The organism is Evansella halocellulosilytica, assembly GCF_002335745.1.
Classification (GTDB): domain Bacteria; phylum Bacillota; class Bacilli; order Bacillales; family Salisediminibacteriaceae; genus Bacillus_CA; species Bacillus_CA halocellulosilytica.
Map to the genome: position 1 here is coordinate 3,328,309 of NZ_NIST01000001.1, position 57,671 is coordinate 3,385,979.

The window sequence follows — 57,671 nt, forward strand, 5'->3', positions numbered from 1 at the left end:
TTTTTGGTGGAGAAGGTCAAACATTAAAAATCCGTCATGACTCTATGAATAGAGCTTCGTTCATGCCTGGTGTCAAACTAGCATGTGAAGCTGTTTTAAATCTTGATCACCTTGTCTACGGCCTAGAACATATAATTGAATAGATGCTAAGGAGAGGAGAAACCCGATGAATATTGCTTTTATTGCTCATGATAAAAAGAAAGAGGATATCGTTCAGTTTGTCTCAGCGTATAATCATTTATTTGAAAAGCACGAACTATATTCAACAGGGACTACAGGTAAAAGAATAATGGAAGCGACGAATCTTTCCATTCATCGTTTCCAATCGGGTCCCCTCGGTGGCGACCAGCAAATTGGCGCTTTGATCGCGACAAATAAAATGGATTTAGTATTGTTTTTTAAAGACCCTTTAACAGCTCAGCCTCATGAACCTGATATTTCCGCTTTAATTCGCCTTTGTGATGTATACAGCATTCCTCTGGCAACGAATATGGCGACAGCTGAAGTATTAGTAAGAGGATTGAATCGTGGTGATTTTCAATGGAGAGAGATCGTAAGAGGGGAAAGAAGGATGATCGACAATGAATGAAGAGAAATTAGATATATTAGCGATCGGTGCTCATCCTGATGATGTTGAAATCGGCATGGGCGGTACGTTAGCAAAATATACAAATCTCGGTTATAAAGCTGCAATATTAAATTTAACGAAAGCTGAGCTGTCTTCAAATGGAACAGTTGAAAAGAGACAAGAAGAAGCGATGCTTGCATCTAGCATTTTAGGCGTTAACACGACGATTCAGTGGTCTTATCCTGACCGCGGATTAACATTAACTGCTCAGCAATGTATTGATTCTCTTGTGAAAGTAATCAGACAATACAGGCCAAAACTACTTTTTGCACCGAGTAAAGATGATCGCCACCCAGACCATGTACATTGCAGTAATATTGTTAAAGAAGCTCATTTTAACTCGGGAATTCATCGTTATTTGCCAGAGGAGTGGCAAGCATATCGTCCTGATCAATTATATTATTATCAAATTAATGATATTGGAAATCCAGATTTTATTGTTGATATATCAGAGTTCATGGAAGTGAAAATGAAAGCACTATCTGCTTTTGAGAGTCAGTTCACAATTCATGAACATAGTGTGTCAACACCATTAAATAATAATTACTTAACAAAAGTTAAAAATAGGGAAATGCTTATTGGGAATAAGGTAGGTGTGGAGTACGGAGAAGGTTTCACATCAGACAGACCACTGCTAAAGTCAGACTTACTAGGTGAGAATGTATGACATTAAAAATTGGAATTACATGTTATCCGACCGTTGGAGGCTCAGGAGTTGTCGCTACTGAGCTAGGAAAAGCATTAGCTGAGAAAGGGTACGAGGTACATTTTATCACGTCTAGCATTCCATTTCGGTTAGAGAGCTGCACTGCAAATATATACTTTCATGAAGTCGAAGTGAACCAATACTCAGTTTTTCGTTATCCACCATATGATTTAGCTTTAGCAAGTAAAATGGCAGAAATAGCGAAAAGGGAACATTTAGATATCCTTCATGTTCATTATGCAATTCCTCATGCCATAAGTGCATTCTTGGCTAAAGAAATGGTCGGTGATCATTTAAAAGTTGTCACGACGTTACATGGAACTGATATTACAGTATTAGGCTCTGATCCGTCCTTAACAGATATGATTCGATTCGGAATAGAGAGATCTGATGTTGTTACAGCAGTGTCGAGCGACTTAATTAGGCAAACGGAAGAAATGTTACATACGACTAAACGAATTCAAACGATTTACAATTTTGTCGATCATCGAATATACCACCGGAAGGAAATTAATGGCTTAAAAGAAGAGCATAACATTAAACCTGAACAAAAAGTGATTGTCCACGTTTCAAATTTCAGAAAAGTTAAGCGTGTGCCAGATGTTATTAAAGCTTTCCATAAAATACAGCAAAAAGTCGATTCTGTTTTGTTATTAATAGGGGAAGGGCCAGATTTGCCCGTAGCATGTAACTTGGCAAAAGAATTAGGTATAGCAAATCAAGTAAAATGTTTAGGAAATCAAAAAAGGGTAGCGGAATTATTGTCCATGAGTGATTTAAAGCTACTTTTATCAGAAAAAGAGAGCTTTGGGCTCGTCATTTTAGAGGCTATGGCATGTGGAGTTCCCGTAATTGGGACAAATGTTGGTGGAATACCTGAAGTGATTGAAGATGGCAAAAGTGGTTTCATATCCCCGATGGGGGATATCGATCATATTGCGGATCGAGCGATTCAAATTTTACAAAATCCAAATTTGCAAAAAGAAATGTCAATGAATGCAATGAATCGGGCGAGCATGGACTTTCATCAAGAGAAAATCGTCCAACAATATGAAGACGTTTATCGGTATGCAATAGAAGGACTGGAGGATTCATAAAATTGATAGGTTGGGAACAAGCTGCTGACAAGTTAATAAAAGTGCTAAACAAAGCTGGCTATGAAGCATATATCGTTGGTGGTGCTGTAAGAGATCGAATATTACAACGCCCTGTAAAAGATATTGATTTAACGACGAATGCGTCAATTGAGTCCGTACAGCAATTATTCCCACACCATATTGATGTTGGTGCAAAACATGGTACAGTACTTGTTCAAAAAAGCGGGAATCGTTCACCTGGGTCGATTGAAGAGGACCTGTCCTTACGTGATTACACAATTAATGCAATGGCAATAAATAGTGAAGGAGTATTGATCGACCCATTTGATGGAAAAAAAGATTTGCACCATAAAGTTCTTAAAGTCGTCAATCATTGTAAAAAAAGATTGACGGAAGATCCACTTCGATCATTAAGAGGAGTTCGTTTTTCGCTCCACTACGATTTACAATTCGATCCCTTTACAAAATCTTTGATTGATTCGACTGCGCCTATGATTAATCAAATAGCAGTAGAGCGAATAAGAAGTGAGCTAGATAAAATTGCATCCGAACATCTTTCAAAAGAAAAGGTATCAGTATTGATTCATTCATCTGTTATTCAACAATTACCGCATTTTTTCTCGAATAAAAGTGAATGGCTGAATAAAATTCAAACATATAAAATGCCATTTTCTATCGATAGACCGTTAGAGCTATGGCTTATGGCAACGATAGAGAATCGCAACTCTCATGCTTTTCATTATTATCGTTGCAGTAACAAACTAAAAAAAGAAGCGATTCATCTTACTAAAGCATTTCATGATCTCATACATCGTGAATGGACAAATGAACTTGTCTACCGGATTGGATATAAAAATATTCCTATTATAGAAAAGTTACGAGCATTATGGCTTGGAGAAGAAAAAAAGGTTTCGGACGTTTATACGATTTATGGGCTACTTCCGATAAAAAATCGACAGGAGCTTGTCATAAACGGTAAAGACATTGTATCCTTTTTTCCGAACATACGAGGCTCGTTGATTGGTGAGTATTTAAGAAACATTGAGCATGCAGTTGTGAATCAAGAAGTAAAAAATAATAAAAATGATATTTTTGAATGGCTGAAAAGGAGGGTTTAAATGAAAGCAAGTGTACTGCAATTATTAAGGGAAGGTAATGGACAATTTATATCAGGAGAAAAGATAAGCGAACAATTAAAATGCAGTAGAACGATGGTTTGGAAGTATATCGATTCTCTCCGTAAAGAAGGGTATGACATTGAAGCAGCTTCAAATAAAGGTTACCGTCTTCTGAAGGGCAAAGATACGCTTAGTAACCATGAATTAATGTCTCGTATGTCAGAGCTAAGTCATTTTCAGGATGTCATTTATCAAGAAAGTACCGAATCTACTCAGATGATCGCGCAAAATGCGGCAAATGAGGGCGCCCAAGAAGGAACGGTTGTCGTAGCTGATCAACAAGTATCAGGTCGAGGGAGATTAGGTAGGGTTTGGCACTCTCCTGCTAAAACTGGAATTTGGATGTCCATGATTTTAAGACCGAAAGTCGATTTTCGAAAAGCTCCTCAATTGACTTTAGTAACAGCAGTAGCTGCAGTAAGAGCAATTGAGCATATTACAACCTTAGAAGCTGAAATAAAATGGCCGAATGACATACTGTTGAACGGGAAAAAAATTGCAGGTATTTTAACAGAAATGCAAGCAGATCCAGACCAAATTAAAGCAGTCATAATCGGGCTGGGCATGAACGTAAACCAAAGTAGTTTTCCAGATGGTATTAAAGATATTGCAACTTCACTTTCAATTGAAGCTGATCGGACATTTAATCGAGCTGAATTAATTACGCAAATATTAAAAGAATTTGAGTGGATATATGAAGCTTATTTAACGAAAGGCTTTTCGATTATTAAGCCACTTTGGGAAGCAAGGTCCAATACAATAGGAAAAATGATTAAAGCGCGAACAACACAAAATGTAATTGAAGGCTTTGCTGAAGGGATCGATGAAGAAGGGGTTTTATTACTTCGTGATAAACATGGGGAAGTACATAAAATATACTCTGCAGATATTGATGTCGCAAAACAATAACATTTTTAATTCGTTATCTGTTATACTCAAGATGGACGATATCCTACTTAATGGAATTGTACCATTTTTAAAACTTAAATAAAAAAAGGTTCTGCCTTGATCCGAAAAAGCGGACTGGGACAGAGGGTGTAATTAAAATATGTTAATGGCTAAAATACACTTTCATTTTAGTGTATTTAATGAGCGATAAAATCACCTTTTCCCACGGAAGAAGGTGATTTTTGTTTTAAAGATTGTTCATTGCCACCCTCCTTCTCAGCAATCAGAAAGGAGATTATTATGAAAACGACATTGGATTTACGAAAAATGAAGCTGGAAAAAGAGCAAATTACGATGTTGACTGCGTACGATGCACCGAGTGCAAAATTGGCAGAAGAAGCAGGGGTAGATGTGCTTTTAGTCGGAGACTCTTTAGGAATGGTTGTACTTGGTTATGATTCAACCGTACATGTCACAGTTGATGACATGGTCCATCATACGAAAGCGGTAAATCGAGGTACGAATCACACATTTATTGTAAGTGATATGCCATTTTTGAGTTACCATGCGTCAACAACTGATGCATTTAATACTGCAAAGTCAATAATCCAACAAGGTGGAGCACATGCAGTTAAAATGGAAGGCGGCGGAGATGTACTTCAAAAAGCAGAAAAATTAGTTAAAGCAGGTATACCAGTCGTCACTCACTTAGGGCTAACACCACAATCAGTCGGAGTCCTAGGAGGTTATAAAGTTCAAGGGAAGACAGATGAGTCTGCAAAGACCATTATCGAGGATGCTTGGAAGTCCGAACAAATTGGTGCGAGTATGCTCGTTTTAGAGTGTGTTCCTGAATGGTTAGGCAGACATTTATCTGAAAAACTGTCCATTCCGGTTATCGGAATTGGGGCTGGTAAATACACAGACGGGCAAGTATTAGTTTACCACGATGTTATAGGTTATACACAAGGCCATATTCCTAAATTTGTTAAGCGTTATACAAATGTGTCGCAAACGATTACACATAGCTTAAATAGCTATGTTAAAGATGTTAAAAATGGTGTATTTCCAGAAACGAAACATACGTTTCTTCCGTCGGAGGAAAACCCACAGCAATTGTACGGGGGAAATAAAAAATGATTGTCGTCTCAAAAATTAAACAGTTAAAACAGATTGTGAACGACCATCGAGCTAAAGGGCTTACGATAGGATTTGTTCCAACAATGGGATATTTACATGAAGGTCATCTATCATTAATATCAAGAGCGCGTCAGGAAAATGATGTAGTCATTGCCAGCATATTTGTTAATCCGTTGCAATTTGGTGAAAACGAAGATTATCATCAATATCCAAGAAACTTGAGCAATGATCAACTTTTAGCAAAAAATCATGGTGTTGATCTATTATTCGTACCAACGGTAAAGGAAATGTACCCTAAACCGATGAAATCAACGATCGTTGTTCATGAAGGGGTCGACGTTTTGTGTGGTGAGAGTAGACCGGGTCATTTCGATGGTGTAGCAACAGTCGTTATGAAACTTTTTCAGTTAACAAAGGCTAATAAAGCCTATTTTGGTATGAAAGATGCTCAACAAGTTGCCATTATTGAGAACATGGTTCAAGACTTTCACATTGATGTTGAAATCATCCGGTGTCAGACAATAAGAGAAAATGATGGGTTGGCAAAAAGTTCACGAAACGTTAATCTAACGGATGATGAGAGAGCAGAAGCTCCATTTATTTATGAATGTCTTCAAATTGCGAAGAAAATGATCATCGAAGGTACAGATCCGATAGAAGTATTAACTGAGACAAAGGACCAATTGTATTCACGATTTAGTGGTAAAGTTGATTATGTTGAAGTTAGAACATTTCCAGATTTACACAAAGAAATAGAAACAGATACAGATGTCATTATTGCCATTGCAGTAAAGTATTCGCATGTAAGGCTGATTGATAATGTTGTTATAGAAGCCAAAGAACGATTGAAAAGGAGCTAACGTCATGTATAGAGAAATGATGAGTGGAAAACTTCATCGTGCTACAGTTACAGAAGCTAACTTAAATTATGTAGGAAGTGTAACAATAGATGAAGATCTTATGGATTCAGTTGGAATTTTAGAAAATGAAAAAGTGCAAATTGTAAATAATAATAATGGTGCAAGGTTAGAAACATATGTTATTAAAGGAGTCCGAGGCTCAAAAACGATATGTTTAAATGGAGCAGCAGCAAGGTTAGTACAACCAGGTGATAAAGTAATCATTATCTCTTATAAATGGGTCGCTGAAAATGAATTAAATGATCATATACCGAATGTTGCGATTTTAAATGAACAAAATGAAATTATTGAAATGATGCAAACAGAACCAGCTTCTACCTTTAGATAACTCGAATATCCCTCCCTGAAACGATGGAAACTGTAAGTAAGTATTTATTAATCGGGAGGGATTTTTTCATGCATTCTTCGCATCAATGGAAAGAAATGAGCCAATGGCTTTTAAACAATAAAGAACTGCTCAGTGATGAAGAGATTCATCAATGGGTAGAACAATTAACGAAAGAGCAGGATTATTTATTAGATGTTTGGAGTAGTCAGAATGAGTTATTAGAAGAAATTAAAGATCAGCTGACGACAGTCGCCCCGTTCTCTTTTGAGAAAAAAGAAGAGCCTCACGAAGGAATCAGCTATTTTAATTTAGGTCTATATAAACAAGCGATTCGAACGATAAATGATGATGTTCTTGGAAAACAAAATCATTCCCGGTTATTATTATATTTAGGGTATTCTTATTTATATTTAGAAGAGCCGTATCATGCAAGAGAACATTTTTTAGATATATTGCAGCGAAGCAGTGATAAATTAGAGCATCATTTTGCCTATGTAGGATTAGGATTGCAAGCAGGTCAGGAAGAAAAAGTTGAAGAAGCGATCCACTTTTTTGAGAAAGCTGAAAATCTCCTATTTAATAGCGATGTAGTGTATAATTTAGGCATCTGTTATTTATTATTAAAAATGCCAAATGAAGCACTCACTTATTTTCAAAAGTCATTTCATGAAGGAGATAAGGATTCAGAAAGTTTATTCTGGATAGGGAAGTGCTTTGATCTGCTTGGGAAAAAGACAGAAGCAATGGAAACATGGTATGAAGTGATTCAAATGACAAAGTCATCAAAATTAATTCAAACATTGGCATTTATTTTTGAAGAAAAAGGGCATTTTCCATGCGCAATTTATTGCTTTGAGCGTTTAAATACGTTAGGGTTTGATCATTCATTGGTATTGCATGGATTAGCGTGGAATTATGGATTATTGGATGAACGGAATAAATCAAAACAGTTATTTTCTCAATTACTAAAAGAAAATCCAACTGACTTAAATGCTAGAATATCATATTTATGGCTTTTAGATCGTTGGAATGAAAAGGAATTATTTAAGCATATAAAAGACGAAACGAATAAACTGAAATTAACTCACCCACTAATGATGACTCTTTTTTAAAAAGTAAGAAAGTATAAAATTTCAATCTCTCGATTGCTGTCTAGACTTCAGGCGCCTTGCGCTTTTCTTAAAACAAACATCATTTCATGAAAATAAAGCAATAGATAGCACTCATCTGAACAGAGTGAAGAGTATGGAGGAATAGATAATGAATCGTTTTCTCATTATCGATGTAGAAACGACTGGTGTTGCCTTTTCTAAGGGGGATCGGATCATTCAGTTAGCCTATGTCATAGTAGAAGATCAACAAATAATTAAGCGTTTTTCAAGTTATATTAATCCTGAAAAGCCGATACCACCCTTTATCCAATCCCTTACGAATATTTCATCAAAACATGTTGAAGATGCACCTTTATTTGAAGAAATTGTACCTCAATTGTTAACGGATTTAAATGAGGCTTATTTTGTCGCTCATAATGTCGATTTTGACTTAAGTTTTATCAATGATGAACTTATACATGCTGGTTATGAAAAATATCGAGGACTTGTTATCGATACTGTCGAGTTAGCTAAAGTCGCTTATCCTACATCTGATGGATTTAAATTATCCCAATTGACTGCTAATTTTGATATGGAGCATGAGCAACCACATCGGGCAGACAGTGACGCAGAGGCAACAGCATTATTATTTATAAAAATGATTTCTAAATTAGCTTCGTTACCATTAGATACATTAAAAAAATTGAATAAATTGCAACATGGATTTAAAAGTGACTTGAAATCATTGATGTATCAATGGATGAATGATTCATCAATGAAAGAAAACTCCGAGTATGACTATTATCGAGGCTTTGTTTTGAAAAAAACTGATCCAGTTCATGTGCTAAGTGATGATGACTATGAGAAAGCTGATTATGAAATATTTTACAAAGAGATGGTTTCAGGTGGAAGAAACATTAAACAATTAATTGAAGGGTATGAACAGCGAGAAGGTCAATTACAAATGATTGACTTTGTTCATGAGCAATTTACTGATCGCTATTTTGGAATTATTGAAGCAGGTACTGGTACAGGTAAAACGTTAGCGTACATGATCCCAGCAGCTTTTTATGCAAAAAATCAGCAAAAACCAATTGTAATCAGTACACATACTGTACAATTACAAGAACAAATGCTTAATAAAGACCTACATACTTTAAAGAAAATTTTACCTTTTTCGATGAAGACTTCTATCTTAAAAGGAAGAAGTCATTACTTATGTTTACAGAAATTTGAACGACTCCTTGATCATGATCCTTTCGATTCTTATGATCGGACATTATCAAAAGCTCAAGTTATCATTTGGTTAACTGAAACTGTTACGGGAGATGTCGAGGAGTTAAATTTAGCAGCATCTTCATTCAGGTTTTGGAGTGAGGTTGCAAGTGATTATACGTCATGTATAACCCCAAAATGTCCTTGGTTTTCACGTTGCTTTTATCAACGAGCTAAACAACGAGCAAAAGAAGCAGATATCATTATTACAAATCATTCACTCGTATTATCAGATCTGAAATCGGATCACCAGGTTATTCCTTCATATACACATATCGTGATTGATGAAGCACACCATTTTGAAGAAGCTGCAACAGAACAATTTGGGGAGAGACTTGATTATTTATCTTTAACTCATATCATTCATGATATCGGAGCAGAATCCGAAGGCATATTGTCTTATTTGACCGAGGATTTAAATGTAAACGATATTGTAGAAGCAGGAAAAGAGCTTAAAAATGAGTGGAATGATTTATTCTTACTATTACGTCAGTATGTAAACTATTCTAACGTTAATCGTAATGAACGTGGTAGAGCAAATACAGTGATTAATAAAGATGATCCACTTTGGGCGAATGTAGAAGAAGCTGCAAAACGTTGTTATTTATTAATGAACGATTGGTACTCCTCCATCCAAACTGTAGTAAAGCAATTGCAGACGGATGATAATGAACATTCTTTAGAAATGCTTCGACCGATTTATGAACGAAGTTTCCAAATCATTCATACTTTTGAATTGCTGCTATTAAACGATGAAGAAGCCTTTGTTTATTGGCTTGAAGCTGATATGAAAGGACCTAAACAATCAGTAACAATACAGCGGAAACCTATTCAAGTGTCTGATCATTTAGCCGATCAGTTTTTTGCAAAAAAAGAAAGTGTTATTTTCACATCAGCTACATTATCAGTTAAACAGTCATTCGACTACTTCCTTCATCGGCTAGGTTTAGAAGATTTCCCTGTCCGAACAAAGCTCGTAGAGTCACCGTTTGATTGGACGAACCAAGTTAAATTATGTGTACCTGAGGATATGCCAATGATTAACGAGGCTGGGGAAACAGGATATATAGAAGCTGTTGCTTTAAACATTTATCGCATATCACAAATATCCAAAGGGAAGATGCTTGTATTATTTACTTCATACGACATGTTAAAAAAATGTTATGAATATTTGCGAGAGTTATTATCAGACGACTTTATGCTCATTGCGCAAGGTGTACAATCGGGAAGCAGATCAAAGCTGACAAAGAATTTTCAGCAGTTTAACCAAGCTATACTTTTAGGGACGAGCAGCTTTTGGGAAGGTGTCGATATACCAGGAAATGACTTAAGTGTGATTGTCATTGTCAGACTTCCATTTACCCCTCCTAATGATCCAGTATTTCAAGCGAAATCTGAAGCTATCAAGGAACATAAACAATCACCTTTTATGAAGTTAGCACTGCCTCAAGCGGTTATTCGATTTAAACAAGGATTCGGGCGGTTAATTCGTACGTCAAATGATAGAGGTGTCGTAGTCGTTTTAGACAGAAGGATCGTCACGACAAAGTATGGAAAAGCATTTATTCAATCACTGCCCGATATACCTTTAATTGAAAGTTCAATGGATAAGTTGGAAAAGGATCTTAAAAATTGGTTATAATCAATAATGTTGTATTATAATTTATTCTATTTAGTAAGAAAGGATGGAATCATGATAAAGATCCTTAAAGTACTAGTTATTACATTTATTTTCCTTATTTTTTCGACTACGACATTTGCCGATAAAATTGAATTAAATTTATCACATGGAGAGATTGCTTATACGTTTTTTGACTTGGAACATGGTGAAGCAACATTAATTCAAGACAGTACCGGGAAAACAATTTTAGTTAATACCGGACATAAAGAAAGTGAAGAGGAATTAAAGGATCGTCTAAAAATGTATGATGTTGACGAAATTGATACAATTATCCTTACGAGCAAGCAGCAAGAGTATATCGGCAACTTGTCTTCACTTGTTTCAAGTTATCCAGTGAATAAAATAGTTATTCCAGAGTCTTTAAAAAAACAAGTTCATTCAGTAAAATATGTGAATGATGATACAATATCTTATGTAAATGAAGGTGATTCTTTTGAGTTACTTCCAGATTTAGTATTTCAAGTATTGTTTATAGAAAAGAAATTAGGTATTGACCAAGGTGCGCTATCTTTTTTTCTCATTCACAAAGATCAAAAGTTATTATACTTAACTGAAGCAAATCAAACGGTCGAACAGAAGCTTGTCGAAAAGTATGATTTAAAAACGACAGTAATGAAAGTGCCAGATTTCGGAAGCGAGCTGGGAACGACGGAAAAACTGTTAGAAGAAGCTGACCCTCAAGTTGCTGTAATATTTAAAAACGGTGATCATCCTCCTAGTAATTACGTTTTAGAACGGCTCAATGAAACGTGGATCGATATTTATCAAACGAGTAGAAGCGGCACTGTAACGATAAAATGTCTAGAGGATGATTATGAAATTATTACCGTTTATCCTCAAGAAAAGGATACGTTGTTAGGATGGTTACTTTAGATCGTTCATGATTAAGAGAGAGAGGTGATCGGTCATGAAAACGGTCATACATTCTGTTACGATTATTACGCTCAATCAAAACAATGACATTTTTAATGGTCACGTTGTTGTAGAAGATGGTAAATTCAAAGAAGTAAAGAAAGGTGCCCCCGACGAAAAAAAGTTAAATCAAGCAGATTACAAAATAAATGGACAAGGAAAATGGTTATTGCCTGGTTTTGTTAATACGCATGGACATTTAGGAAGTTCATTGCTACGAGGGGCAGGTGATGATATTCCTTTAATGACTTGGCTAAAAACGGTTATGTGGCCAAATGAGCAAAAGTTCACACAGGAAGATGTGAAAATAGCCAGTTCTTTAGCAATGGTTGAGATGATAAAATCTGGAACAACTACGTTTTTAGACATGTACCATTTACATATGGAACAAATGGCTGAATTAACAATAGAGAGTCAGATGCGTGGCGTACTTTGCAGAGGGATGATCGGATTATGTCCAGAAGAAGAGCAGCGTGAGAAATTAAATGAGTCGATTTTCTTACATCAATCATTTCATGGAGAAAATGATGGGAAAATATCTGTAGCTCTAGCCCCGCATGCACCATATACATGTCCGCCCTCATTTCTAGAAAAAGTAGTAGATGCAGCGGTTAAACATAAAATGTGGATACATACGCATGTAGCTGAAACAGCAAGCGAAGTAAAGGAACATCAAGAAAATTATCAAATGTCTCAAGTGAAGCATTTAGAAAATATCGGCTTATTTAAAGTACCATGTCTTATCGCTCATGGTGTCCATTTAGATGAACATGATATGAATATTCTTGCGGAAAACAATGTGTCAGTCTCCCATAATCCTATGAGTAATTTGAAACTAGGCTCGGGTATCGCCGATATAAAAAAAATGATTTCATTAGGTATAAATGTCTCTATTGGCACAGATTCTACTGCAAGTAACAATAATTTAAGTATGGTTGAAGAAATGCGTTTTGCAGCATTAATTCAAAAAGGGCTCCATCAAGACCCTACTGTAACAAAGAGTGATGAAATATTGAAAATGGCTACTGAAAATGGTTCAAAATCATTGCAATTAAAAGGTGTGGATATTATTAAAGAAGGCTCTTATGCTGATTTTATTTTAATATCTCCGGATATTGCTCATTTAACACCATGGAATAATGAACGAATCCATTCACACATTGTTTATTCTTCAGAAAGCCATGACATTACAGATGTTTTCGTCCAAGGAAAGCAAATTATGAAAGATCGTAAACTTCTTTACTTAGATGAAGAAAAAATCATTTTTAACGCACAAAATTTATTAAACCATTGTTAATTTTTATGTCTTGTTTTATGATCAAAGAATATATCGCATTATACTGGTCCTAAAAAGATGATAAAAAGGAGCACCTGTGATCCTTCAGGTGCTCAAAGATGGTGTAGTGTTAGGAAGTGTTATGATTTACATTCATAAGGAAATTTCGTTTGCCTGAAAGAGTATGTGATGTTGTTAAATTTTTGCGGACGATAAACAGAATTTAATGAGATGATTTCTTTTTCTAAGAAATACAAATCCGCTGTTGTCATCGTCACACCATCATCGTAATTACGTTTATCATTCACGCTCATCATCCTTTACTTTGGAGCGGTAACTATAGTATCACTCATAGTACAAAGAGTATAAGTAGCAAAATTTCACGTTAAAGGGAGACAAACGTAAGCATAAAGTGGAACTATTTATAGGAGGAATCAACATCATTATGGACGAAAACAATATCGAAACATTAGCGACTATTAAGGTCGATAACCATCATGAGTTGTATAAAGTAGTTGACTTATTAAACCGAACATTGAAAAAGCGTGATTTAATGTTTGGATTATCATTAGATGAGAGTGAAGACGGTAAGATGGTCTTTACAATTTACGAAACATAAGCAGGTGTATGAAATGAAAGCATGGGTGATCTCAATAGCATCAATTATCTTTATCGGACTCATTGCATTTTTTTTAATTATGTATACGGTGACGGGCAATCCTTTAAATGAGCGACAGGAAATGGCTATAGAATATGCATTAAATGAAACAGAGTTAGTAGATGTAACAAATGTTGATTATTATCACGGAAATCGCTCATATCAAGTTGTTCACGGAATAAATGAGAGTGATGAAGAAATCATTGTATGGGTGGAAGAAATTGAAGAAAGTGACGAAGAAGAAAGGGATAGAAGAACTTTTGTACGAAATAAAGACGAAGGAATGTCAGTTGATCAAGTAAGGCAATTAGCATACGATCGGTTGGATATAAGCTCACTACAAAACATCCGATTAGGGGTTATTGGTAGCACACCTGTTTATGAAATTGTTTATACAGATGATGCTGACCGTCATTCATTTTATTATGTTACGTTCGATGAAGGTTCTTATATTCGCCATTATCAATTTAGACAATCTTAATGAATAGAAAGGAATGGGGAAAATATGAAATTTTCAAATCGCGTCTCAGCTATTACACCATCATCTACACTTGCGATAACAGCAAAGGCGAAAGAACTAAAAGCTCAAGGACATGATGTTATCGGTTTAGGGGCAGGGGAACCAGACTTTAATACACCTTCCTATATTATTGAAGCAAGCTATAAATCAATGGTAGAAGGACATACGAAATATACGCCAGCAGGCGGGTTACCAGAGTTAAAAAAAGCAATTATTCAAAAATTTGAAGATGATCAACAAATTACATATAGCCCTGATGAAATCATTATTACAAATGGAGCGAAACATTCGCTAGCCTTATTATTTCAAACGATTTTAGAAGAAGGGGACGAAGTGATTATTCCTTCACCTTATTGGGTCAGTTATCCGGAACAAGTGAAAATTGCTGGCGGAAAACCGGTACATGTAGAAGGGGATGAGCAAAATAATTTTAAAGTTACAACAAAGCAGCTAGAAGATGTTGTCACGAGTAAAACAAGAGCTATCATTATTAATTCACCGAGTAATCCAACAGGTGTTATGTATGAGAAGGAAGAGTTAGAACAAATCGGAAAGTTTTGTTTAGAAAACAAATTGCTCATCGTATCTGATGAGATTTATGAGAAGTTAATATATGATCATAACGTTCATTTTTCTATTGCACAATTATCTGATGAATTGAAAAATAATACGATTATTATTAATGGTGTATCGAAGTCCCATTCAATGACAGGCTGGCGAATTGGTTACACTGCGGGAAATGCAGAAATCATTAAGAAGATGACAACAGTTGCGAGTCATACAACATCGAATCCTGCAGTAATGTCACAATACGGTACGATTGCAGCTTACACGCAAGAGGACGGCTCTGTTGAGAAGATGAGAACATCTTTTGAAGAAAGGTTAAACAAAGTACTGCCAGAAATTGAATCAATACCAGGCTTTACTTGCGTAAAACCTCAAGGGGCTTTCTATTTATTTCCTAATGTAAAAAAAGCAGTTTCAGACGCTGGATTTCCTTCAACAGATGAGTGGGTTAAAGCTCTGCTTGAAGAAGAAAAAGTAGCAGTTGTTCCAGGAAGTGGATTTGGCTCACCGGATAATATTCGACTATCTTATGCTACATCATTAGAAAACTTTTTAGAGGCCGTTAAACGAATTCGGCAATTTGTAAATAAAACGACCTCCAAATAAAAGATAACTACTAGCAATAATTGACTTCTTTTTTTTTTCAGATGTATAATGTTTATCGTATATACAAATGTTTCGATACGAATAGGTTACAGTTAAATATTTGTAAAGATTTTTGGAGGGACTAATGTGAAAACAACGATTGCAGAAGTGGGGAAGTATGTAGGACAAACAGTCACAATTGGTGCATGGCTGGCAAATAAACGATCAAGTGGGAAAATTGCTTTTTTACAATTACGTGATGGAACTGGCTTTATTCAAGGCGTAGTCGTAAAAGCGGAGGTAGACGAGGATATCTTTAAATTAGCTAAAGAGTTAACTCAAGAAAGCTCATTATACATTACTGGAGAGGTTCGGGAAGATGACCGTGCTCCATCAGGCTATGAACTAACGGTTCAATCGCTAGAAATAATCCATGAAGCGACAGAGTATCCTATCACTCCAAAAGAGCATGGGACAGAATTTTTAATGGATCATCGCCATTTATGGCTTCGATCAAAACGTCAGCACGCTGTAATGAAAATAAGGAATGAGATCATTCGTGCTACATATGAATTTTTCAATAATGAAGGCTTTGTCAAAGTAGATCCTCCAATTCTGACTGGAAGTTCTGCAGAAGGTACGACAAACTTATTCCATACAAAATATTTTGATGAAGATGCATATTTATCACAAAGCGGGCAACTTTATATGGAAGCTGCTGCAATGGCTTTAGGAAAAGTCTTTTCATTCGGTCCAACGTTTAGAGCTGAAAAGTCGAAAACGAGAAGACATTTAATTGAATTTTGGATGATTGAACCAGAGATGGCGTTTATGGACCATGAGGATAGTCTCAAAGTCCAAGAACAGTATGTTACATTCGTTGTTCAATCTGTATTGAGCAAATGTAAGCTAGAATTAAAAGCATTAGAAAGAGATACGTCAAAGTTAGAAAATGTCCAAGCACCATTCCCTCGTATCACATATGACCAGGCAGTAGAGATGCTCCAAAAGGATGGTTATGAAATCGAGTGGGGAGAAGACTTTGGTGCTCCGCATGAGACAGCGATTGCAGAGAAATTTGATAAGCCTGTGTTCATTACAAATTATCCAGCTGAGATTAAAGCGTTTTATATGAAACCTGTTCCAGGGCGTGAAGAAGTTGTCCTCTGTGCAGACTTAATTGCTCCAGAAGGATATGGAGAAATCATTGGCGGAAGTCAACGGATTGATGATGAAGAATTGTTAAAGCAGCGGTATGATGAGCATAATTTATCATTAGAGGCTTATCAATGGTATTTAGACCTACGTAAATATGGATCAGTACCTCACTCAGGATTTGGTCTAGGGTTAGAAAGAACGGTTGCATGGCTTTCTGGGGTAGAACATGTAAGAGAGACGATTCCATTCCCGCGGTTACTAAACCGTTTATACCCATAATTTTAATCAGTAGCTATTAATGAACAGCTAGACGACTTAAAACAAATAAAATAATTAGCATGTGATTTCATGACTGATATCACATGCTTTTATTTGTCCAGAGAATCAATAAATATATGATGGCATTTAAGAATTTTTATTTAAATTAGGGCATCGTATGTAAAGTTAAATAAAGATCATGGTATACTTATAAAGTTAGAAATTTGTCGAGATAAAGAATGTAGAGGTGGGGTGCTATTATGAATGAAGAAACAACTTTACAATTACACATGTCACAGCCCTTCGCCATTCCTTCTTCATTAATGACTCATTATTCAGAATTAGGTTTATCTGAATTACAATTTATGATTCTTATGCATATAAGGCAGTTTGATCAAGAGGGAAATAAATTTCCGACTCCGGATGATTTGCAGAAAAGAATGCAAATTAATGCTGATATTTGTACGAAAGAATTAAAGGACCTATTAAAAAAAGGTTTTTTATCTATTGAAGAAATGAAGGACGAAGAGGGATTGTTTTCTGAAGCTTTCTCTTTAAAACCGTTGTTTGAAAAATTAATTTTATTGATGAACGATAAACAAAAAGATGAAAATCATTTTACGAAACAACAGTTAGAAGGGCAGTTGTTTAGACGGTTTGAAGAGGAATTTTCAAGACCGCTGTCACCTATGGAACTAGAAATGATATCAATGTGGCTTGATGACGACGAGCATGAACCATCAATTATTGAAGCTGCTTTGAGAGAAGCTGTTGTTTCTGCTAAGTTAAATTTCCGCTATATTGACCGAATATTGTTTGATTGGAAAAAGAACGGAATACAGACTGTTGATCAAGCAAAGGCTCATGGTGAGAAAATACGACAGCACAAAGATCAAAAATTCCAAAGTAAAAAGCATAGTCCAAACGAATCTGTAAAAGTTAAACATCCTCAATACAATTGGTTATATGGAGAAGAGGAATAATGGAGGAAGAAAATGTTAAATAGAACTGAAATTAAAAATGTTTTAACAGTGATGGGTGAAATGTTTCCAGATGCAGAATGTGAATTAACTCATTCAAATCCATTTGAATTAACAATAGCGGTCGTATTGTCGGCCCAAGCTACTGATGCACTAGTAAATAAAGTAACGCCTAAATTATTTGAAAAATATAAAACACCTGAGGATTATGTTCATGTTCCGCTCGAAGAATTAGAGCAAGATATAAAATCAATTGGTTTATACAGAAGTAAGGCAAAAAATATTAAAAAATTATCGCAATCTCTAATAGAGGATTATGGAGGAGAGGTTCCTCAACAGCGGGATGAGCTCGTCAAATTAGCGGGGGTAGGTAGGAAAACGGCAAATGTCGTAGCATCAGTAGCATTTGATGAACCGGCAATCGCAGTAGATACCCATGTAGAAAGAGTTAGTAAAAGACTCGGAATTTGTCGGTGGAAAGACTCTGTATTAGAAGTGGAAAAAACGTTAATGAGAAAAATTCCAAAAGAAGAATGGTCAATTACTCATCATCGTCTCATCTTTTTCGGTCGCTATCATTGTAAAGCACAATCACCTCAATGCGATGAATGTCCTTTATTAGAGATTTGTCGTGAAGGGAAGAAAAGAATGAAAAAAAGAGGAGTCATAATATGAAGGAAAGGGAAATCATAGTTCCAGATTCCTTTATTTTAAAACCTTTTTACGAGAGCGGTGATAAGATAGACACTTTTCTTTCAAATAATGAAATTCATTCTCACTTTAAACAAGATATGTTAACGTCTTTAGGAATGGTCTTTGATTATTATCCTTGGAATGAACCAGAAAAAAGTATAAAAATCATCTTGAGACAATGGAAAGATGAAGGGGAGCCGATAATCTCCAATTACTTTCAGCGACGCAATAGAGAGAAAGCTAAACCTATGATGATTAAGTATATAAGCTTATATATTCAAGCAATGTTTTGGACGAGCTCGAAGCCTGTTACAACATTAGAAAACATCGGATTTCAACTAAAGGAACTTCCTTATAGCCCACTAAACATTGAGGAAAGGATCTCGCTTATTATAAATGTTCCAGATCAATATTTCACCTATACAGCTTTAAATCAGCTATATGATGAGTCGATCAAAAAATGGGCTGTCTTTCTTTCAAAAACGCAATAAAAAAGCCGGGGCAAATTTGCCCGGCTTTTTTTATGCTATTCATCTTCAACATCATTGTCGTCATCATCGTCATTATTATCTTCATCGTCGTCATTGTTGTCATCGTCATCGCCATCATCACCATCATTATTGCCATTACCATTGCCATTACCATTGCCATTACCATTGCCATTACCATTACCATTACCATTGCCGTTACCGTTATCACCTTGGTCTTCGTCATCAGAAGGGGGACCATCTCCATTATCTTCCTCATCTTCGATAATATCTTCCTCATCATCGTCGACTAGATCCTCTTCTTCAGGGATGCGAACTTCAACAGTTGCTGAATCACTCATTAAATCCTCGTTATCATCAGCAACGGCTGTAACACGGATAGAATAAGTTTCCCCGTAATCAGGGTTACTTAATATATAGGACATGTCTTTTGTAATATCAATTAAAGAATAATCTCCATCATTAGAACTTCGAACTTCTAGTCTGAAGCTAAATTGATCAAGTAATTCATCTGAATAGTTCCAGTTAATATGAATGGAGTGGTCATCTTCATCATATTCTGCGTCTAATCCTTGTACTTGTTCAGCTTCCTCAAACTCCTCTGAAACTTCAGTTGGTTCTGTTCCTTTAACGAAATACTCATGAACGATTTCACTATCAGGTGTATAATCGCTTGGCAATAGTCCAGTCGAACGTTCAATCCCAATACGAACAACTGAATCTGGCTGACTAAAGTCAGCAGTATCACGATCTTGGTGAGCGTAAGTCATGACTTCTCTAAACAGGTCACGAGCTATATATTCTTGGTGATTGTCATATTCGATATATCCATCATCAAGGTTTGAATAACCGGTCCAAACTGCCGCGGTTAGATCTGTAGAATAACCTGCAAACCAAGCGTCACGAATCCCGTTTTGAATATTATGCTCAGCTCTTTCCTCATCTGTAAAGTTTGTTGATCCGGTTTTACCTGCAATCGGCACACCTGAAACAGATGCTCTTTGACCTGTCCCTGACTGTACAACTGTTTTTAACATATCTGTTACCATAAACGCAGTATAATCATTCATTGCGACGTTCGCTTCTGGTGTTAAGTCAATTGTTTGTCCGTCATCAAACTCAACCTTTCTAACGGTATGCGGAGCATTATATTCACCGTTATTTCCAAATGCTGCATATGCTCCTGCCATTTCAAACGATGATACGCCTGTATCAAACCCACCTAATGCATAAGACTCTTTAAATTCATCTAAAGGTAAGCCTAAACCTTCTCCGAATTCTTGTGCTCTATCGTAACCTACTTCATTTAATGCTTTTACAGCAGGAACGTTTTGTGAAATTCGTAATGCTTCTCTAATCGACATTGAACCACGATAATCACGACCAAAGTTTCTGACTGGGGTACCAGTAGTTTGATATTCGTAAGGTTCATCGACAATTTGGTGATAGGTTGACCATTTTAATTCATCTATTGCTGGTCCATATGAAAGGATCGGTTTAATAGATGAACCGGGTTGGCGTTTCGGGTTTGTTGCCCAGTTCCAGCTCCGTACTCCTTCAGCTGGTTCACGCATACCACCAATGGCAAGTACTTCACCATTAGTCGTATCTAACAGAGTGATTCCAGCCTGGAATTGGTCATCAGGAAACTGGATGACTTCACCAGACTGCATGACATGCTCGACATGCTCTTGCAAATCTTGATCTAACGTTGTGTGTATCGTCATTCCTGAAGTATAAATATCACTTGCTTCAATGCCTTCAATTTCCTCAACTTCGTCTAAAACTTGATCTAAAAACGCTTGGTGAGGATGTGCTTCTCGCTCACTTTTCTGTAACTGATCCTCAATTGGTACATTTTTTGCTTCCTCTGCTTCTTCAGGTGTGATTTTTTCATACCTTTCCATTAAACTAATGACTGTATTTCGTCTCGTTTCCGCAGCTTCAGGATTATTAAAAGGATTGAAATGGTTTGGGCGCTGTGGAATACCAGCTAACAATGCAGCATCTTCAATCGTTAATTCACTTAATTCTTTACTAAAGTAATAATCTGCTGCTTCAATGACTCCATATCGTGAATCAGAGTAGTAAATGGCATTCAAATACATTTCCAATATTTGATCTTTCGTGTACTTTTGCTCTAGCCTTATTGCTAAATACTGTTCTTGTATTTTTCTTGTCATATTTTTGTCCATTGTTAAAAATAAGTTTTTAACGACTTGCTGTGTGATTGTACTAGCCCCTTCACTACCAAAACCCCCTCGAAGGTTAGCAACAACCGCTCCACCTATTCGTCTTATGTCGATTCCGAAATGGTCATAGAAGCGAACATCTTCAACTGAAAGGACAGCATCCTTTAATAAATCCGGAACATCATCGATATTCGCTGAACGTCGGTTTTCTGATGCATGTAGTGTTGTTATAAGTTCTCCATTCCGATCAAGGATTTCCGGATTTTGTGCTAAAGTTAGTTGATCTGGGTCAAGGGATGGTGCACCTCGAATAATTGCAAATACACTAATTGTTCCAACAATAAACATGACTAACAAAATGATACCAAGTGCTGTTAATATTTTTTTGAACTTTCCTTTTGATTTTGTTTTAGGTTTCGATTTATTTTTTTTATTTGTTTGTTTCGTTTTCTGTTTTCTTTCTTGTCTTGTACGATATTCATCTGACATCGCAGCATCTTCCTTTCAAGCTCATAAAATGAAATGAGTCGATTTTTACATAGTTGATATGATTTTATCAACGATTTTTAAATAGTCAATTCTCGGATGGAATCCGATTGGAACTAAATAGCCTTTTGCTTCTATATCTTTTTTCGGAATCGATTTTCTTTTTGTGTCTTGGTTTTTATAATATGGGATGAGATCATTTGCAAATAAAATATAGATTTCATCATTATAACTGAACCTTAGTATCGCAAAGGTAATTCCCCCTTGGTTTAACACTTGATACATATGTTCAATTTGATGATCATGAAAATTCTTTAATGGAAAACTTGTTTTATTTTTTGTTTCCTTTGCTTCGAAGTCGATATATTTCCCATTATAAACACCGTTATAATCTGTAGTAGAAGGCTTTTTAAAGTATGCCTCAGTCACAACAGCAGCACTTCGTTTCGGATAATGTACATTTACGATTTGAAGTGGAGTAGGTTTCTTATGAATTAATGCTATGTTATGTGAACGGTAATATTCATTCGTTTCATTGATATCCTCCTCAAGCGTCATTCCTCGGTTACTAAACCGTTCATCTTTATTGACGCCTTTTTTCTGCGAAAAGGTTTCACTTTTAGAATATTTTTTTCCGTTTGGATAACGTATACTCATTTCAACACATCCTTTAAACTTCAAACCATCATTATATATTACCATAACTTTTTGAATTGAGAATAGACTTTTTGACTATTTTATCAGGTATCAGCCCATAATAACACGAAAGGTGGTTTTCATGAATGAAAAACAGATAATCCATTATATTCGAAGAGAGACGAGTAAATGTAATCGAGATAATATTTCGCGAACAAATGCATACAAAACGTATTACATAGATCATCCAGAAATTGGTTGGACCTATTTAGCAAATATGGTCTCTAGAAATGCAGGTTGGAATATGTCTGATTTATGGAGTAAACCATTTGCTACGTTATTAAATAATGAATATCGAATGCAGTTGTTTATCACGTATGAAAGAGCAAATTGGATGATCTTCTCCGATGCATTTCCACAGCTGCTTGTATATAAATGCTCAAAAAGAACAGGGGTTCCTTTCTTTTATTTGTTAAAACATTTTCATGTATCATCTTGGATGATTGCTCAGTGGGAAATGTTCTGGCATACGAGAAATGAAAACCAGTTATTGGACGCATTAATTGTTAATGAACAACACTTAATTCAACGTCCTATCATTAACGCTCCTTTTTTTCATAAATATACATTTAAACAATTTTTATATGAATGGCAAGAGCGCCTCCATTTTAGTCACGTCTTATTACCAACATTAAATGGTCGTGTATTCGGAAGAATTGTGAAAAACTTTACGAATGTTGAAAAAAGAATCGAACTTGGTAAGCAATTATCTTGGATTTTGTTTAAATCTAAAGAGAAAAAAGAAATTAAAGACTACTTTTTACAGTCGGAATATACTGGATCGAGAAGCGATTATCAAAAATTTTTACGAGAGGACCTTCCATACACACCTAAACTACGAATCGTATATCCATTTGTACATCATGAAGACGAGAAGAGGGAGGACTGGTCACAACGTTGCTCGTATTCTCCGGAATACTTATTAAATAAACGTTTTTTAAGGCCGAAAAACGGTGACATAACAAATTGGACTATTAAAAAGAAACAACAACTTATGATTGCTGCTGCAATTAAACAGAAGTTATCATCGAAATGAAAAAAGGCTTGATTGGTGGAGAAAACATTCAATCAAGTCTTTTTTTATTTCAATTATTGTCTTTTTATAAAAGAAATCTTAACGTTAATTATTCGGCAGGGCGGTTAGGACCTTCCAGTTTTTTGTCCCCGTAACCACGTTTGGCAGTCTTCTTTTCGAATACATCATTCATTTGTTTTTGTTGACTCTTTGAACGTTTGTTTTTAGCCATATGTTACACCCCCTATCTATTATTTAGGCTATCCCGATGAAAAAAATCGATTCACCAAATCGAAATTCAGATTATAACCACTTTCTTTGCCGAAAGAAAACTAGTTTTGTCAAGGTGAAGGGAGGAGGAGTCTGAAAAGAGAATAAATATATTAAACAAATGAAAGGGGAGCAGATTATGGCAAAGGTATGGAAAACAAAAGAGGTCGCGGCGGAGTTTCAAGTGAATCAAACAACAGTACAACGATGGATTAAGTATTTTAAAATCGAATGTAAATTGAATGAAGTTGGCCATTATGTTATAGAGGAACAGTCATATCATCAATTGTGTTACATTCACGAGGAAGTAAGTAAAGGAAAGAGGCTAAAAGAAATTGACTTGAACAATTGCATTAGCAATATTAAAAAAGAACCGAAAATGTTGCCTTCGAGTATACTAGATGAACGCTTCCATAAAATGTTACTTCAAATTGACCAATTGGATAAGAAGTTAGCAGAAAAAGCAGATGAAGTCGTTGAAGTACAAATGCTTCAGCACCGAAGAGAAATTGACGATTTAACAACGTTGCTGGAAAAACTTGATGAAAGGTTGAATTATCTTGAATCAGTCATAACTGAAAAAGAGAATAAAATCATTTCATTAGAAGAAAAAGTGAAAATTAGAAAGAATAAAAAACGTCGCCTCGCTGAAATCTTTAGTTTTTAATCCTTTTACATCCAATAAACCCTTTGCTACAATCAAGTCGAGGTGATTTACGTCATGAATAAAGAGGAATTTGATCAATTACGAGACCTTTCCAATAAGTTACTATTGAAAAATCAAGAAGCGTTAAAGCAATTTACATTATCACGTTCCACTGATGAGACTGTCGATTTTGCGAAAGTAATCAAACCATTTGCAGATGATGTTCACATGCTTGCTGATGAATGGATGACGCTCGCTACCCAATATATTCAAGAAAATAATCCTAAGTATCTTCATATAAAGCAAATTAATGATGCACATGAAAATATTCATATTGAAGCCGTAACTTGTTTTCAAGCAGATACGAAAAAGAAAAGATTTCTCGAACGCAATAAATCCATTTACTATACAATCGACAGTTTGATCAAAGCGATTAACGAATAATAAGATATTATCAATCACCTTTCTTAAACCGAGAAGGTGATTTTTTATTTAAGATGATTCACATTTATAAGAGTTTTATTGTATACTTCTCAAGGGAGTATGTAAGTTGAGAAGGAGAGGCGGAAATGATGAGAAAAAAACAATATCTCATATTATTACTCACTATTTTCTTATTAGTTAGTTGTAATGATAATGAGAATTGGAAAACGGTTGAAGATGAGCAGGTTCTTGAATTATTAATTGACTTTATAAATGATTACCATAATAGTTGGACTTCTAGTTTAGAACAACAATCCTTTTCAATGATAGAACCTTATTTTATTGCCAACAGCCATGTATACCATATGCAGAGAAGACAACATCAGCAATTAATTGGTGAACGAAAGCGTGAAGAAGTGATTGATGTTGCACATGAAAAAATTGAACAAAATGATTATCAAGAGTATAAATTGATGATTACAGAGGAAGTTGAAATAAATGAAGCGGATCATGTCACGTCGGAGCAACGGACAAGATCCTACTATGTGGCAGACTCAAATCGAGGATATAAAATTACATTAATTGAACGGGAAAATTAAACAGATGAAGAATGTGATGGAGCTTTCACAGGAAGGCTCCATTTGTATTGTACAGAAAACATTCTTAATACAACTATGGCAACGAAAAGTATAATTAGACTCCATGTTGCACTAACAAGGTTGATCCCGATTAGAAAACCACCGAGCAATGCCCATAAAATATAAATTTCTTGTTTTAAAACGAGTGGTTTTCGACCAGCTAATAAATCTCTTACAATGCCGCCACCAGTACCAGTTAAAACAGCTGCAGCGATTACAGCACTTAATGGATGTCCCATTGAAGTAGCAAAGAGAGCACCTTGGATTGAAAAGGCAGCTAAACCGATTGCATCAAAAAATATTCCCCAGCGTTTCCATTGATGAAGCCATAATTTAGGGAATAAAAATGATACTGTCATGACAATAAAAGCCATCGTAAATAATGATCCTTGTTCCCATAGAGCGGAAACAGGCAGCCCAATTAATAAATTCCGAATCGCGCCTCCACCAAAAGCAGCTGCAAACCCTAGTACATAAACTCCCATTAAATCATATTTTTCTTCCATTGCTACTGTTACCCCACTAAGAGCGAATGCGACAGTACCGATTATATTTAATACGTCCCAAGTCATTTTGATCACTTCCTCATTCGAAATAGCACTTTGAAACTTTAACATGAAATGATTCAATCGACTAGTAAAAATTTTAAAAAACGCCAAGCTTTCCTCGGTAATTTGGAAAGCCCGGCATTCTTTAATCAAGTATAAAAATGATTATGTTAAATTTCATACATCTACTTCAAAGAAATCAACACCATCAAACAGAGGAAAAAAATTAAATTTTTTCGATATCAAATACACGAAAACCTTCTTTTTCAAGGTGTGAAATGACTTTGTTTAATGTATCCTCAGTTGTATCTTTCGGAAGTGTTACTAACACTCTTCTAAAAAAAGTACTTTCATTGTCTAAAGTTAACATGCTTTGAATGCTTGTGAATTTTTTTAGGCTGGAAACAATTGTGCTTAGTGCACCTTGATACTCGTGAGTTGAGATCGTCAACGTATAGCTTCCAGTTTTGATCCCCCATGAATCTTCTAAAATTGACATGACATTTGCGTGAGTCAAAATACCAGTAAATTCATTATTCTCATCATGGACAGCTAAATAAGGATATTTTTTTATATTTGTAAAGATACGGAAAAAAGATGCTTCTTCATCAATAAAAACGGTCTCATCTTGACATAATTTCATCACGTTGTCGTCCCAGGTGCAAGCCTCTTTTACGATCGCTTGATAGATAACTTGTGCGTAAATATTTCCTTTAAAATATGTACCTGTTCTGTCCAAAATGGGGATACAACGATAGCCACTGACTTCAAGCTCTTCAAGTGCTTCCCTAATTGTATAACTATCCTTTACAAACTTGACTTCACGTTTTGGTATAATATTGTACTTAATTTTCAACATAACTCCCCCTTTATATGAGCTTAATTTCATTATAAACGAAAATTAACAGAAAAGAATCATGATTTTAAATTGTAAATATATTTACTAGTTCTTTCATCTGAAAGAATAAAACGTTTTATAAATGAGAAATTTATACATGGAGGTGGATATGAGTGACAAACTCAAGTTACTTAAAAGGGGCAATTGATGAAATTGAACATGTTATGATGAATGCTGAAGAACAGTTATCTGCATCAAAAAAAGTACAGCCAGGCGATCCGAATGAATTTACTGAAGCGCAATTACAGTTAGAAGCAGCGAATATTGAACTCGAAAAAATACTAAATAGTGCAACTGCAGAACAAAGAGATCAGCTAATAAGGTTGCAGCAGCAAATACATCAACTTCAAAACCGGATGATATTAGGCACATAAAAGAGGGGTTGTCCTCAAAGTAAAATACTTTTTGGACAGCTTCTTTTTTTATATTAAATGAGAAGATCCATATTTCACGTGAGATATAGAAGAGGTGATTTTAAGTACCTTAGAAGCTACCAAATTTATTCGTTTGGAGTTCAAAGTAATACTGCTGTATGAGGAAGGAGTAATGATATTCAGTTAACTGAAACAATGATATAATATAAAAAGATAAGCTACTAAAGGGGAGAGTTTTTATGAAAGGACTAGTAGTCATTGACTATACGAATGATTTCGTTGCAGATGATGGGAAGTTAACATGTGGAGAAAGAGGCCAGTCAATTGAACGGAGAATTACCGAAATCACAAAAGAATTTATGGAAGACGGGGAGTACGTCGTTTTTGCTGTAGATGTACATCACGAAAACGATCCATATCACCCAGAAACGAAACTATTCCCGCCACACAATATTCGTGGAACTAAAGGGAGAAAATTATTCGGTCAACTTGGTGAATTTCTTGATGAGTCGATCCATGAAGGGAAGTATCAAATTGAATGGATGGATAAGACAAGATATAGTGCATTTACAGGAACAGAGTTAGAAATTAAATTGCGAGAACGCAATATAAACGAGCTCCATTTAGTAGGCGTATGCACGGATATTTGTGTGCTACACACTGCTGTAGATGCATATAATAAAGGGTTTTCGATCATCGTTCACGAAGACGCAGTAGAAAGTTTCAACCCATCTGGACATACATGGGCTTTAGACCATTTCAAACAAACTTTAGGGGCAAAAATATTAAAAGATGGCCAAGAATGTTAGGAAAACATTGCTCGGCATAAACCTCATTAAGAGGTTTGTGGCGGGCGTTATTTAATTTAAACGCAACGATATGTAAATATAGATAATGATTATACGGAAGTGATTACATGTTCATGTTATTTATCGAAGTGGTATTCCCGGTAGTACTCGTATTTCTAATCGGATACATCGTTCAGTTATGGAAAAGGGTATCACTTGCCCCTGTATCTGTTATTACGATCTATATTTTAATACCAGCTTTAGTTCTCGTAACTTTATATGAAACAGAGATAACGATTGATTATGCTTATTTAATTTTGTATGCCTTTTTATTTTTATTTATCATGATATTGATAACGAAAGTGTTTAGCAGACTGATGAAAAAGGATCAAGATACAGAGAGTGGACTCATTTTATCTACCGCATTTATGAACGCTGGAAATTATGGTGCTCCTATTATTTTATTTGCTTTTGGAGAAGCTGGATTTGCATATGCGGTTGTATTTATGGTGGTTCAGACGATTATTATGACAACGTTTGGAGTCTATTATGCTGCAAAAGGTGGTACGGGGGTTCGCACTGCTCTAAAAACAGTAATGATGATGCCAGCTACATACTCATTATTGTTAGTCTTTATTATAAAAATAGGTCAGTTAGAAATACCTGAACCACTTTATAATCCGCTAGAACTCATCTCACAAGCTGCTATTCCACTAACCATGCTATTGTTAGGAATGCAGCTAGCTGAAATTCGCTTAAAGAAAATAGAATGGTCAAATATATACTTTTCTATAACGTTAAGGTTATTTATTTCACCGCTCATTGCGTGGGGATTGACTTCGTTAATGCCAATATCAACAATGATGCAGACCGTATTAATCATTGCTAGCTCGATGCCAACAGCTGCAACAACAACGATCTATGCGATACAGTTTGAAACGAGACCTCATCTTGTCTCAACGATCACATTAGTTACGACTGTCATGAGTGTGCTGACAATCACAATATTACTCAGCATTCTAATCTGAGGCTAGGACAAAGCCTAGTAAAATAGCTTCTTTCTCTTCTAGTATTGTTCTGTAGCTGTCTGTGTCAACCGGCCAAAACGCCATGTGATGTGGCATGTCCGGCATTAGGACATCCTATCACTCGTTAGAGTAGATCTTCGGTTAAAACCCCGTGTCCTGCGGGAACTCCGATGTCAGCACATCCTTGTGGAAGCTCGGGATGAAAATGCTAGAGGCATCTCGTGATTTTGACAATCAACATGTTAAAAACCGTCAGGTCACAAAAAGGATACCTTCTGATTAAGTTAATGTAATTACACAAAAACAGAATCGGAGGTATCCTTATGTTTAAAGAATTTTTTTTGTTTTAAAGAGACTATTTAGTCCCAGTCTCATTCTTATTTAACAGAAGTTTGAGTAGGTGAAGAACATTTATGAAAAAAGAAGCTGTCACTTTTAGGACAGCCCCATAGATATATTAACAAAATTCATCTGTAGATTTAGGGTTTGTTAATCCAAACAGTGGTCGAATAAACAATGCTACATACGTTCCTGCCATAGCGAATATCATCCAAAGCCAACCGTGGATACTAAATGAAGCAATTCCACCGAAGTATGCACCTATATTACAACCAAATGCTAGTCGTGCACCATAGCCCATTAATAATCCACCAAATATGGAGGCTAAAACGATTTTAAAAGGAATTTTCTTTTTAAAGCTATAGACACCCCCAGCTGCAGCTGCCATAAAAGCACCAGTTATGACACCGAAATTCATAACACTCGTTGTATCTGCAAATATAGGTTCGGTTAATTGTGCTTCACGACCTCCAGACCAATAACCCCATTGCAGGACATCAATTCCGATAAACTGCGCAACTTTCGATCCCCAAAGGGCGAAAGCTCCGGTTATCCCCCAAGGTTCACCTCTAACCATTAAGGTTAAGGCATTAAATACAGCTAAAATGACAGCAGCAATCCATATTGGCCAAGATCCACGGATGATTCTTTTCCATCCAACAGAAGTTGACAATCCAGCCATTTTAGGTGAACGACGCTTTTTAGCTACATAAAAAGTTAATAAAATGACAGCACCAAATATTAGAAGCTGTAAGATCCAAGCCCCTAAAAATCCTAACCCAGTATCTTCTGCAAGAGAAATGCCTGGTAAATTCGGTGCTGATTCGGTCCAAAATTCAAAATGCCAAGCACCGATAACAGATCCAATAATAAAACTTATTAAGACGATAATCATCGAAGAGCGTCCGCCCCCGATGGAGTATAATGTGCCAGATGCACAGCCATTACCTAGCTGCATTCCTATTCCGAACAAAAAAGACCCTACAATAACACTCGTTCCAACTGGAGAAACATATCCAGAAGGATCCACATTAAAAAAGCCGATGCCAAAATGTAAGATTGGAGCAAATAAGGTAATTGCGACTGCTAACATTATCATGTGTGCTCGTAGTGCTTGACCATTACCTACAGCTATAAAACGACGAAAGGCTGATGTGAACCCGAATCGCGCATGAAAGAGTGTATAACCAAAAACAAGTCCAAATGTTAATAAAATGAACATTTGTAAACCAGAAACAGTGTAGCTTACAACTGCTAAAATGATGTAGGCAACTAAACCGATAATGAATGGTTTAACTTGCATTGGAGGTAATGGAGCTTCTACACGAGAATGATTATCTTTTTCTATTGATGTTATATTCATTTTAACACCTCTAATCCTATAAATTTAATCGGAAATATATAAGAGAATAACGTATAATCGTAAAAAAGTAAATATATTCGCATTTATGTTAAAATGTTAAAAACATTTTATATTATAAAGAAATTTATTGGAGGGACAAATATGAGTTGGATCGATATTTCTCAAACGCTTAATGAAGACATGGATGTTTGGCCGGGAGATACACCATTTCAATATGAAAAAACGATGTCACTCAATCGTGGTGATTCTGTAAACGTAAGTTCAATAACAATGAGTTCTCATACCGGTACTCATATGGATGCTCCATACCACTATGATGAAAAAGGCATAAAGATTGACGAAGTTCCATTAGAATATTTTCATGGGGAAACGCTTGTTATCCATGTACCTGAAAAGAAAATGATAGAAAGAAAAGATATCGTAAATGTAGATTTTAAAGGGGTTAAAAAAGTACTTTTCAAGACAAAAGAAGAAGGAAAGGTAAGTTACGACAATTATGCGGTTCTTTCACCGGAACTTGCCCCGTATTTAAAAGAAAATAATATACATTTAATAGGAATTGATTCGCCATCTGTAGATCCTTTGACAAGTAAAGACCTACTTGCACACCATGCACTGAAGCAAGAAAATATTCTCATTATTGAAGGACTGCAATTACAACATGTAAAGTCAGGGTTTTATGAACTTTATGCATTCCCATTGAAAATAAAAGGTGGAGATGGTTGTCCGGTCCGTGCTGTATTAAAAGAGGTTGTTCGCTCATAAGCATCGATTTAGACTTGAACGATTAAACTCAGAGAAATCTGGGTTTTTTCTGTTACTAGCATTTGCTCGCTTTCACATCAATGTTGATGTTGTTGATTGTCAAAAATCAGAAGACGCTTACGGGAAAGGGAAGAGATGAAGATCTTTTTCGTGCGCAATGTGTTACATTATTTTGTATTGAGTAAATATGTTATATTGATTGCAGATATTGATAAGGGAGGAGAGACATGGAAATCATCAACGATGAAAAGGAGCTATCCAGCATGATTAAATGTGATAGCCGTTTTATATACTTTTTTACACCGATGTGCGGTACTTGTAAGTTAGCTCATCATTTTCTTACTATTGTCGAAAGGTTAGAAATGATCCCAACAATTTATACTGTTGACTTAAATTACGTGAAGTCCTTCGCAGATAAATGGCAAATCAAAAGTGTCCCTTGTTTAGTTTATGTTCATAATGGTGAAGTTATAAATAAATTATATCGGTTTGAGTCAGTCACAAATGTATATCAGTTTATCGAAAACGAAAGATGAAATATGGAGGGTTTATGTATGTCTGCACCTAATTTTCAGCTACCGTATCTCGATACAGGTGGCGAGTCCTCATTAAATGATTACGATGGGAAGGCAGTTTTGTTAACTTTTTGGGTTTCGTGGTGTCCAGATAGTCAGCGTGATTTAGCATTAAAGGAGCAATTCTTTAAATCGATGGACACAGATGCACTCGAAATAATGATGATTAATGTCACCGGTAGAGAAGCAGAAGCTGATGCTGGAAAGAAATATTATGAGAAGAATCATTTTACATTTCCGTGTCTTTCAGATCATGGAACGACGATTTATGACAGGTATCAATGCATGTCTGTTCCAACGACATTTTTACTTGATCCCAATCATAACATTGTAGCAAGATTTAATGATAAAGCTACTTTTCGAGAGATCATTGCTGCAATCGGTCAAGTGATGAATGATTAAATTCGGTGATCTCTTTTTAGTTCATTTAATTCCTCTTTCGCTTCCTTTACTTTCGCATTTATTTTTTCATTTTTATGGAACAAAAGGAAAGATATAATGAACAAAAAGTAATAGATTAACCGGGTCTGCCCAGTAGATTGTTGAATTAAAAGCATGTTCATTCTCCTTTCATGTAAATACATATTCATATCATAAACAATATTTCATATTAGGCAAAGTTATTTGGGGGTTAGATAATATTATGATACGATATGGAAAGAAAAGTACATACACATAGTGGAAAGGGGAATGTAGAAATGAAAATCATTTCTGTAGAACCAACACCAAGCCCAAATACAATGAAACTAACACTTAATGAGTCATTGCCTCAAGGGAAAAGCAATAATTATAAAAAAGAAAATGCACATGAAGGTCCAGCATTTGTAAAACAATTATTTGATATTGAAGGTGTAAAAGGTGTCTACCACGTAGCTGATTTTATCGCTGTAGAGCGAAACGCAAAAGTTGATTGGAAAGTAATATTACCAAAAGTACGAGCTGTTTTTGGTGAAGCGAATGAAGACTCGACTGAAGATGAGAAACATATTGATGAGCATTTCGGTGAAGTATCTGTGCAAGTTCAAATGTTTAAAGGTATCCCAATGCAAGTGAAAGTATCCAATGGTGAAGAAGAGGTGAGAAAAGGGCTGCCAGACCGTTTTAAGGAAGCAGCTGCAAATGCCGCATTACCAGAAGATAACGTAGTCATGCAAAGGAAGTGGGAAGACTTTAAACCACGTTACGGAGAACTTGAAGATGTAGGTGATGAGGTAGCTGAAGAACTTCAAGCTACTTATACAGTAGAAAGATTAACTGAATTAGTAGAAGCTGCGCAAAATCCTGATAAAAACAAGCAGCAACAAAGGCAATGGTTAAAAGTAACAGAAGAAATGCTCGATGATCCAGATTGGAAAAAAAGGTTTGCATATCTTGAACAGATGGATCCTAAGCTAGAAGATTTACCCGTTTTAGAAAAAGCATTAAAAGATGAAAAAGCTTCTATCAGAAGACTAGCTACGGTTTACTTAGGAATGATTGAAGACGAGAAAGTGCTGCCTTTATTAACAGAGGCTTTAAATGATAAATCAGTAACCGTTCGTCGAACTGCAGGTGATTCTTTTTCAGATATCGGCAGTCCTGAAGGAATACCAGCGATGATTAAAGCATTATCAGATCGCAACAAACTTGTCCGTTGGCGTGCTGCGATGTTTTTATACGAGGTCGGGGATGAATCCGCAATTCCTGCCTTAAAAGAAGCTGAAGATGATCCGGAATTTGAAGTGAGTATGCAAGTGAAAATCGCTTTAGCGCGAATTGAGGGGGGCGATGAAGCCAAAGGTTCGGTCTGGAAACAAATGACCGAAGCATTTGAGAAAAATAATTAGAAGGAACCAACCCGTTTTCTTTTCAGAAGGCGGGTTTTATATTCTAAAAACATAATGGAAAAAGTAGTAAGAGTGTGATAGCCTAAAAAAGTGAATTAGAACTAATTTTGTACAGCATATAAAAGTATTGTAGAGGGTGAAAAAATAATGACAACAAAAAACGATTTGTTAGACGAATTAGAAAAAAGAGGGATGACGGATGTTGTCGAATTAATAACAGATGCCGAAAATGGTGAATTGGAAGCTTTGGAACTAGCACCATCATTAGGATTATTAAGAGATGATGACCTAAATGAACGCGTGATAAATTTATTAAAGGATAATGGAGTAGAAATCATATATGTTGATGAAGAATGAGGAAAACCATATTATGAGGCCGTATCCGGATCAACCACTCGCTAGTAAAACATTACTCGTTTGGCGGATCGTTGGTTTGCTAGAATGGCTTTTTTTACTGTTGTTGCCTATTGGATATGCTGTTGCAAAAAACTTTTTTGAATTGCCGCTATGGCCAACCTTCGTCCTGATAGCAGCACTAATACCGATTGGTGTAATAAAAGTACTAATTGTTCCGAAACTACAATGGAAAAAATGGCGTTATAAAATATATGAAAATGAAGTTGAGCTTATGTTTGGAGTGTTTGTCGTAAGGAGAGTCATCGTTCCAATGATTCGCGTCCAGCATGTTGATACAAAACAAGGCCCCTTGTTAAGACATTATGGGCTGTCCTCTGTAACGATATCAACTGCTGCAACTGTCCATGAAATTCCTGGTTTAAAGGATGAAAAAGCGAATCAGTTAAGAGACCATATTGCTCAGCTAGCAAGGGAAGCTGATCCTGATGAATAAGTGGCACCGACAACACCCAACGGCAATATTTATTAGCTTCTTAAACAACTTAAAAGAAATGATATTCACCTTTATTGCTATTATCATTTTTGGTCAATCATCTCAATTTGGAAGTTCAACGTTCTATCTGTTTTTCTTCACAATTATCCTGGTCCTTTCTTTAGGCAGCGGGATAATTCGTTGGTGGACTTTCCGTTATCAATTGTTTGATGATGAAATAAAAATAAAACAAGGACTCATCTTTAGAAAAAAACGTTATATAAGACAAGATAGAATCCAAAGCATTGATATTAATGCAAAGCTACTTCAACGAATATTCGGACTTGTTGAAGTGAAAATTGAAACTGCCGGTGGCGGAAACGAGCCTGAGTTTCGAATTACCGCATTAAAGAAAGAAGAAGCGAAAGAGATTAAAGATCAATTATTATCAACTGATGTGTTAAATGGAGAAGAGCAACTAGTAACAAATATAGACAACTTAGAAGATCAAATGGAAGCTGAAGGTGAACGTGAACAACATTATTCAAAAATAAATGATGACGCTTTAGCTGATTTTCAATGGAACTTGTCGAATAGAAGGTTACTTATTGCAGCAATGACTTCAAGTGGAATAGGGATAGTAGCGACATTTGTTGCCGCAATCATGTCACAAATTCAGCAATTTATTCCTGATCTGATTATGGATATGTTTATTGGCTGGGTCCTTCATTCCAGTGTATTAATTATTGGAATTTGGCTCATTATGATTTTATTAATTGCCTGGATCATTACCGTTGTTCGGACTTTATTAAAATATGGGATGTTTTCAATCAAAAAACAAGGCAATGATATACATTTATCAAGAGGTGTGATTGAACAACGGCAATTAACGTTATCAGATTACAAAATTACTGCAGTCAGAATTGTACAAAACTTAATAAGGCAACCTTTCGGATATGTAGCTGTATATGTTGAAAGTGCAGGTGGTGGCAGTAAAGATGAAGATTTGTCGACAATATTAATACCGATGTGCAAAAGAGAAGAGGTAGATGGATTAATCAATGAGTTACTACCGGATTATGAAACACCAAATAATTACGAACAACTACCTGGAAAAAGTTTAAGAAGATACATGGTCCGTTTACTTATTCCAGCAATCATGGTTGCAGGTTTCATTTCATATTTTGTGCCATACGGATGGATATCTTTTATGTTACCTGTCTTTGCAGCGGGTTTAGGATATTGGCAATATAAAGATGCTGGCATAAATGCAACTGATCCGTTTGTTTTTATACGCTCAAGGAGCATTGTAAAAAACGAAGTAATTCTCCCAAGAAAACGAATTCAATCTCTAGAATCATCACAAAATTATTTACAATCGTTTGATCAGCTACATTCATTTCATGTGTCGGTTTTATCGAGTATAACGGGAAAAACCTTTACATTAAGACATATAAGTAATGAGCAAAGCAACAAATTATTAGAATGGTATTCATACGAAGAAATGAGTGAATAAGTATGGGGATGGGACAAAACTGAGTTGTTACAAACAATGTCTTTTGTCCAAAAATTGACGTGCTTAGTTGTCCGTATTTTACTTGACTAACAGATTAATAAAGTGAAACTGTAGTTGACCCCAGCTTCCCTAATAGATTAATTTTCAATCTGATCAACATTGTTCATTTGCAAGTTCAGTTTGAACTGGCCTGGTCTTATTTCAACATACCATGATCGGAATAATACCAGTGGAGCTGATACCATCGCTATCCTTAACACCCTTAAAGGTATATTTTCACACAAGCAGAGCCTGTGGTTTAAAAAGACTATAATCAAATAAACACCCCTCCAGATTAAATACTGAGGAGGGGTGTTCCGTTTTAACCTTCATTCAGTCATTTGAAAATTGGGTAGCGTATGTCGTAAGCAGCCGCTCTCCGGTATCAGAAGTAAATTCAAAACGATCATACGTGATGTCTGGTTCGTGTTCTAATAAAGAGCGCTCATAATGGTGCTGAAGTACAAATTGTGTTTTATTATTTGAATACGAAATAAAGTTCACACCTGAGAATTCTTTTTGTTCAAATGAGTTTAACATTTGAATAAGAAGCGAGTTATGGCAATACACGCAATGCTCATGGCCGATACCGAGTTTTGAAAGTCCACGCTCTAGTGCAGTTAAGGACGGGGCTTCAAGTTCATTTAATAATATTTGATAAGGGTCAAATTGAGACTTATTTAACCTTACAGTTGAACCATGGCTCAATTCAATTTGTTTCCCGTTATTAAGTTGAAAAGTTGTATCTGATACAAATACAGCTGGCTGCCAGTTTCCTTTTATTTTAACTTCAAATTCAAATGGACAGCCTTCAACAGAGAGAGCTTCATTTTTTTGCTCGTCATAAATATATATTTTTTTCCCTTTTACTACAAGCTGATAATAAATAAACCTTTCTTCAAACAAAAGATCTTCATGCTTAATACGACGCATTTCTTGCTGGATAAAATTTAATAAAGTTTGAGTTTCTTTATTTTTCCTTTCAGCTTCATCCCATTTTTCTTTTAAAGCGAATGCGAGAGACTGTGTATACGTATAGTGAAATGGTTCAGACATAGGTTCAATACGTTGACCCGGTGTCTCAATGATGTCGTTTTCTTTTAATATCGTATCTATCCCAAAGCGATCATCATCTGCTAAATTAAAATCAGGGACTGTCATAACTCCTACAACTTTAACAATTGCCCGCCAAGGTTTATTAGGTTCAAGCTTTAATTCTTTTAAACAGCAAATATACGTTCCGTTTTTCCCTTGTTTTAGTAAAACCTTTTGTCCTATATACTTTTCAGCATCATTTCGATTCATAAGAATCCCCACTTTAATATTAAATTCGTAAATATGAAAGGCGAATATAATTTACACTCTTTCAGTAACTTTCCTTATTCCATTATAATACATATCAACCTTAGGATTCATTAACATAAAAGAAGAATTAAAAAAATTTTTATGACTGTTTTTTCAAATAATCAAGTATTCCCATTGCACTGATGTTTAAATCGAGATGAATCATCTTATAAGCAGTGTGGTCATTCTTAATACCATCTTTTTTTAATTGTTCGTTGACAGCTACTAAAAGTTCTTCTTTCAAACCTTCATGTCCTAAATCTTTTTCTAATGATTCTTTTCCTAATTTTAAAAAGATTGGCAGCCAATAGCGAATTTGTTTATAAACTAAATTGGGGTGTGTACTTAAACCATAATGTCCAAATGCAATGAACATCGGTTTCATTGATTCAATTTTTTCTATAGATAATAACATTTCTTCTGGATCGAACTGATTAGGTGACGTCGATGGAAGATATAAGTAACTACCATCTCGTTCAAGTGACGGGTAACGTATCCCAATTGTATCTCCTGTGAACATCGTTAATGTTTTTGAATCATAAATACTAAAATGATGTCTTGAGTGACCTGGAGTATCGATAAACGTTAACGTTCTATCTTTCGTAAGTGTCAGTGTCGAATTGTCAGTTTTTTCAATGATTCGATCTTTTTCTACTGGTAATACCGGGGAGAATAGCTTATCAAACGAATCGCCGTAAACAGCTTTTGCACCTTTTATTAATTTTGTCGGATCGATTAAGTGTCGAGCACCTTTAGGGTGAACGATTAGCTTAGCATTCGGACATTCACTTAATAATAAACCAGCACCTCCTGAATGGTCTAAATGAATATGAGTGACAATCACCCATTTAATATCAGATAATGAAATGCCGAGTTCCTCTAACCCTTTTTTAATATGTTTATTAGAAGAGCTTGGTCCTGTTTCGATTAACGTAACAGCCACTTCTGGTTTGTCAACCAGTACATATGTACCGGTCCTTTCTTCACTCCCTAAATCATACCCATCGATTAAATATAAATGTCGGTTTATGGCAGAGACAAGATGTGACAAGATTTTCAGCTCCTTTAATAAAATATATTTTCATTATTGTATTGAATCGTTACAAGTTTGTAAACTGATTAACATGAAAATGTAAATGATTTATAGGAAGATTGTCCCCTGCAAAATCATGTATTTACCGATATTATGATGAAATGCCCCCCTTAAAATATTTTGGGTGTTCGAAATACTATAATTGATATAATGAGAGGTGTTTTCTTGTGTTAAAGCGCCTGTTTACGAATAATATAGATCAACATTCATTAAATGAAACGATCATGGAAATACAGGATGGACACGAAGAATTAGAGAATGATTTAATTAAACAATACATACCATTTATTCGAAAAACAACTGCAAAAGTTTGTAAACGGTATATAAGTACAACAGAAGATGATGAGTATAGTATTGCTCTAATTGCGTTTAGTGAAGCAATTCGTCAATATTCACCTGAAAAAGGAAGTTCCTTTTTATCTTTTGCTAGTCTTGTTATACGTAGAAGAGTCATTGATTATATACGGCAAGAACAGAGAAGGCGAACTCCAATATCGATTGATTATACAGAAACAGATAAAGAAAATATGGAGAATGTTGCAGAAGTTCATGCTTCTGTACAGGAGTATGAAAATATGCTTGAAAATGAATATCGTCGTGAAGAGATTATTCATTTACAAGAAAATCTACATACGTATGGGATTACTCTTTCAGAAGTATCCGAACAGTCTCCGAAACATCAAGATGCACGAGAAAATATGTTGGAAATTGCTAAAACGGTCGTAATGAATGATGATTTACGCGAAACACTAATTGAGAAAAAAAGACTTCCTATGAAACACCTGACAAATGAGATTGCGATGAGCAGAAAAACGATTGAACGTAATAGAAAATATATCATCACTCTAACCCTCATATTAATGGAAGATTACCGTTACCTTAAGGATTACTTGAAGGAGTGGATATCGTGAAAAAAGGGGTCATATTAGAAAAAAAGAAGCGTTTTATGGTTGTTATGACAAGGTCAGGGGAGATAGAAAAAGCAAAAATAAGGAAAAAGGGGGTTATCGGTGAAGAGGTTTCATATGTTCCAGCTAGATCAATACAATTTTCAACAGTATATCAAAATAAAACATATAGTGTTCCGTTAGCGTTAGCGATGGTCATCTTACTGATGATTCCTATTGTTCCTTTTCTGTCAACAGAAAGGGTATACGGAACTGTTTCCTTTGATGTGAATCCTAGTGTAGAATTAACAGTTAATGATAGTTATGATGTCATTGCAACAAATGGATTTAATAAAGAAGGAAGGGAAGTATTAAATAATATAGACGATAAACTAATCGGAGAGTCATTGAATTCTGCAGCGACACTTCTCATTGAAAAGAGTGAAGAGCTAGGTTATTTATCTTCAAGTGAAATTTATTTGTCTTCACAATTATCATTGTCAAATCAAGACATGTGGGGAGAAGATTATGAGCAGTGGGTTTCGTCAATTAACGAAAAATACTCTGTCCAATTTATTTCCATATTTTTAGATGATGATATTATTAATGAAGCGAAAGAATATTCAATATCTCCAACAAAATTTTTATTACTTAAAGAAGCAGAAAAGAAGGGAATTGATATTGATTCTTCAGAGCTTAACAATCTTACTGTCAATGAAATAGAGACAAGTATTGGCGAGCTTGTTGAGAATGTAGTCCCGGAAAATAAAATAAATATGAACTCATCTAATAATCATAATCCTCCAAATGAAGAGAAAGAAGAGCAGAAACCAACAAGTACAAATGAGCTTTCAGAGCCATTAAAAATAAAAGGTACGAAGAAAGAGGATGCTCCATCACAAAGAAATGATGAAATGAATCAACGTGAAAAACCTAAAGATAACATAAAAGATGAAGAGCACCCATCAGTTAATAAATCAAATAACCGTAATGAACGAGCAAATGAAGCTCCTGGTCAAAACAAAAAAAACAATAATCAAAACGAAAATGCGACTCGTCATTCTCAAAATGAAAAAAATAATCGTGAGAATAATCAACAAAATAATCAACAAAATGATTCTAAATCACATAAAGAGAAATCAGATGATCACCCATCAAGTAACAACCAAGGTCGCGGAAATGGACAGTCAGACTGAATATTTATAGGTCTAAACGCTTGTTTCTCATATATTTAAATTTTAACCACCTTTAATTTTCTTGCTATTACGAACTATTTATCGTAATCGTAAATTAGAAAAGGGTGGTTTTATTTATTATGATTATGAATAAAGTTCGCGATGTAAATATAAAGTTAGTAATGCCAATAGTAGTGTTAACTTTCTTATTACTTGGACATACAAATGTCGTAAAAGGGGAAGATGATGCTGAGGTAAGGACTGTTAATTTAAATGAAATTTTTAATAGTCAAAGCAATGAAGAAAGAAATACAGTAAATCATATAGATAGGAAGAGAGGAGACGAAGGTTTCCGTGTATACCCTCAATCAGTAAGGAGTTTAAAAAGAAATATCGAGAAGATTGAAAACGCTACTGCAATGTCTGTACTTGCACGTAATGTTGAAAGAAAGTTAGAAAGATTTTATGGGAATGATGAATCAAAGGTGCGTGCAAGTCATGCTAGAGAAGAAATCATGAATAAGTCAGCTGAAGAGCGAAGTTCCTTATTAACTAAAACAAGTAACAAAGATAAAGACAAGGATCGGTTCGATAAAAAGAAAAATGGTCAAAAACAATCTGCAAAAGGAAATGCCCCAGAATTAGAGAAGAAGAAACAAAAGGGAAACAAAGGCAGTAATGTAAAGGGACAAGATAAAAAACCGTAATGAGTTGTGTCGATTTTGACAAAGTTGATGGTGAAAAAACGCGAGACTCTTAACATAGCCATTATAAAAAAGGGATGAGACCATTAGTCTTCATCCTTTTTTTGTTCATATCTAATTTGATTTAATCGTAAAAGGTGATCCATTCTTTCCATTCTCGAATGATTAATTTGATCTTTTAAATCTTCTGTAAATGTGATCATCGAATTAACAGTGTTCAGTAAGTCGTCATATTTCTCTTGTTTTTGTTCTTCAGATAAATGTTTATACGTTTCCAATAAATTTGGCAAATCTCTGTTCACGAGTCTCTTTAATTGGTGTTTCTCTTCAATATCAAATAAATGAATGTCATATAAACAGATCTCAATTAAAGATTGAAGAGCACCGATCTTTTCTTTCATTTCTTTATCTAATGGTACATTCGTTAACTGCTTTGCAGAAGTTAAAATTTCTTGCCTGTCACTATCGTTTTCGTAAGGGCGTTGGTCCTCATCCGATGATAATGACGTAGGTGGGAGGGACTTATCGGTGCTATTACCTGATAAAGACTGATCAAGTTGATATAACGCAAGAAATACTTGTTTAAATAAATGGTGATTCCGCACACTTCTTACGACCGTACGTCCATCTTTTTGATAATAAATCGTAGAATCAACACATTTCCCCATACCGTTTTCTTGTTTATACTGTTTTCTATAAATAGTAATATAAACTCTTTTTTTTAGTTTTGCAGAAGATTTTTTTGTGTCGAGCAACTCTACATGAATTTTTTTCTGCTTTATTTTCACCTTAAATAAAAAGCCTTGAATTTCACGCTTAAATGTTTTATTTAAGCGTGGCAGTTCTGACAGAGAGGCTAAATCTGTAATAAACTCCACTGATTCGTATATAAAAGACTCCGTATAAGAGCAAATAATGTCCGGGTCTTTTAACGGCTTCAGGTAGTTAGGCAGAAAAGGTTCAATCCATTTATGTTCCCATAATCGATCACGCCAGCTCAAACCTTTCACCTCATTCATTTAATAACTTCTGTTCCATTTGTTTGTTCAGTTGATCCATTTCAGTAATAAATTGTTTACTTGATTCAATAATTCGACTGTTGGATTGTTCTGTCATTTCAATAGCTGCATATACATCTTCATACGCTTTTTTAAATGTTTCTAAAGCGACAGCGGGCTCTTCTAATGTTTTTAATGTTTCTTCTGTATTTGACTTAAGTAGTTCGGCATTCGTTAATAACATCGACTCAGTTGTTTTATTTACATTTTGAACAGCATCAATGACTTTTTTCTGATTGCTTAATGATAATTGAATAGAAGCGGTGACAGTAATGATGTTTTTCGTCATCGTGATCGCATTAAATATCGCTTCTTCTAATTTATCATTGTTCTCCACAATGATATCGACAGATGCTAATGATTGCTGAAGAACTAAAACAGCTTGCTGCATATTCTTCACACGTGACAATACTTTTTGTTGTCCTTTTTGTACTGGTGTAGGATCATTTTTCCACTCATCTTTCTCCAGTTCTGCTTCTAACATTACGTTTAATTGCTTACCTACTTCAATTTGTTCATTTAATTTTTGAATTCTTTCTTTAGCAACTTCTTTAAGTTGGTGGAGCATCACAGTATCTTCCTGCAATCTGTCTTTCCCATTTAGGAGCGCTTCAATAATCGTATCTACTTCGGATTCAATCGTTTGATATTTTCTAACATACTTCTCCATTGGGCTTTTTCGTACTACTTTATTAATAAACCGTTTAAACTTGCCTTCCTTTAAATAATTTGGCTCTAATTCAGAAACGATTTCTTTTAATTTAGTTAATTGATCTGGCAATTCCTGATTCGGATCATTCATCATATCACTAACGGGGCGTTTTAAAGATTCTAGTGATTCTCCAGCCTTTGCTTGCTCTTCAGTACCAATCTTCCCAAGGCTATCTAAAATTTCGTTGATATCTTTATCAGTCTGCATATGTTCTATATATTGTTTAGCCTTTTGTTCTTTCGTTAGTAATTGAAAATCACTTTGTTCGTTATATTGTTCATTTGACATCGTAGCAGCCTCCTATAAGCTAGGAATTTCGTCCTCAATTATTTTATATACGACAAAATACACGTAGAAGTTTCATTAGTTTCATTATATAGTCGTACCTAAATTATACCCTTCAAAAAATGAGGAAACAACAATTGTTTCTAAAGCTTTATTGAGTACCTAGCGAATTCAATCTGAATGTAAGCTGTATCATTTTGTATAGGATTTGTTTCAATATAAAATGGACATAATAAACAAATTCTTTTTAGAGTACATTAAGAAGGGGGATTAACATGTGTTTAATAGGATTCGCAATTAATGAGCATTCTGTTTTCCCGTTCATATTAGCGGCTAACCGTGATGAATTTTATAAGAGGCACACAAAAGAAGCCCACTTCTGGCCAGAAAATCCTGATGTAATAGGGGGGGGTGACCTTGAGAAGGGCGGGACATGGTTGGGGTTCAATGTAAGCGGAGAGCTTGCGATGCTTACAAATATTCGAGAACTTGATTCTAGATCATTTTACTATTCAAGAGGAGAGTTAGTAAAAAACTATCTTACTGATAAAAAGTCTTTTTCAACTAATCTTGATCAAGTCGAACAATTTGCTGGTTTCAATTTATTGTACGGTTCGATCAACCATTTATTTTATACATCTAACAGATATGAATCGAAAGGACCAATTAACAACGGAATCCATGGAATTAGCAATGGTCAATTAAATTCTAATTGGCCAAAAGTTACAAAGATCAAACAGGGGTTATATGATAGTAAGCAGATCACAAAACAATCTGATATCGAAGAGTTTCTTCTTCATTTATTATTAAATAATGATAAATCGGAAGGCAGACAGCTTCCAAATACTGGATTTGATGAAAATACGGAAAAAATGCTATCACCAATTTTTATTGAATCTGATAACTATGGAACGAGATCAAGTACGATTATACTCGTGGATTACACAGGTACATGTACGTTTATAGAAAGAACTTACAATAAAAGCAGTGTAGTACAAAAATATACGTTTTCACTAAAAAAAGTGTAATGGAATGATTACGTTAAAAAAAACGAATTGCTTTATTCTTTACGTTAATCGTGATGGGGGTATTACATAATTCTTCACCGTCGCCTTGAACTGGTGTTTTCGTTAAAGCTGTTATGGAAAAAAATGGCCCTTTTAATGTTTTAATATATGGTAAAAATAAATGCTTTTTGAAAAATACAGAAGGGAGTACTGTAAATAATCGCTTTAACGATAAACCTTGGACAATAACAAGGTCAACTTCGCCATCTTGTGGATTTGCTTGAGGACAAATCGGTATTCCTCCACCATAAAAACTTGTATTTCCTCCAGCAATTAACCAAACGTTTTTAAATGAGTGTATCTTACCTCTTTCTTCCGCAACCTCTATTTGCACTGGTTTATACGTGATCGCAGCTTTAATGAAGAATAGAAGGTAGGTTAAGCGTCCTAAAAAGAAATAATTCAAAAGCTTTTTAAACTTAGAATGTTGACAAAGTGCTGCGGTTACAGCATCTACCCCGATACCGACAATTGATAAGACGATATGGTTGTTTACCTGGATAAGGTCGTATTCTAATGGATGGTTTCGTTTAATTCGTTCGATTGCCTTTTTAGCATTGTTTTTTATATTTAAGGCTCGTCCAAAATCATTGCCTGACCCAGAAGGAATGAGACCAAACGGCACATTCGCCTCATATAAATGCTGAACAGTGTGATGTAAAGTACCATCACCACCGATCACAAGTATTCCTTTAATTTCATCATTATAGCTGTTTATTTTATTTTTTATTTCATTCCACATGTTCTGACCTTGATATTGATGAGTATAATATGGTACAAAATTTGTAGTGAATTGTTGCTCGATTTGTTTTAGTATGTGCTTGTATTTACGTTGTCCCGAATATGAATTGATGATAATGATAAACATAAATGTTCTCCTTCATAGAAACTCGAACTGATGTGTATAAATAAGATGATCTGCCGCAAAGGTTACTTTCTTTGAAATCATTTTTTATTATATCATCGAAAATATAGAATTGGTTGAATTATTTCGAATAAAGTATTATTGTATTGGAGAACAATCTGAACAATTTATGAATTTTAAATGATAATTACTGATGATTATAGTAAAAAGTATGTATAGGGTTTATAATGTATAATGTACAAAGTTGACTAAACCCGGTTAGAGGGAGGATTTATTATGTTTTCAGGTATTGGAATTCCAGGATTGATTCTTATTCTTGTTATCGCCTTAATTATCTTCGGTCCTAAAAAACTTCCGGAGATCGGTCGTGCGATGGGACAGACATTAAGAGAATTCAAGAAGTCTACTCAAGATTTAACGAATGATGAAGATGAACATAAAACTTCAAAATATCAATCAAACAATCAAGAGACTAAATAATGAGTTTTTGAAAGGATGTGAGGTGTCATCCATCTTGCATCTTTTTCATGTTTAAGGAGAGTTTTGTCATGACTGACAAAAGCATGGATACACTTGATCACTTAGATGAACTAAGAAAACGACTAATGATTACAATAGGTTCTTTTATTGTTTTCTTTATTCTCAGTTTCATCTTTATTACAGATATTTACGATTGGTTTGTTAAAGACCTCGACATGACATTGACTGTATTAGGTCCGCTAGATATAGTCTGGGTTTACTTCAGTTTAGCTGGTATTATCGCTATTTCATTGACTATTCCAGTGTTAATGTTTCAAATTTGGATGTTTGTTAAGCCTGGGCTAACTGAAAAAGAAACGAAAACAACGCTCGTTTATATACCAATCTCGTTTTTATTGTTTATCGGCGGACTAGCCTTTGGTTATTATGTTGTCATGCCAATTGTTCTGAATTTCCTTCTCACTCTAGGGGAAGGTATGTTTCAAACAATGTTTACACCAGATAAATATTTTCAGTTTGTTTTTAGAATGACAATTCCTTTTAGTATATTATTTGAGATGCCATTAATCGTTATGTTTTTAACGAGTATTGGGTTGATATCTCCACAAGGAATGATTAAAAATCGAAAGTATGCTTATTTTGCATTAGTCGTAATTAGTGTGCTTATATCGCCACCAGACTTTCTGTCGGATGTTCTCGTTATTATTCCGCTGCTTTTCTTATATGAAGTAAGTATCAGTCTATCTAAAGTTATTTATCGAAGAAAGCTAAAAAAAGAGCAGTCGGCAGAACAAACCCAATACAATTCATAAACTTGTTTCCTTTAGTAGGGAACAAGTTTTTTACTGTTGTGAATATCTCAAAAGTTATAAAGCTACACTTTCATATAAATTCAAATAATACAAAAAAGATGACTCATAAGTGTATGATTCTCTCCTTGATCTAAATACAATCACTAGTACCGGAGAGAGACATTAACTTTTGTGTCATCTTCTGTTCATAAAGATAAATTATATTATTATAGCTTTAAATAATTTAAATCTTCTTCGTGTTGCAATCTTTCAAGTCCATTAATAATTCTTTCTACTGACTGAGGATCATTGCAGTCATAAGTGTCTATATCTAAATGAAGAATTGGGCAAATATCGAAATTAGAAATCCACTCTTCATAACGATGATATAAACCTTTCCAAAAATCATACGGCGTTTGTATTTCCATATCACGGCCGCGGTTGTTAATACGTTCTAATATACGTTCAAATCGACCATCAATGTAAATAAGAACATCCGGGCGTGGAAAATAAGGTGAAAGGACCATTGCTTCGAATAAGGACTTATACGTTTCATAATCTCGCCCTGTCATATTCCCATTTTCGTATTGCATTTGTGCGAAGATGCCAACATCTTCATAAATACTACGATCCTGAACATAACCTGTTCGTTCTTCATGCATCTTTTTTTGCTGTTTAAATCTCTCTGCTAAAAAATATATTTGTAAATGGAAGGACCACGTTTTAAAGTCAGAATAGTAATCTTCTAAATACGGATTGCCATCCACTTTCTCAAAAGATGGCTTAAAATCTAACGCTTCGGCTAACGTATTTGTTAATGTAGACTTTCCTACACCAACAGTTCCTGCCAAAGTAATTAACGAGTGGTCGTTTAAACGGTGATTTCGTTTTAACATAATTTTTCTCAATCCACCTTTTTAAAAAAGTGCTCTTTTTTGTGTTAAAAATACATCAATGTGATCTAAAATTTTTTGGAAGTCTTCTTCATTGTTCACGAAATCCATTTCATCACCATTAAATGAAAGGACAGGTACATGAGGATGAACTCTTCGATGATCCTTTATATATTGATGGTAATCTGAGGATAAGCGTTCTAAATAAGCGGGATCAATTGACTGTTCCATTTTTCTGCCTCTTTTTTCAATCCGGTCTATTAGTGTCGGTAAACTTGCGTGTAGATGAATAATCAAATTAGGTTTTGGTAAATCTGATGTTAAAATTTGATAAATTCGTTCATATTTCTGAATGTGGTCACTTTTTAACGTTTGCTTCGCAAATAACAGGTTTTTAAATATATGATAATCGCTGACGACAGCTTGACCTTGAGACAAGTATTTTTCATATGTATCTTCTAATTGTTTATACCTGTTACATAAAAAAAACATTTCTGTTTGAAAACTCCACTCATCAATATTCTCATAAAACTTAGAAAGAAATGGGTTTTCATCGACTATTTCTTTGAGTAGAAAGTGGTCATAATGTGCAGAAAGCTTCGTTGCTAAAGACGTTTTTCCAACACCAATCGGCCCTTCAACAGCAATAAATGGAGCATGAAACTCATTACTCATACTTTCATCCTCCTTTCGTTTTTCGATATCAAATAAAGCAAATAATATTTTATCATATTTCTACAAATAATGATGTTTTTCTTTTCATTCGTAAAGCATCGTTTCGATGCAAAAAGTCTTTTTTAATAAAGATGACCCTACTCTTATCGACATTTACCGACAGAAATTTTGAATGTAAACGGTTTTTCCTTAACAACACTTATAGAATATAGTATCCTTATATCGTTAGGTCTTTTATATAAAGGGGTGCTCAAGTGAGTAAGCAAGTAAAAGTAGTAACTGATTCAACATTAGATTTATCTAAAGAGGAAATAAAGGAGTTAGGGGTGACAGTTGTACCTCTATCAGTCACAATAGACGGACAATCTTACATTGATGGTATTGATATTACTTCCAAACAATTTATAAAAAAATTAATAGAATCCGATAATATTCCCCAAAGTTCTCAGCCATCTGTAGGCTCATTTCTAGATACTTATAATGAACTAGGGAATGATGGAAGTTCGATTATTTCGATTCATATGACTTCTGGAATGAGCGGAACATATCAGTCAGCAAAGACAGCGGCTGATATGAGTGACAGTGATGTTACAGTTATTGATTCTAATTTTATTTCTGTCGCTTTAGGCTTTCAAGTAAAAGAAGCAGCGATGATGGCTGCAAATGGAAAGACGGTCAATGAGATTGTCGACAGGCTAGAAGAAGTTCGACGTAATACTTCACTTTACATTATGGTTGATACATTAGAGTATTTAATGAAAGGCGGAAGAATCGGGAAAGGGAAAGCATTAGTAGGTTCACTACTCAAAATTAAGCCGATTGCTGCTTTACAAGATGGTGTTTATACACCGATTTCCAAAGTACGTACGTATGTACAAATGATTAAATTATTTAAAAAGAAACTAGAAGAAGATACAGTAGGCAAAGTCGTTCGAGGTATTGGGATTGCTCAAGTCGAAGCGAAAGAGCTTGCTGCTGAATTGCGGGATCAATTAATAGACTTGACTGACTTTGATGATATCTCCATTATTGAAACAACACCTATAATTAGTACTCATACAGGACCAGGCGCCATTGCGTTAATGTACTATACAGATGATAAATAATATAAAAGTGCAAAGAAAAACGAGCTGGGATATGTTTAGTAAAACTCCAGCTCGTTTTTCTCATTAGATTCCGTAAACCACAGGCTCTACCTGTGCGAAAATAATCCTTAGGGGTTGTAATAGCTAGATCTCTTTAAAAGTAACCAATAGATGTCGCACTTTTGCTCTTTAGTGAAAACGTCCGCCGATACGATTTCGAATACATAAAGATAGAAGGTCTGTCCGCAATAGTTCAAAACTTTTTTAGTCAGCTTCTTATTTGATGCCACTTTCCAAACGAACCTACCTTAATGTGATGACATCAAATTCATTTGATAATTTTACCCATTCTTTAATATTAGAATGGCGACCTAAGAGTAATGAATGAGTGACGTTGTGAAAATCGGTACATGTTTTACTGGCTAATATTAATACTCCAAGCTCTTCGAGTTCCTTCAAATGAATAGATGATAAAGATTGACCGGTTAACGTTAAAACGCCACGGTTCATTGTGAATATAACAGCAGGTGGTTCTTCTTTGAGTAAAGTAAAATAGCTTTCTAACAATGTTTCTCCTAAAGACCTCTCGCCATTTCCAAGTGTATCAGACAATAGTAACACCATTTTTTCACTCAATTTAAAAGATCCACCTCCCTTGAAACAATTTATATTTTATAAGTATTAATCGATAAGGTAATACATTCTATGTACGATAAAATTGTTTCAATAAATAATTGCATGACCCCATTTGTTTGAGTTATTTTCGTTGAGGATTTTCGAGCTATTCGCTAAAATAAAAAGATGGACAGTCAACTAGGAGGGTGAGGGAATTGGTAAGAATTGGACTTGTTTTGGAAGGCGGAGGTATGAGAGGAGTATATACTGGAGGAATCCTTGAATACTTTCTTGAACAAAACCTTCATTTTCCTTATATAGTCGGCGTGTCTGCAGGTGCTTGTAATGCGTCTTCATATATTTCAAAGCAGAAAGGACGCAATAAAGCTGTGACTGTCGATTATGCAGGTCACCCTGAGTATATTTCTTTTAAACGTTTAATTCGAAACGGTGAACTTTTTAATATGGATCTCATCTTTGATCGAATTCCAAATAAAGAAAATTTATTTGATTATGATAATTTCTTCAAATCAAAACAAAGATTTTATATTGGGACGACAGACTGTAAAACTGGGGAAACACTTTATTATGAAAAAAATGAGCTTGCCGACCAATTAAATAAAATTCTTCGAGCATCATGTTCACTTCCGATGGTTGCACCTGTTATCGAACATAACAATCGACCGTTACTTGATGGAGGAATTAGTGAACCAATCCCAATAAATAAATCGCTTGCTGATGGTAATGAAAAACATGTTATTATCTTAACCCAATGTGAGGGGTATGTTAAAAAACCTGTTAAACGTGGAAAATGGTGGTTTAAACAAAAATATAAAAATTACCCTGGTTTGATAAATATTGTAGAAAACCGTTACAAAACATACAACGATACAATTGAGCAAGTTAAACAGCTTGAAAAAGAGGGAAAAGCTTTTGTTTTCAGACCGGAAGATTTACGTGAAGTTACGAGGATCGAGCGAAGGAAAGACCGCCTTCAAGCTTTGTATGATCATGGTTATGAACAGGCTAGAGAGCATTTTGAGGAGTTACGATCATTTATTGACGATTCATTAGTAAGACCTCCGATGGAGAAAAAAACCACCTAATGGTGGTTTTTCTTACACTCTTAATAACGTACAATAATAACGGAAATAAAATTCTGAATAATCAAAAGTTAAGGGGGGTTAAATCGTTATGATTTCATTTAAAAAGCCAAGTGTAGAACAGTTCTTTAGGACGTATACGATTACAAATTTCACAGTTTCTCATGATGAAAACAGGGTGCTTTTCTCAACAAATTTAAATGGAAAAATGAATGTATGGGCTATGGATTTATGCAACGGTTTTCCTTACTTGTTTGCAAATACTGAACAATCGTGCGATTTTTTAAAGGACGATCCTAAAAAGCGGTTTGTATTAGGTGGTTTTGACAAAGATGGTGATGAAAATTACAAAATTTATGCTTTCCCGTATAACGGGGGGGAGAAAAAGAAACTGATTGAAAGTAGAGAGGATGATAAATTTTATTATGCTCATTTAAGTGAGGATGGTAATCGACTTTATTATGTAACGAGCAAAGGGAATCCTCAATTTTTAAATGGATATGTTTATGATATTGAAGGAGATGAGCACAAACAATTATATACTGGCGAGGATGCCCCGACATTTATAAGTAACGTATCGCCTAGTGAAAAATACTTAATAACGATAAAGATGTTAGGGAATACGTATAAAATCGGATATTTACATGATTTAGAAAATGATACGATTACTACACTAAGTGAAGATCCTGAACGAGTACACGAATTTAATCAAGGAGTATTCATTTCTGACGATGAATTGTTGTACGTAACAAATGACCATGCTGAATATTCTTATGTCGTTAAATTTAATATTAAAACAGGAAAGAGAACTACGTTTGCAAAGTTTCATAATCAAAGTGTCGAAGGGATCGAATGGGACAATGAGTCTAGAAGGTTATTTCTATACACTGAGAAAGGCGTAGAAGATTTACTTTATATTATTGAAGATGGAAAAGAGGAACCAAGACCAATTCTGAGTCCGATTACGACATTTGATCAAATAAAGGTTTCAAAATCAGGCACATTGTTTATATTAGGCAGAAGTGCAACGGAACCGATTAATATGTACCGATTATCGAATGGTGAAAAATGGGAGAAGTTGACAGAAAATAAAGTACCAGGTATAGATGAGTCAGAAATGACTGAACCAGAAGTAATATATTATCCGACTTTTGACGAGAAAGAGATTGAAGCATTATGGTTTAAGGCAAAACCTGAGAACGATAATGGTCATGTTATTTTTTGGCCGCACGGTGGTCCCCAAGCAGCAGAGCGTAAAAGCTTCAGAGCGATGTTTCAATGTTTTTTAAATCGTGGATATTCAATATTTGCTCCTAACTTTCGAGGGAGTACAGGATATGGTTCTTCATTTAAAAAGCTTGTTGAACAAGATTGGGGAGAAGGACCTCGCCTCGATTGTGTAGCAGCTATCGAATGGTTGTTCGACACAGGGAAGTGTGAAAGAGAAAAATTATTTGTTCTAGGAGGCAGTTTCGGTGGCTATATGACATTGTTACTTGCTGGAAGACATCCTGAATATTTCCGTGCAGTCGTTGATATTTTTGGTGTATCAAACTTATTTACATTTATTGAATCTGTACCTGAACATTGGAAACCATTAATGGAACGATGGTTGGGAGATCCAATACGTGATGAGGACCGATTAAGGAAGGATTCACCAATCACATATTTAGAAACGATGACGAAACCAATGCTTGTTATTCAAGGAGCTAACGATCCACGTGTCGTTAAAGAAGAATCTGATCAAATTGTAGAGGCATTGCAGAAGCAAGGGACAGATGTAGAATACTTAGTGTTAGATGATGAGGGACACGGATTTTCGAAAAAAGCAAACGAAATTGAAGTCTATAAGACAATTTTAGATTTTCTGGACAATCACCAGAAATAAAACAAGAGTACGAACGAAGAGTCTGATTTTAGAAAAATCCTATTTCTAAGAGAAGGCTCTTTATTTTTGTCTAGAAAGTATAAAATATCAATCTCTCGATTACTGTCTAGACTTCAGGCACGAGCGTTAACTACACGAGCTTCCACACGGATGTGGTGACTTCGGCGTTCCCGCAGGACGCGGGGCTTTTAGCCGAAGATCTTATGTTGCGAGTTGTCTCGACGGACAGGACGTCCTAATGCCGGGCATGCCACAGGACGTGGCGTACTGCCCGGTTGACGGATATAACCACATAGCCATGCTAGAAGAGGAAGAGGCAGCGCTTGCTCCTGCGATTACTCGTCGCAGAAAAAGAGTGCTCCTGCGATTACTCGTCGCAGACTACGTGCTTCTTCCTCTGCAAGTGTAATCGAAGAAGAGAATGCGTCGAAGCAGCTCGGAGAGAATTCAGCGGAGAGTCGCTCGTTGCTCCTGCGGTTACTCGTCGCAGAAAAACAGTGCTCCTGCGGTTACTCGTCGCAGAAAAACAGTGCTCCTGCGATTACTCGTCGCAGGTAAAGAGTGTCGCCGATAGGCGGGCGCCTTGCGCTTTTCTTGTTATATCGTTAATATACTAATATGAATATTAGACAAGCAACGTAAACAGATTCAAAGTAGGTGCTTTATGAACAGACAAAAAGGCTCTCGGATGATAGCGGTGTTGTTATTTTTCATGTTTATTAGTTTTTTAGCTCGATCTTTTTTATATTTTTTTATTGCATCGATCATTGTGCTCATCCTTATTTTGATGATTCGTTTTCGAAATAAAAATGACAGTTAAAACATATATAGTAATGAAAAAAACATAAAAGTGATTATGAATTGGGATTGATGAAGATCAATTCCTTTTCATTTGTTAGATAATTCGGTATACTACTTATTAGAGGAACGAAATAAAAAGAGAAGGTGCTTACCATTTCGATAGAAAGACGTAATTTGCTGATCATGGCGATAGCAAATTTTTTTGTTGCTGCAAGTGCTACGATGGTGTTACCATTTTTGTCTTTATATATAGAAACGTTTGGCAACTTTTCAGATGCGTATGTCCAACGATGGGCAGGGTTTGTTTTTGGTATTACATTTTTAGTTGCCTTTGCTGTGTCACCACTATGGGGCAGATTTGGGGATAAATTCGGAAGAAAGAAAATCTTAATCATTACAGGTTATGGGATAGGTCTATCAATCTTTCTTATGGGCTATGTTGAGTCTGTATGGGGATTATTTTTCTTACGTTTTTTCATGGGAATTGTCACTGGATTTATTCCGATGTCAATGGCATTAATATCGACGCAAACAAGAAAAGAGGCTGCAGGAAGAGTGCTTGGAACTTTACAAATGGGTACTGTTTCAGGCGGGTTATTTGGTCCCTTAATTGGTGGGGCATTAGCAGATCATTTCGGATTTACGTACACATTTATTATTACCGCAATCATAATAGGACTGGCGACAACACTAGTAGTCGTAGGAATTAAAGAGACAATCATAAAAGAAAATGAATCCAGTCAGGAAAAACGAAGTATGAAAGAAGTCATAGGCTTTATCTTTAAAACGCCAATGCTTGTTATGGTAATGATTGTTTCATTAATTGTTCAGACAGCTAATTTTAGTATCCAACCACAGCTTGCTTTATACGTTAATCAATTACTTGCTGCTGAAAATATTGCTTTCTTAGCTGGCCTTGCTTTTTCTGTCACGGGTTTAGGTAACTTAATTGCAACTAGGTCATGGGGAAGTCTAGGTGATCGTATCGGACATGAAAAAGTCCTGATTATATGTGTTTTTCTCGGTGGACTCTTATTTTTACCACAAGCTTTTGTCACAAATATATGGCAGCTTATTATATTACGCTTTTTATTTGGCATTCAAATAGGAGGTATTATTCCATGTGCAACAGCGTATATTCGACGTAAAGCCCCGTTATCTATTCAAGGTGAAGTGTTAGGGTATAATCAGAGCTTCCGTTTTTTAGGAAATGTGCTTGGGCCTGTCATAGGCGGAATTATTTCCGGATCCTTTTCAATAGCTGTCGTATTTTACTTTTCATCAACGTTGTTTATCATTGCTGCTTTATTAATATTGATTATTACGTTAAAAAGCCGGCAAATAATGAAAGGTTCAGAAAGTGAAATGTCAAACATCTCCTAAAAGTCATGATAGAATAATAGGTAGGCCTGATTTATATTAAGGGGTGTAAGAGTATGGTTTTGACGGAAAAAGAAAAGATGCTATTAATCCGATTGTTAAAAAAAGAAAAGAGAAAAGTTTTTGGACTAAAGGAAGATAAAAACGATGTAAACCAGTTATTAGAAAAGTTAGAACAAAACAAACGTAATACAAAGGTAAATAAAGTTGATCCATCAAAATTGTAAAAAAATACTTTTGCGACGAGCAAACAAAGTGGCGCAGGAGCACTGTTTTTCTGCGACGAGTAACCGCAGGAGCAACGAGCGATTCTTCGCTGAATTCTCTACGAGCTGCTTCGACGCATTCTCTTCTTCGATTAATCTTGCAGAGGAAGAAGCACAGTATACCTTCCAACTATTCGTTACTTTTAAAGAGATCTCACGAATACAACCTTTAAAGGAATTTTCACACAGGCATAGCCTGTGGTTTACAAAGAATATAATAATTAGCAAGGGGCAGTTCACTTAGGACAGCCCTCTTTTTATTTCTCCCTATAAATGTACTTTTATGAATGTGTCACGAAATTTTCATAAGATCGTTCGTTATCTTGTTTATTTCATTAATAGAACAATGTATACTTTGTTTTGGTATTTGTTAGCACATGTAATTTGAATAGGAGTAATGTCAATGAAATTTTGGAATAAACTTGTCCATCACCACGTAAAAACAGTAATAGTCGTAACGGTTATCGTAAATGCACTAGTTGTTGCGTTATCATTTCTTCCAGGTTATGAAGGCCAATTGCCATTCTGGATAACCCAATTACCTTTATTAAATGCAATCTTAAACAGCTTTACGTTTATCTTTTTAATTAGTGCACTAATTGCTATTCTTAAAGGGAATGTAATCGTTCACCAACGTTTTATTTATTGTGCGTTTAGTACGACAACGGTTTTTCTTCTTTCTTATGTTACATATCACTTTTTAGCGGAATCGACGACTTATGGCGGTTCTGGCGCAATGGCTGGCTTCTATTATTTTATATTAGTGACCCACATTATTTTGGCTGCGATCATCGTCCCTTTAGCACTCATGAGCTTTTTTACAGGATATAAGGATCTTAGGGACACTCATAAAAAATGGGTGAGGTGGACAATGCCATTATGGCTCTATGTAAGTTTAACCGGTGTTATCGTATATCTTTTAATTTCACCATATTATACGTATTAAATTTCGGAAAAAACCTATATTATATGCATATATTGGTGAAAGAGCTGGTCTTTTATGAACCAGCTTTTTTTGTTGGGCAGGTAACGATTGAGTTAGACCCTGCTGATAGGTTCTCAAAATGGATTTTGTGTCTAGCTCAGCGATGAGCGATTCATGACGAGTAGGCTTCGAGTTGTTTCGCCGGATAAGCTATAAAGCTTAACTAGCAGTGGAAGAGACAAGGCGATTGCGCTTTTGTTCTTTAGAATAAATAATAACGTTTCCCTGAATCTGCGGTAAGAAAGTAGATGAATGGTATATCAACACCATTATTAAGAATTCGGAGTTTTATAAAAGTTTTAATTTTCCTCATATGTCTTCTAGTCGTTGGGTAACCTACTGGCAAGGTGATATTAGAGGGGAGTATTACACATGAGAAAGATCATTCGATTAACGATTGCTTTCAGTATCGTTTTATTTTGTGTATTAGGAATATGGTTTTTATCTGATCATCCATTACAGCAGCAAACGTCCGAACGAGATGAGTTATCATCAGCGATGACAGAAATAATGGCTGAGGATTTATCTGGGTCTATTGACATGTTCCTGCACCAAATGGAAGAGGAATTAGAAAGATGGTCTGGAATGGATATGCAAGACGAAAGTACAATTGAAAAATTAGATGATTTTGTTGAGGAACATCCTCATATTGAAGGTTTTGCATTATATGAGCATGGAAAATTAACATATGATGTCGATTTAACAGATGTACCGACAAACCCAAATGAAAAACTAACGAGGTCTAAAGATAATGGTATCAAAATGTCTGATCCGTTTATCCATAAAGGTACGAAAAGAATGTATATGGGGAAAGAATTAAACAGTCATCTATTTTTTGCAGAATTGGATTTATCATTTATTGAAAATTTTATAAAAGATGTTGCTGCACTAACAGATGCCAATGGGCAATTTTTTATTGGCGATGAGGAAATGAATGTCGGAATGAATGAAGAAGAGATGGAAGAAAATTACTCAAGAAAAGAGATACCGGAATTAGGGTGGAGTTTATATGTACAAAGTGAAGAAGATGCACAAGAGTTAGAAGAAGATCATTTTAAACAAGGAGAAATTCTAGTTAAATTGAAAGATGGTGTAGACCATCAACAATGGGCTAAAGAACATGATGTTAAAATAATTGATGAGTTCAGCGATGCTCTGCTTGTAAGAGAAAACGAGCGCACGACAGAATCATTAATGGAAGAATGGGCAGGTGACCCGACAATCATCTATATGGAACC

At 35.3% G+C, this 57,671-nt stretch carries 64 protein-coding genes (2 of these 64 only partly in view); 48 read left to right on the top strand and 16 right to left on the bottom strand.

The window, feature by feature from the left end:
• From dapB to CD001_RS16060, 13 genes are all read left to right on the top strand, one after another.
• Window positions 1–143: the 3' portion of a 4-hydroxy-tetrahydrodipicolinate reductase gene (gene dapB, locus CD001_RS16000; RefSeq protein WP_096188653.1), read on the top strand. It extends 652 nt beyond the left edge of the window; only the last 143 of its 795 coding nucleotides appear in the window; the start codon falls outside the window, past its left edge; the stop codon is at window positions 141–143.
• A gap of 23 nt (window positions 144–166) precedes the next feature.
• The gene (gene mgsA, locus CD001_RS16005; protein ID WP_096188654.1) at window positions 167–589 is read left to right on the top strand and encodes a methylglyoxal synthase; all 423 of its coding nucleotides are present in this window, start codon (window positions 167–169) and stop codon (window positions 587–589) included.
• Complete coding sequence (gene bshB1 / locus CD001_RS16010) at window positions 582–1,295, top strand: bacillithiol biosynthesis deacetylase BshB1 (RefSeq protein WP_096188655.1); 714 nt, start codon at window positions 582–584, stop codon at window positions 1,293–1,295. The genes mgsA and bshB1 overlap by 8 nt, the downstream gene beginning before the upstream one ends.
• A complete protein-coding gene (bshA, locus tag CD001_RS16015; protein ID WP_096188656.1) occupies window positions 1,292–2,431 on the top strand; it encodes an N-acetyl-alpha-D-glucosaminyl L-malate synthase BshA in 1,140 nt (379 codons plus the stop codon). Before bshB1 ends, bshA begins: the two co-directional genes overlap by 4 nt.
• A gap of 2 nt (window positions 2,432–2,433) precedes the next feature.
• Window positions 2,434–3,549: a hypothetical protein gene (locus tag CD001_RS16020; protein ID WP_096188657.1), complete on the top strand. Its 1,116-nt coding sequence runs from the start codon at window positions 2,434–2,436 to the stop codon at window positions 3,547–3,549.
• The gene (locus CD001_RS16025; protein WP_096188658.1) at window positions 3,550–4,518 is read left to right on the top strand and encodes a biotin--[acetyl-CoA-carboxylase] ligase; all 969 of its coding nucleotides are present in this window, start codon (window positions 3,550–3,552) and stop codon (window positions 4,516–4,518) included. It abuts the gene before it with no gap.
• A gap of 279 nt (window positions 4,519–4,797) precedes the next feature.
• Window positions 4,798–5,637, top strand: a complete 840-nt coding sequence (gene panB, locus CD001_RS16030; RefSeq protein ID WP_096188659.1) for a 3-methyl-2-oxobutanoate hydroxymethyltransferase — start codon at window positions 4,798–4,800, stop codon at window positions 5,635–5,637.
• Window positions 5,634–6,497 carry a pantoate--beta-alanine ligase gene (gene panC / locus CD001_RS16035; RefSeq protein ID WP_096188660.1) on the top strand — a complete coding sequence of 288 codons (864 nt, stop codon included), beginning with the start codon at window positions 5,634–5,636 and terminating at the stop codon, window positions 6,495–6,497. Before panB ends, panC begins: the two co-directional genes overlap by 4 nt.
• 4 nt (window positions 6,498–6,501) lie before the next feature.
• The gene (gene panD, locus CD001_RS16040; protein WP_096188661.1) at window positions 6,502–6,885 is read left to right on the top strand and encodes an aspartate 1-decarboxylase; all 384 of its coding nucleotides are present in this window, start codon (window positions 6,502–6,504) and stop codon (window positions 6,883–6,885) included.
• Window positions 6,886–6,953: 68 nt separating this feature from the next.
• The gene (locus CD001_RS16045; RefSeq protein WP_096188662.1) at window positions 6,954–7,997 is read left to right on the top strand and encodes a tetratricopeptide repeat protein; all 1,044 of its coding nucleotides are present in this window, start codon (window positions 6,954–6,956) and stop codon (window positions 7,995–7,997) included.
• Window positions 7,998–8,145: 148 nt separating this feature from the next.
• Window positions 8,146–10,893 (top strand): ATP-dependent DNA helicase DinG, encoded by a 2,748-nt coding sequence (dinG, locus tag CD001_RS16050; protein WP_096188663.1) that lies wholly within the window; start codon window positions 8,146–8,148, stop codon window positions 10,891–10,893.
• A 51-nt stretch (window positions 10,894–10,944) separates the two neighbouring features.
• Window positions 10,945–11,805 carry a ComEC/Rec2 family competence protein gene (locus tag CD001_RS16055; RefSeq protein WP_096188664.1) on the top strand — a complete coding sequence of 287 codons (861 nt, stop codon included), beginning with the start codon at window positions 10,945–10,947 and terminating at the stop codon, window positions 11,803–11,805.
• A 34-nt stretch (window positions 11,806–11,839) separates the two neighbouring features.
• On the top strand, window positions 11,840–13,141 hold the full coding sequence (locus CD001_RS16060; RefSeq protein WP_096188665.1) for an amidohydrolase: 1,302 nt from the start codon (window positions 11,840–11,842) through the stop codon (window positions 13,139–13,141).
• A 119-nt stretch (window positions 13,142–13,260) separates the two neighbouring features.
• Here CD001_RS16060 and CD001_RS26475 read toward each other — a convergent pair whose 3' ends face one another.
• Window positions 13,261–13,428, bottom strand: a complete 168-nt coding sequence (locus tag CD001_RS26475) for a hypothetical protein (RefSeq protein WP_179298776.1) — start codon at window positions 13,426–13,428, stop codon at window positions 13,261–13,263.
• A gap of 137 nt (window positions 13,429–13,565) precedes the next feature.
• On the opposite strand from CD001_RS26475, the gene CD001_RS16065 reads away from it, so the two are divergent.
• The 7 genes from CD001_RS16065 to CD001_RS16095 all read left to right on the top strand — a co-directional run bounded on the left by CD001_RS16065 (window position 13,566) and on the right by CD001_RS16095 (window position 19,030).
• Window positions 13,566–13,739 carry a YpmA family protein gene (locus CD001_RS16065; protein ID WP_096188666.1) on the top strand — a complete coding sequence of 58 codons (174 nt, stop codon included), beginning with the start codon at window positions 13,566–13,568 and terminating at the stop codon, window positions 13,737–13,739.
• A gap of 13 nt (window positions 13,740–13,752) precedes the next feature.
• Window positions 13,753–14,259 carry a cell wall elongation regulator TseB-like domain-containing protein gene (locus CD001_RS16070; protein WP_096188667.1) on the top strand — a complete coding sequence of 169 codons (507 nt, stop codon included), beginning with the start codon at window positions 13,753–13,755 and terminating at the stop codon, window positions 14,257–14,259.
• Between the two features lie 24 nt (window positions 14,260–14,283).
• Entirely contained in the window at window positions 14,284–15,471 is a 1,188-nt protein-coding gene (locus CD001_RS16075) for a pyridoxal phosphate-dependent aminotransferase (protein ID WP_096188668.1), read from the top strand.
• 126 nt (window positions 15,472–15,597) lie between these two features.
• Complete coding sequence (gene asnS, locus CD001_RS16080) at window positions 15,598–16,887, top strand: asparagine--tRNA ligase (RefSeq protein ID WP_096188669.1); 1,290 nt, start codon at window positions 15,598–15,600, stop codon at window positions 16,885–16,887.
• 239 nt (window positions 16,888–17,126) lie between these two features.
• The gene (locus CD001_RS16085; protein WP_096188670.1) at window positions 17,127–17,849 is read left to right on the top strand and encodes a DnaD domain-containing protein; all 723 of its coding nucleotides are present in this window, start codon (window positions 17,127–17,129) and stop codon (window positions 17,847–17,849) included.
• 12 nt (window positions 17,850–17,861) lie between these two features.
• Window positions 17,862–18,521, top strand: coding sequence for an endonuclease III (gene nth, locus CD001_RS16090; protein WP_096188671.1), 660 nt, complete (start codon window positions 17,862–17,864; stop codon window positions 18,519–18,521).
• Window positions 18,518–19,030, top strand: coding sequence for a YpoC family protein (locus CD001_RS16095; RefSeq protein WP_096188672.1), 513 nt, complete (start codon window positions 18,518–18,520; stop codon window positions 19,028–19,030). Before nth ends, CD001_RS16095 begins: the two co-directional genes overlap by 4 nt.
• Before the next feature lie 35 nt (window positions 19,031–19,065).
• On the opposite strand, the gene CD001_RS16100 is transcribed toward CD001_RS16095, so the two are convergent.
• Both CD001_RS16100 and recU read right to left on the bottom strand, forming a co-directional pair.
• Window positions 19,066–21,708: a transglycosylase domain-containing protein gene (locus CD001_RS16100; protein ID WP_096188673.1), complete on the bottom strand. Its 2,643-nt coding sequence runs from the start codon at window positions 21,706–21,708 to the stop codon at window positions 19,066–19,068.
• 45 nt (window positions 21,709–21,753) lie between these two features.
• Window positions 21,754–22,362, bottom strand: coding sequence for a Holliday junction resolvase RecU (gene recU, locus CD001_RS16105; RefSeq protein WP_096188674.1), 609 nt, complete (start codon window positions 22,360–22,362; stop codon window positions 21,754–21,756).
• A 121-nt stretch (window positions 22,363–22,483) separates the two neighbouring features.
• On the opposite strand from recU, the gene CD001_RS16110 reads away from it, so the two are divergent.
• The gene (locus CD001_RS16110; protein WP_096188675.1) at window positions 22,484–23,437 is read left to right on the top strand and encodes a DUF2515 family protein; all 954 of its coding nucleotides are present in this window, start codon (window positions 22,484–22,486) and stop codon (window positions 23,435–23,437) included.
• Window positions 23,438–23,525: 88 nt separating this feature from the next.
• Here the strand turns inward: CD001_RS16110 and CD001_RS26935 are convergent, their stop codons facing one another.
• Window positions 23,526–23,648 (bottom strand): hypothetical protein, encoded by a 123-nt coding sequence (locus tag CD001_RS26935; protein ID WP_257009833.1) that lies wholly within the window; start codon window positions 23,646–23,648, stop codon window positions 23,526–23,528.
• A gap of 177 nt (window positions 23,649–23,825) precedes the next feature.
• Between CD001_RS26935 and CD001_RS16115 the strand changes: the two genes are divergently transcribed.
• The 3 genes from CD001_RS16115 (at window position 23,826) to CD001_RS16125 (ending at window position 25,354) form a co-directional block, all read left to right on the top strand.
• Window positions 23,826–24,353, top strand: coding sequence for a MerR family transcriptional regulator (locus CD001_RS16115; RefSeq protein WP_142303601.1), 528 nt, complete (start codon window positions 23,826–23,828; stop codon window positions 24,351–24,353).
• A gap of 54 nt (window positions 24,354–24,407) precedes the next feature.
• Window positions 24,408–24,776 carry a DUF1798 family protein gene (locus CD001_RS16120; protein ID WP_096188677.1) on the top strand — a complete coding sequence of 123 codons (369 nt, stop codon included), beginning with the start codon at window positions 24,408–24,410 and terminating at the stop codon, window positions 24,774–24,776.
• A gap of 125 nt (window positions 24,777–24,901) precedes the next feature.
• The gene (locus CD001_RS16125; RefSeq protein WP_096188678.1) at window positions 24,902–25,354 is read left to right on the top strand and encodes a TcaA NTF2-like domain-containing protein; all 453 of its coding nucleotides are present in this window, start codon (window positions 24,902–24,904) and stop codon (window positions 25,352–25,354) included.
• Here the strand turns inward: CD001_RS16125 and CD001_RS16130 are convergent.
• Both CD001_RS16130 and cbpA read right to left on the bottom strand, forming a co-directional pair.
• Window positions 25,351–25,965 carry a trimeric intracellular cation channel family protein gene (locus tag CD001_RS16130; RefSeq protein WP_096188679.1) on the bottom strand — a complete coding sequence of 205 codons (615 nt, stop codon included), beginning with the start codon at window positions 25,963–25,965 and terminating at the stop codon, window positions 25,351–25,353. The genes CD001_RS16125 and CD001_RS16130 overlap by 4 nt on opposite strands.
• 202 nt (window positions 25,966–26,167) lie before the next feature.
• The gene (cbpA, locus tag CD001_RS16135) at window positions 26,168–26,800 is read right to left on the bottom strand and encodes a cyclic di-AMP binding protein CbpA (protein WP_257009834.1); all 633 of its coding nucleotides are present in this window, start codon (window positions 26,798–26,800) and stop codon (window positions 26,168–26,170) included.
• A 152-nt stretch (window positions 26,801–26,952) separates the two neighbouring features.
• On the opposite strand from cbpA, the gene CD001_RS16140 reads away from it, so the two are divergent.
• From CD001_RS16140 to CD001_RS16150, 3 genes are all read left to right on the top strand, one after another.
• Window positions 26,953–27,213, top strand: coding sequence for a DUF2524 family protein (locus tag CD001_RS16140; RefSeq protein ID WP_096188681.1), 261 nt, complete (start codon window positions 26,953–26,955; stop codon window positions 27,211–27,213).
• A gap of 239 nt (window positions 27,214–27,452) precedes the next feature.
• Window positions 27,453–28,022 carry a cysteine hydrolase family protein gene (locus CD001_RS16145; RefSeq protein WP_096188682.1) on the top strand — a complete coding sequence of 190 codons (570 nt, stop codon included), beginning with the start codon at window positions 27,453–27,455 and terminating at the stop codon, window positions 28,020–28,022.
• 107 nt (window positions 28,023–28,129) lie between these two features.
• Window positions 28,130–29,029 carry an AEC family transporter gene (locus CD001_RS16150; RefSeq protein ID WP_257009835.1) on the top strand — a complete coding sequence of 300 codons (900 nt, stop codon included), beginning with the start codon at window positions 28,130–28,132 and terminating at the stop codon, window positions 29,027–29,029.
• A gap of 457 nt (window positions 29,030–29,486) precedes the next feature.
• Here the strand turns inward: CD001_RS16150 and CD001_RS16155 are convergent, their stop codons facing one another.
• Entirely contained in the window at window positions 29,487–30,731 is a 1,245-nt protein-coding gene (locus CD001_RS16155) for a YeeE/YedE family protein (protein ID WP_096188683.1), read from the bottom strand.
• Between the two features lie 141 nt (window positions 30,732–30,872).
• On the opposite strand from CD001_RS16155, the gene kynB reads away from it, so the two are divergent.
• From kynB to CD001_RS16170, 3 genes are all read left to right on the top strand, one after another.
• Window positions 30,873–31,496, top strand: coding sequence for an arylformamidase (gene kynB / locus CD001_RS16160; protein WP_179298777.1), 624 nt, complete (start codon window positions 30,873–30,875; stop codon window positions 31,494–31,496).
• A gap of 227 nt (window positions 31,497–31,723) precedes the next feature.
• Window positions 31,724–32,032 carry a thioredoxin family protein gene (locus CD001_RS16165; protein ID WP_096188685.1) on the top strand — a complete coding sequence of 103 codons (309 nt, stop codon included), beginning with the start codon at window positions 31,724–31,726 and terminating at the stop codon, window positions 32,030–32,032.
• Between the two features lie 18 nt (window positions 32,033–32,050).
• The gene (locus CD001_RS16170; RefSeq protein ID WP_179298778.1) at window positions 32,051–32,473 is read left to right on the top strand and encodes a TlpA family protein disulfide reductase; all 423 of its coding nucleotides are present in this window, start codon (window positions 32,051–32,053) and stop codon (window positions 32,471–32,473) included.
• Here the strand turns inward: CD001_RS16170 and CD001_RS26480 are convergent.
• Window positions 32,470–32,628 carry a hypothetical protein gene (locus tag CD001_RS26480; protein WP_179298779.1) on the bottom strand — a complete coding sequence of 53 codons (159 nt, stop codon included), beginning with the start codon at window positions 32,626–32,628 and terminating at the stop codon, window positions 32,470–32,472. The genes CD001_RS16170 and CD001_RS26480 overlap by 4 nt on opposite strands.
• A 141-nt stretch (window positions 32,629–32,769) precedes the next feature.
• Between CD001_RS26480 and CD001_RS16175 the strand changes: the two genes are divergently transcribed.
• The 4 genes from CD001_RS16175 to CD001_RS16190 all read left to right on the top strand — a co-directional run bounded on the left by CD001_RS16175 (window position 32,770) and on the right by CD001_RS16190 (window position 36,242).
• Entirely contained in the window at window positions 32,770–33,897 is a 1,128-nt protein-coding gene (locus CD001_RS16175) for a conserved virulence factor C family protein (protein ID WP_096190644.1), read from the top strand.
• A gap of 147 nt (window positions 33,898–34,044) precedes the next feature.
• Window positions 34,045–34,254, top strand: a complete 210-nt coding sequence (locus CD001_RS16180; protein WP_096188687.1) for a hypothetical protein — start codon at window positions 34,045–34,047, stop codon at window positions 34,252–34,254.
• Window positions 34,238–34,747, top strand: coding sequence for a PH domain-containing protein (locus CD001_RS16185; protein WP_257009836.1), 510 nt, complete (start codon window positions 34,238–34,240; stop codon window positions 34,745–34,747). Before CD001_RS16180 ends, CD001_RS16185 begins: the two co-directional genes overlap by 17 nt.
• Window positions 34,740–36,242, top strand: coding sequence for a PH domain-containing protein (locus CD001_RS16190; protein WP_096188688.1), 1,503 nt, complete (start codon window positions 34,740–34,742; stop codon window positions 36,240–36,242). Before CD001_RS16185 ends, CD001_RS16190 begins: the two co-directional genes overlap by 8 nt.
• A gap of 372 nt (window positions 36,243–36,614) precedes the next feature.
• Here the strand turns inward: CD001_RS16190 and CD001_RS16195 are convergent, their stop codons facing one another.
• Together CD001_RS16195 and CD001_RS16200 are read right to left on the bottom strand one after the other, a co-directional pair.
• Window positions 36,615–37,586, bottom strand: coding sequence for a DUF2777 family protein (locus tag CD001_RS16195; RefSeq protein WP_096188689.1), 972 nt, complete (start codon window positions 37,584–37,586; stop codon window positions 36,615–36,617).
• A gap of 139 nt (window positions 37,587–37,725) precedes the next feature.
• Complete coding sequence (locus CD001_RS16200) at window positions 37,726–38,676, bottom strand: MBL fold metallo-hydrolase (RefSeq protein ID WP_096188690.1); 951 nt, start codon at window positions 38,674–38,676, stop codon at window positions 37,726–37,728.
• A 266-nt stretch (window positions 38,677–38,942) separates the two neighbouring features.
• On the opposite strand from CD001_RS16200, the gene sigI reads away from it, so the two are divergent.
• From sigI to CD001_RS16215, 3 genes are all read left to right on the top strand, one after another.
• On the top strand, window positions 38,943–39,629 hold the full coding sequence (gene sigI, locus CD001_RS16205) for an RNA polymerase sigma-I factor (protein ID WP_096190646.1): 687 nt from the start codon (window positions 38,943–38,945) through the stop codon (window positions 39,627–39,629).
• Window positions 39,626–40,801: an anti-sigma factor domain-containing protein gene (locus CD001_RS16210; RefSeq protein WP_096188691.1), complete on the top strand. Its 1,176-nt coding sequence runs from the start codon at window positions 39,626–39,628 to the stop codon at window positions 40,799–40,801. Before sigI ends, CD001_RS16210 begins: the two co-directional genes overlap by 4 nt.
• 119 nt (window positions 40,802–40,920) lie before the next feature.
• Window positions 40,921–41,487 carry a hypothetical protein gene (locus CD001_RS16215; protein ID WP_096188692.1) on the top strand — a complete coding sequence of 189 codons (567 nt, stop codon included), beginning with the start codon at window positions 40,921–40,923 and terminating at the stop codon, window positions 41,485–41,487.
• A gap of 83 nt (window positions 41,488–41,570) precedes the next feature.
• On the opposite strand, the gene CD001_RS16220 is transcribed toward CD001_RS16215, so the two are convergent.
• Both CD001_RS16220 and CD001_RS16225 read right to left on the bottom strand, forming a co-directional pair.
• On the bottom strand, window positions 41,571–42,485 hold the full coding sequence (locus CD001_RS16220) for a hypothetical protein (RefSeq protein ID WP_142303602.1): 915 nt from the start codon (window positions 42,483–42,485) through the stop codon (window positions 41,571–41,573).
• 10 nt (window positions 42,486–42,495) lie between these two features.
• Complete coding sequence (locus CD001_RS16225) at window positions 42,496–43,461, bottom strand: toxic anion resistance protein (protein WP_407081146.1); 966 nt, start codon at window positions 43,459–43,461, stop codon at window positions 42,496–42,498.
• A gap of 353 nt (window positions 43,462–43,814) precedes the next feature.
• Between CD001_RS16225 and CD001_RS16230 the strand changes: the two genes are divergently transcribed.
• Window positions 43,815–44,567 carry an NRDE family protein gene (locus CD001_RS16230; RefSeq protein ID WP_096188695.1) on the top strand — a complete coding sequence of 251 codons (753 nt, stop codon included), beginning with the start codon at window positions 43,815–43,817 and terminating at the stop codon, window positions 44,565–44,567.
• Window positions 44,568–44,580: 13 nt separating this feature from the next.
• Here CD001_RS16230 and CD001_RS16235 read toward each other — a convergent pair whose 3' ends face one another.
• Window positions 44,581–45,474, bottom strand: coding sequence for a diacylglycerol/lipid kinase family protein (locus tag CD001_RS16235; RefSeq protein WP_096188696.1), 894 nt, complete (start codon window positions 45,472–45,474; stop codon window positions 44,581–44,583).
• A gap of 273 nt (window positions 45,475–45,747) precedes the next feature.
• Between CD001_RS16235 and CD001_RS16240 the strand changes: the two genes are divergently transcribed.
• Together CD001_RS16240 and tatC are read left to right on the top strand one after the other, a co-directional pair.
• Window positions 45,748–45,951, top strand: a complete 204-nt coding sequence (locus CD001_RS16240; protein ID WP_096188697.1) for a twin-arginine translocase TatA/TatE family subunit — start codon at window positions 45,748–45,750, stop codon at window positions 45,949–45,951.
• 68 nt (window positions 45,952–46,019) lie between these two features.
• Window positions 46,020–46,763 carry a twin-arginine translocase subunit TatC gene (gene tatC, locus CD001_RS16245; protein ID WP_096188698.1) on the top strand — a complete coding sequence of 248 codons (744 nt, stop codon included), beginning with the start codon at window positions 46,020–46,022 and terminating at the stop codon, window positions 46,761–46,763.
• A gap of 206 nt (window positions 46,764–46,969) precedes the next feature.
• On the opposite strand, the gene CD001_RS16250 is transcribed toward tatC, so the two are convergent.
• Together CD001_RS16250 and CD001_RS16255 are read right to left on the bottom strand one after the other, a co-directional pair.
• Complete coding sequence (locus CD001_RS16250) at window positions 46,970–47,641, bottom strand: deoxynucleoside kinase (RefSeq protein WP_096190647.1); 672 nt, start codon at window positions 47,639–47,641, stop codon at window positions 46,970–46,972.
• An 18-nt stretch (window positions 47,642–47,659) separates the two neighbouring features.
• Window positions 47,660–48,310 carry a deoxynucleoside kinase gene (locus CD001_RS16255; protein WP_096188699.1) on the bottom strand — a complete coding sequence of 217 codons (651 nt, stop codon included), beginning with the start codon at window positions 48,308–48,310 and terminating at the stop codon, window positions 47,660–47,662.
• A 254-nt stretch (window positions 48,311–48,564) separates the two neighbouring features.
• Between CD001_RS16255 and CD001_RS16260 the strand changes: the two genes are divergently transcribed.
• Window positions 48,565–49,416 (top strand): DegV family protein, encoded by an 852-nt coding sequence (locus CD001_RS16260; RefSeq protein WP_096188700.1) that lies wholly within the window; start codon window positions 48,565–48,567, stop codon window positions 49,414–49,416.
• A 282-nt stretch (window positions 49,417–49,698) separates the two neighbouring features.
• On the opposite strand, the gene CD001_RS16265 is transcribed toward CD001_RS16260, so the two are convergent.
• Window positions 49,699–50,031 carry a transcriptional regulator gene (locus tag CD001_RS16265; RefSeq protein ID WP_096188701.1) on the bottom strand — a complete coding sequence of 111 codons (333 nt, stop codon included), beginning with the start codon at window positions 50,029–50,031 and terminating at the stop codon, window positions 49,699–49,701.
• A gap of 185 nt (window positions 50,032–50,216) precedes the next feature.
• On the opposite strand from CD001_RS16265, the gene CD001_RS16270 reads away from it, so the two are divergent.
• The 7 genes from CD001_RS16270 to CD001_RS16290 form a co-directional block, all read left to right on the top strand.
• On the top strand, window positions 50,217–51,116 hold the full coding sequence (locus CD001_RS16270) for a patatin-like phospholipase family protein (protein WP_407081110.1): 900 nt from the start codon (window positions 50,217–50,219) through the stop codon (window positions 51,114–51,116).
• Window positions 51,117–51,204: 88 nt separating this feature from the next.
• Window positions 51,205–53,001 (top strand): S9 family peptidase, encoded by a 1,797-nt coding sequence (locus CD001_RS16275; RefSeq protein ID WP_096188703.1) that lies wholly within the window; start codon window positions 51,205–51,207, stop codon window positions 52,999–53,001.
• Window positions 53,002–53,239: 238 nt separating this feature from the next.
• Window positions 53,240–53,410, top strand: coding sequence for a hypothetical protein (locus CD001_RS26485; RefSeq protein ID WP_179298780.1), 171 nt, complete (start codon window positions 53,240–53,242; stop codon window positions 53,408–53,410).
• 575 nt (window positions 53,411–53,985) lie between these two features.
• Entirely contained in the window at window positions 53,986–55,185 is a 1,200-nt protein-coding gene (locus CD001_RS16280; protein ID WP_096190648.1) for an MFS transporter, read from the top strand.
• Window positions 55,186–55,238: 53 nt separating this feature from the next.
• A complete protein-coding gene (locus CD001_RS26490; protein WP_179298781.1) occupies window positions 55,239–55,409 on the top strand; it encodes a hypothetical protein in 171 nt (56 codons plus the stop codon).
• A gap of 442 nt (window positions 55,410–55,851) precedes the next feature.
• Entirely contained in the window at window positions 55,852–56,394 is a 543-nt protein-coding gene (locus CD001_RS16285; RefSeq protein WP_096188704.1) for a DUF420 domain-containing protein, read from the top strand.
• Window positions 56,395–56,805: 411 nt separating this feature from the next.
• Window positions 56,806–57,671 carry the 5' end (the start) of a S8 family peptidase gene (locus CD001_RS16290; protein ID WP_096188705.1) on the top strand. The gene runs 949 nt beyond the window's last position, so the window shows 866 of its 1,815 coding nt (coding positions 1–866); it begins with the start codon at window positions 56,806–56,808; its stop codon lies off the right edge, out of view.

Coding starts and splice junctions, on each gene's coding strand:
- mgsA (WP_096188654.1), top strand. CDS start 167: ATGAATATTGCTTTTATTGCTCATGATAAAAAGAAAGAGGATATCGTT.
- bshB1 (WP_096188655.1), top strand. CDS start 582: ATGAATGAAGAGAAATTAGATATATTAGCGATCGGTGCTCATCCTGAT.
- bshA (WP_096188656.1), top strand. CDS start 1,292: ATGACATTAAAAATTGGAATTACATGTTATCCGACCGTTGGAGGCTCA.
- CD001_RS16025 (WP_096188658.1), top strand. CDS start 3,550: ATGAAAGCAAGTGTACTGCAATTATTAAGGGAAGGTAATGGACAATTT.
- panB (WP_096188659.1), top strand. CDS start 4,798: ATGAAAACGACATTGGATTTACGAAAAATGAAGCTGGAAAAAGAGCAA.
- panC (WP_096188660.1), top strand. CDS start 5,634: ATGATTGTCGTCTCAAAAATTAAACAGTTAAAACAGATTGTGAACGAC.
- panD (WP_096188661.1), top strand. CDS start 6,502: ATGTATAGAGAAATGATGAGTGGAAAACTTCATCGTGCTACAGTTACA.
- CD001_RS16045 (WP_096188662.1), top strand. CDS start 6,954: ATGCATTCTTCGCATCAATGGAAAGAAATGAGCCAATGGCTTTTAAAC.
- dinG (WP_096188663.1), top strand. CDS start 8,146: ATGAATCGTTTTCTCATTATCGATGTAGAAACGACTGGTGTTGCCTTT.
- CD001_RS16055 (WP_096188664.1), top strand. CDS start 10,945: ATGATAAAGATCCTTAAAGTACTAGTTATTACATTTATTTTCCTTATT.
- CD001_RS16060 (WP_096188665.1), top strand. CDS start 11,840: ATGAAAACGGTCATACATTCTGTTACGATTATTACGCTCAATCAAAAC.
- CD001_RS16065 (WP_096188666.1), top strand. CDS start 13,566: ATGGACGAAAACAATATCGAAACATTAGCGACTATTAAGGTCGATAAC.
- CD001_RS16070 (WP_096188667.1), top strand. CDS start 13,753: ATGAAAGCATGGGTGATCTCAATAGCATCAATTATCTTTATCGGACTC.
- CD001_RS16075 (WP_096188668.1), top strand. CDS start 14,284: ATGAAATTTTCAAATCGCGTCTCAGCTATTACACCATCATCTACACTT.
- CD001_RS16085 (WP_096188670.1), top strand. CDS start 17,127: ATGAATGAAGAAACAACTTTACAATTACACATGTCACAGCCCTTCGCC.
- nth (WP_096188671.1), top strand. CDS start 17,862: ATGTTAAATAGAACTGAAATTAAAAATGTTTTAACAGTGATGGGTGAA.
- CD001_RS16095 (WP_096188672.1), top strand. CDS start 18,518: ATGAAGGAAAGGGAAATCATAGTTCCAGATTCCTTTATTTTAAAACCT.
- CD001_RS16100 (WP_096188673.1), bottom strand. CDS start 21,708: ATGTCAGATGAATATCGTACAAGACAAGAAAGAAAACAGAAAACGAAA.
- recU (WP_096188674.1), bottom strand. CDS start 22,362: ATGAGTATACGTTATCCAAACGGAAAAAAATATTCTAAAAGTGAAACC.
- CD001_RS16110 (WP_096188675.1), top strand. CDS start 22,484: ATGAATGAAAAACAGATAATCCATTATATTCGAAGAGAGACGAGTAAA.
- CD001_RS26935 (WP_257009833.1), bottom strand. CDS start 23,648: ATGGCTAAAAACAAACGTTCAAAGAGTCAACAAAAACAAATGAATGAT.
- CD001_RS16115 (WP_142303601.1), top strand. CDS start 23,826: ATGGCAAAGGTATGGAAAACAAAAGAGGTCGCGGCGGAGTTTCAAGTG.
- CD001_RS16120 (WP_096188677.1), top strand. CDS start 24,408: ATGAATAAAGAGGAATTTGATCAATTACGAGACCTTTCCAATAAGTTA.
- CD001_RS16125 (WP_096188678.1), top strand. CDS start 24,902: ATGATGAGAAAAAAACAATATCTCATATTATTACTCACTATTTTCTTA.
- CD001_RS16130 (WP_096188679.1), bottom strand. CDS start 25,965: ATGACTTGGGACGTATTAAATATAATCGGTACTGTCGCATTCGCTCTT.
- cbpA (WP_257009834.1), bottom strand. CDS start 26,800: ATGTTGAAAATTAAGTACAATATTATACCAAAACGTGAAGTCAAGTTT.
- CD001_RS16145 (WP_096188682.1), top strand. CDS start 27,453: ATGAAAGGACTAGTAGTCATTGACTATACGAATGATTTCGTTGCAGAT.
- CD001_RS16150 (WP_257009835.1), top strand. CDS start 28,130: ATGTTCATGTTATTTATCGAAGTGGTATTCCCGGTAGTACTCGTATTT.
- CD001_RS16155 (WP_096188683.1), bottom strand. CDS start 30,731: ATGAATATAACATCAATAGAAAAAGATAATCATTCTCGTGTAGAAGCT.
- kynB (WP_179298777.1), top strand. CDS start 30,873: ATGAGTTGGATCGATATTTCTCAAACGCTTAATGAAGACATGGATGTT.
- CD001_RS16165 (WP_096188685.1), top strand. CDS start 31,724: ATGGAAATCATCAACGATGAAAAGGAGCTATCCAGCATGATTAAATGT.
- CD001_RS16170 (WP_179298778.1), top strand. CDS start 32,051: ATGTCTGCACCTAATTTTCAGCTACCGTATCTCGATACAGGTGGCGAG.
- CD001_RS26480 (WP_179298779.1), bottom strand. CDS start 32,628: ATGCTTTTAATTCAACAATCTACTGGGCAGACCCGGTTAATCTATTAC.
- CD001_RS16175 (WP_096190644.1), top strand. CDS start 32,770: ATGAAAATCATTTCTGTAGAACCAACACCAAGCCCAAATACAATGAAA.
- CD001_RS16180 (WP_096188687.1), top strand. CDS start 34,045: ATGACAACAAAAAACGATTTGTTAGACGAATTAGAAAAAAGAGGGATG.
- CD001_RS16185 (WP_257009836.1), top strand. CDS start 34,238: ATGTTGATGAAGAATGAGGAAAACCATATTATGAGGCCGTATCCGGAT.
- CD001_RS16190 (WP_096188688.1), top strand. CDS start 34,740: ATGAATAAGTGGCACCGACAACACCCAACGGCAATATTTATTAGCTTC.
- CD001_RS16195 (WP_096188689.1), bottom strand. CDS start 37,586: ATGAATCGAAATGATGCTGAAAAGTATATAGGACAAAAGGTTTTACTA.
- sigI (WP_096190646.1), top strand. CDS start 38,943: ATGGAAATACAGGATGGACACGAAGAATTAGAGAATGATTTAATTAAA.
- CD001_RS16215 (WP_096188692.1), top strand. CDS start 40,921: ATGATTATGAATAAAGTTCGCGATGTAAATATAAAGTTAGTAATGCCA.
- CD001_RS16225 (WP_407081146.1), bottom strand. CDS start 43,461: ATGCAGACTGATAAAGATATCAACGAAATTTTAGATAGCCTTGGGAAG.
- CD001_RS16230 (WP_096188695.1), top strand. CDS start 43,815: ATGTGTTTAATAGGATTCGCAATTAATGAGCATTCTGTTTTCCCGTTC.
- CD001_RS16235 (WP_096188696.1), bottom strand. CDS start 45,474: ATGTTTATCATTATCATCAATTCATATTCGGGACAACGTAAATACAAG.
- CD001_RS16240 (WP_096188697.1), top strand. CDS start 45,748: ATGTTTTCAGGTATTGGAATTCCAGGATTGATTCTTATTCTTGTTATC.
- tatC (WP_096188698.1), top strand. CDS start 46,020: ATGACTGACAAAAGCATGGATACACTTGATCACTTAGATGAACTAAGA.
- CD001_RS16255 (WP_096188699.1), bottom strand. CDS start 48,310: ATGAGTAATGAGTTTCATGCTCCATTTATTGCTGTTGAAGGGCCGATT.
- CD001_RS16275 (WP_096188703.1), top strand. CDS start 51,205: ATGATTTCATTTAAAAAGCCAAGTGTAGAACAGTTCTTTAGGACGTAT.
- CD001_RS26485 (WP_179298780.1), top strand. CDS start 53,240: ATGCCGGGCATGCCACAGGACGTGGCGTACTGCCCGGTTGACGGATAT.
- CD001_RS16280 (WP_096190648.1), top strand. CDS start 53,986: ATGGCGATAGCAAATTTTTTTGTTGCTGCAAGTGCTACGATGGTGTTA.
- CD001_RS26490 (WP_179298781.1), top strand. CDS start 55,239: ATGGTTTTGACGGAAAAAGAAAAGATGCTATTAATCCGATTGTTAAAA.
- CD001_RS16285 (WP_096188704.1), top strand. CDS start 55,852: ATGAAATTTTGGAATAAACTTGTCCATCACCACGTAAAAACAGTAATA.